The sequence below is a fragment of the Metabacillus malikii genome, assembly GCF_030813355.1.
GTDB classification, from domain to species: domain Bacteria; phylum Bacillota; class Bacilli; order Bacillales; family Bacillaceae; genus Metabacillus; species Metabacillus malikii.
On record NZ_JAUSUD010000005.1, the window covers coordinates 115,343 to 173,013 of the forward strand.

Below are 57,671 nucleotides of genomic sequence, written 5' to 3' on the forward strand. Positions count from 1 at the left end.
ATCCTTCACGATAACGAGTGGAATTTCATATTAGATATTCGTTTCCCAATTGTTGAAGGATAACGATAAAATGAATAAGAGAGTGAATTCACAATTATATAATCGTGGTTCACTCTCATAGGGTAGAAATTACTTAGCAGGAACACTAATACGGATAAGTTGATTCGTCCATAAAGGTGTTTCACTCCTTTTAAACAGGAATCTAGACCCATTCCCCCTGCCTACTGGAGCTACAACCATACTCTTCACCTCCCTTTTTCAGTTATCTCAACATACTTTTTACTTCCACTTATTTTGCTTCTCCACTTAAACGAATGATTTGTTGTGTCCATATAGGAGTTATTTTTTTAGAGAGAAAAAAGATTGAATTACCTCCACTAGGTGCTGCCATAGTATCACCTCCTTAAATAGCGTATTTAGCTTGTAGTTGCTTGAACTGATTCTTATCAAGTGTGTAAAGATTTCTTTTCACACCAAATACATCAATGGTAGGTCCTTTTTTTGCGAATTTTGAGTACATGCGATTGATGTAGGGATTATTAACTTCTGCATGAAAGGTAATGGTTTGAATAGTTGGCATTGATTTAATTGCTTTATCAATAATTTCCCTCATACATCTGATAAAAGTCATTGTCCCGCGATAGTCCGGGTGTAGTAAGGCTTGCTCAATAATCATTTCATTTTGGTCATGTTCAAAAGAGTATGTGACAGACCCGACAGTATTCATCTGCTTATCAAACAAAAGGAAGATGTGTGAACGTAAATAGATATCGCACATGAGGGTCACGATAGTTTGAACATCTTCTAATGGATATATATCCTTTCTGTATTTCAAAAAGAAAGTGGCGTACTTTTCATAATTTGCATCACTTTTACATTCAATAATTTTTAAAGTCATACGGTTACACCTGCAATGTTTTCAAGATATGTTTTTACTTCAGTTAATGAAGTTGAATACAACAGTTCTTCACCAAAGTTAGATAAAGTTGTACTCTCCACAATCGCAAATTTTGATGACAGCTTACAGAGGTAGTCGTTTTCTTTGTTCACATAAAATTGAATTTTAATTGTATCTAAATTAGCCTCTTCAATATGGGTAAGTAACTTACGAAAACAAGCTATGAAATGGCGTGTGCAACGGTAATTATTCTTTAAATAAACCATTTCAATCCGTACCGTTTCCGGGTCTTGAAACTGATTTTCAGGAGTCCCAAATAAATAGCCAACAAAGCCAATGAGTTCATTCTCGTTGTTAAGCACAAGCAATGTATCACCATATAGAAGTTGTGTGCCGAGTGAGAAAAAAACAGTACGCACATCATATGCTGGGTTAATCTCCTTGCGATGTGCTAGTATGAAATCAATCATTCTTTCCTTTTCTTCGTCATGGTCACAACGTATTACTTGCATCACGATACCCCTCTTCCTGTTCTGTTACAACAATCATAGCTTTTTCAATGTCATTTATGTTAGTTACAGTTGTCATATATATTGTCATAAGAATAGACTGTCCGTTAAGGAAATGTGTGATTGGATGGGGGAGTACTCGGGGCTGTGTGTGGCATGACTAGTTACGGCTGGACGAGAACTTATATATGGATTTCTTTTAAGGAATAAACTCTTGAAAAATAACAAATCAAAAGACGTTAACTATTTACCTGACAAGATAAGATGTTAACGCCTCTATTCACTATAAATCTATTATATTTTGTAATAGTAAAATTGCTTTGCTACGTTCATTCGTACCAAGCTTAGAATAGATGACACTTACATAATTCCGAACTGTGCCCTCACTCATAAATAAACGAGCTGATATTTCTTTATTGGTAAATCCTCTAACCATTAATCGGGCCAAATCCAATTCACGCTCTGTTAATGGATCAGGAAAGCTGTTTTTCACTTTAGATTGGTGTTGTATAGGATAAGTAGCTACATCGGATGTTTGGTAGAGTCGTTTAGCTAAAACCTCTGCAATAGGTGCTGGTAACATGAATTGTCCTGAGGCGGCATCCCGAATACTACTAATCAATGTATCTGCATGAAGGTCCTTTAGCAAATATCCGCATGCACCATGTGCTAAACCTTCGATAATATATGTATCTTCTGCAAACGTTGACAAAATTAAGATTTTCAATTCGGGATATTGCTTTTTCAAGATTTTCGTACTTTCAATACCGTTCAAAACAGGCATTTCAACATCCATTAATACAACATGTGGCTGAAGCTTATGAACGAGTTCCAGCACATCTTGCCCATTATTGGCAACGCCTACAACTTCTAGATCATCTTCTAAACTTAATATTGTTTGTAGGCCTTCGCGAAATAATGTTTGATCGTCTGCAATGACAATTCTTAGCCTTTTCAAAATACTCACATCCTCTGCGACTATGAACATATTAATAAGCAAATTGTACCATATAGATGACATAGGTTATATGGGATTTTGACTGTTTGCCATGTATTACTTAATGAATATTAGTAAATGGATGCAGGTGCAGATCCTTAATAATGAATAAAAGTAATTTAAATATAACCGGTGTATAATGGTAAAAAAACTAAAGGTGTATTAAAAGGGATGAATCAAGGAGAGATAGTCTCTAAGAAACTTGTTGTCAACATCGAAGTAGTCCTAATTAGTGAGAAGACGAAATAAGTATATTACTTTGATGATAAAGTCTGGCAGGGTTCATCTCCACCGATGAAGGTGTGACTGCGTGATATGCTAGCTTAGATGAGTTGATAAAATAATTCTACAGATAGGAAGGTAGATTAGTGGAAAATATGATAAAAAAGAGGAAGATATTACTGATTGATGATGAAGAAGAAATAAGAGAATTATTGAATATCTATTTATCAAATTACGGATATGAAACATTCGAAGCAAGGAATGGTTTAGAAGCGTTATCGATTTTGGATAGTCATGCTATTGATTTACTATTAGTAGATATTATGATGCCTAAGATGGATGGAATGGAGCTTGTTAAACAAGTAAGGAAGCAATCGGGGATCCTCATTATTTTCATGTCTGCAAAATCATCAGATATGGATAAAATATCGGGGCTGCAAATGGGAGCTGATGATTACATTGCGAAGCCGTTTAATCCTTTAGAAGTTGTAAGTCGCGTTCAAGCATTATTTCGGAGAGTGGAGAAATATTCACATGTATTAGAAAAACACACACCACCTGAAGATATTAAGATTGGAGAGTTAACATTAAGTTCAGTTAGTTGTTCTCTATATAAATCTGGTAAACCGTTAGACTGTACATCTCTCGAATACAAAATCTTGTATATGCTAATGAGTAATCCTGGAAGGGTTTTTTCAAAGGCGCAAATATATGAAGAGGTTTGGGGTGAAGACTATTTAGGTGATGAAAATATAATCATGGTGTATATAAGTCGAATAAGAGAAAAGATTGAAAATAATCCTAAAAAACCAATGTATTTAAAAACAATAAGAGGGCTGGGATATCGTTTTGAAAAACAGAAGTAGAGTGAAAGAAAAGCGACCCCTAAATACATTTCTTTTTAAAAATTACTTAGTAATATCCGGTTTGTTAGCAGGTGTATTACTGTTAGCATTACTAATCACAGATTTTATCTTAGATGCAGTTGTGTTTAACGGATTAAAACTGGAAGAAATCAATATTGAGGATATTTATGCCTACCCAATTGAGACAATAGATACTGACGTTTTAGATACATATGGTGGATGGTTTGAAGTTCTTGATGAAAATTTACAAGTTATCTTCGTAAAAGGAGATAAACAAGATGGTATATATCAATATACAAACCAAATGCTATTTCAAAAGATGAATTTGTTAGAAAACAATGAAAATATCATTTACCATGCGTATGAAGTAAGCGGTCCGAATCAATCACATTACATATTTCTCTGGAAACAACCTCTAAATCTAACAAACTACTCAGTAAAGCTTTTAGTTACTTTCATCATTGTTTTTACGATCCTTTTATTTACTGCCTTATACTTTTATAGCTTATTTTCTGTAAGACAAATTAAGCGGCCTCTGAGCAACATTATAAGAGGTATTAAGGAAATGGAAAAAGACAACTATAAAGTCAGGCTAAATTTCAATGCCGAAAAGGAAATAGCTGAAATTAGAGATGCATTTAATAAAATGGCGGCAAAAATTGAAGATAGTGATACTGAGAAGCAACGAATCGAAGAGGCAAAGAAGCGAATGCTGCTCCATTTATCCCATGATTTGAAAACGCCAATAACGTCGATATATGGCTTCTCTAAGCTTTTATACGAAGAAAATATAAAGGTAGATAATCAAAGAAAATATTTAAAATATATACACGATAAATCGGTTTACCTTAATGAGTTAATTCATGATTTATTCGAACTTGCCCATCTCGACGAAAAAGCTGTTGTTTTAAGAAAACAAGCAATAAATGTCACAGATTGGTTAAGACAAATTATGATTGAAATGTATACAGATATTGAAGATAAAGGTATGAATCTGGAGATTAACATTCCTGAGGAAATTATAGATTTACATGTCGATGCGATGAAGATGAAAAGAGTAATGACAAACATACTAAACAATTCAATTAAGCACAATGACAGTGGGATTACGATTCGTGTTGAATGTAAAAAGGACCATGATAAGGTAATAATCAAGATAAGCGACAATGGAGCCGGAATTGATGAAGCAATTAAGGATAATCTTTTTGATGATTTTATTATGGGGCATGAAAACACAAAGGATAGCTCTGGACTAGGTTTAGCAATTAGCAAAAAGATTGTGAATCTTCATAACGGAAGTATCATTCTGGAAGAGGATGAAGAGAAACATACCACATTCAAAATAACATTACCACTTTATGAGGAAAACTTAAAAATGTAACAATATGAAACTTCATATTTATTTAAGGTTACATTAAGGTTTCATTGAATCTCCATTAATAATGAGTTGATATGCTATTCTTACCAACTGAAAGGGAGGAACAGCAATGCAACGACATTGTAAAAAACTTATATGCTTACTTTTAATCTTTACTTTCATATTACCAATTAACTTAGCATTAGCAACAGAAATGAATGATAAGGAAAAGTTTGAACAAAAATTTGATGAATTCATGAAAGAGGCAATGGAAGAACATCATGTTCCTGGTGTAACGTTATCTGTTGTAAAAGACGGCAAGCTATTTTACAAAAAGGGCTATGGATATAGCGACCTAGAAAAAAAGACCCCAGTAGATGAAGATGATACATTGTTTAGAATCGGCTCAGTTACGAAACTGTTTACAGTTACATCCGCATTAGCATTATCTGACCAAGGAAAACTAAACCTAGAGAATGATGTAAATCAATATTTAGACAAATATAAAATCGATTACTATCAAGATAAACCGATATTGGTTAAGCACCTTCTAACACATACAGGTGGCTTTGATGAGCGGGCAAGTAATATTTTAGGACCGGACGTAAAAACTGAACTGTTAAGTTTAGATGAATTCTTAAAAGAGGAAATGCCGGTAACCTTTAGAGAACCCGGTCAAATTATGTAGTACTCAAACCATGGAATAGCGCTCCTAGGGAATATTGTAGAAAATGTCAGTGGGAGCAGAATTGATCAAGCTATACAAACGACAATTTTTAATGAATTAAATATGGAGCATACGTATTATCGTTATACAAATGATTTAAAAGAACAAACCTCAAAAGGCTATTTGTATTCAGGAACTAAGTATGAGGAATTGAAACCAACTGAAGTATTACCGCATCCAGCTGGTTCAATCATTTCAACTGCGGATGATATGGCAAAGTTTATTATCTGGCAGCTAAATGGTGAGGGAATATTAGAAGAAAGTACACTAAGGGATATGCAGCAAACCCAATACACCCATCAAAAGGGTATGCTAGGAAATGCTTATGGTTTTTATGAAGGACTAAGGAATAATCATAAAGTGATTGAACATGGGGGTGATACGAATGACTTTTCGAGTTTATTATCGATGCACCCTGAGGAAAAATTAGGCTTCTTTCTTTCCGCTAACTCAAATGCAGGTGGACAAATGCTTCGAGAAGAATTTGCAAATGAATTTTATCAGTACTTTTTAGGAGAAGGGCCTCAAAGAGTAATTGATAGTACGGAACTAAATCAAGTTGAAGCGATGAACTCTCGTCAGTTTGAAGGACACTATCGATACGGAAGAGTACCTCAAAGTACACCATTAAAATTTTTGAATCCGTTTATGGGTAAAATCAGTGTTCATCAAATTGATAACAACAATATTAGAGTTAAGGACGATATAGAAGAAACGATTTATCACAAAATAGCAAATAACCTGTACCAAAATAAAGCGGACAATAGTTTGTTAGTATTCGAGAAGGACGCAGAGGGTAGAGTATATATGGTGAAGGAACGCTACCCGATGATTGGCTTAGTAACTGGCATGCACGGAACATATGAAAAAATGACAGAAAGCTCGGTCGTAATTGAAAACAGTATCATAATACCTTCAATTATTGCGCTTATTTACTTAGTTGTGATGCTAATTTCTCAATTTAGAAAAACAAAACAAAAATACAAAGGTCACGAATTAGCTGCAAAGCTACTACTGATTGGAACTAGTACGATGATCCTTATTGAAACAGGACTATTTGCTTTGATGATAATGAAGGTAATGAATAACGAATTTAACTTTAACGGAATTATGACAACGATTCATATCACTAGCTGGTTATTTTTATGCTTAACATTGATTACAACAATCTATACAGGGATAGCATGGAAGAATAACTATTGGAAGTTAAAGGGTAGAATCTTCCACAGCATTGCAAATATAGCTGCCATTCTGATGGTCATCTGTATCGTTTATTTCAATGGTCTATTCTAACCCAAATGGGAAGGTTACTTTGTTGAACAAATATGAGTGTATGTCCTTCGTCAAACGGATGAAGGACTTTTTGCGTGAAAGACTTTAGTGAAGTAGAGTTGTTCTTCATAAAGGTAGTGAAGATGTTCTTAGGGCAAAAAAATATAGAAACGTGTTTTGTTTTAGGAAAGGCAATGTAGATTAATAACAATTATGTCCGAATGGAAAGGTGTCATTTATCAGGCATGTGAAAATTGCTGAAAGAAGAAATGTTCTTCATCGGGAGTATGAAGACCAAAAAAATAAAAGCAGAGCGGAGAAATGTTCTTCATCAGGCATATGAAGACCAAAATAATAAATGCAGAAAGGAAAAATGTTCTTCATCAGGCATATGAAGACCAAAATAAAAAAAGCAGAGCGGAGAAATGTTCTTCATCGAGTGTATGAAGACCAAAATAAAAAAAGCAGAGCGGAGAAATGTTCTTCATCAGGCATATGAAGACCAAAATAAAAAAAGCAGAGCGGAGAAATGTTCTTCATCAGGCATATGAAGACCAAAATAAAAAATGCAGAGAGGAGAAATGTTCTTCATCGGGCATATGAAGACTAAAATAATAAAAGCAGAGAGGAGAAATGTTCTTCATCGAGTGTATGAAGACCAAAATAATAAATGCAGAAAGGAAAAATGTTCTTCATCAAAGCATAAGAAGACCAAATTAATTAGTGTAGAAAAGGTAAATTTCATTCATCAAGCATGCGAAGACCTTTAAGAGAATCCTCTTAGAGACCACAACTTCATTTGTTTGCTAAATCAAGAAGCCACTAGCTATAAGTCATACATTTGCTCCACTGATTCATATCCAACAGGGTTCCTGCATATCAACTACCCGATAACAGCATATAATAAAGGACTCATACAAACAGTGACGAATAAATTCACATATTACTTTAATAGAAAAGGGTAACACCAACACAAATCAGAATGTCCAAATGATTGAGCAACGAAATATATGTCATTTAAATTATTGGAATATTATGAAACATCAAAATAATATTGTAATATATCATAAAAGTGCTTATAATGGTATTCATTAGATAGACAATTGTCTTTATGGAGTGGAAAGATACGAGAACTCAGAAATTAATTAAGTTAATAAATTGTATATTTATAAAATTATTTGGGGGATTTTTATGAAAAGTATACTGAAGAAGTGGAATCAGGTCAGTATTGTTAAACAAATTATTATAGGTCTTATTATCGGGATTATTTTAGCTTTAACTGTTCCAAAAGGAGCGGGCTTTATCACGATTTTTGGAACGTTATTTGTCGGTGCATTAAAAGCGGTTGCTCCAATACTCGTATTCTTTCTCGTTATTGCAGCTATTGCGCAGCATCGTAGTGGTCACCAAACAAATATGAAAACAATTATCCTCCTTTATCTGTCAGGGACGTTTTTAGCTAGTTTAGTAGCAGTTGGAGCTAGTTTTCTCTTCCCTGTTACATTAACTCTAGTAGAAGGTCCAGAAGGCTTTACAGCTCCTGGTGGTGTAATCGAAGTATTAAAGACACTTTTGTTAAATGTCGTTGATAATCCTGTAAATGCCTTGATGAATGGGAATTATATTGGCATATTGGCTTGGGCGCTTCTATTAGGGTTTGCATTAAGAAGTGCATCGGAAACGACAAAAACATTGATTACGAATCTTTCGGAGGCAGTCTCTAAGGTTGTTACATGGGTCATTAAATTAGCGCCACTAGGGATTATGGGACTAGTTTTTGAATCTATTTCGACCAATGGCTTAGGTTCTTTAAAGAGCTATCTTGATTTGTTAATTGTCTTACTTGGTTGTATGCTTTTCGTAGCGTTAGTGGTGAATCCGCTAATTGTCTATTTTTTAATAAAGCAAAATCCTTATCCACTTGTATTGAAGTGCTTGAAGGATAGTGGTTTAACGGCGTTCTTTACGCGAAGTTCAGCAGCAAATATTCCTGTTAATATGCGTTTGTGCAATGAGCTCGGATTGAATAAAGACAATTATTCAGTATCCATTCCATTAGGTGCTACAATCAATATGGCTGGTGCAGCGGTAACGATCTCTGTATTAACACTAGCTGCTGTCCATACCTTAGATATCCAAGTTGACTTTGCGACAGCCTTAATTTTAAGTATTGTAGCAGCAGTTAGTGCTTGTGGTGCTTCAGGGGTTGCAGGTGGTTCATTATTGCTAATACCGTTAGCAAGTAGTTTATTTGGCATTAATGCTGACATTGCCATGCAAATAGTCGGCGTTGGTTTTGTCATTGGTGTGTTACAAGATTCATGTGAAACAGCACTTAACTCATCAACAGATGTCCTCTTTACAGCTACAGCTGAATATAAAGAATGGCGTAAAGAAGGGAAAGACATATCAATAGATAAGGCTATACAATAAATAATACTCGTAAACTGCACCATTTGTTAGGTAGATCTAACAGGTGCAGTTTTTATTTGCGCTAAAATAAATTAGAATAAAAGAAAGGTGAAAATAAGGGGTTAAAAAAAGATGAACAAAACAATCGGTATATTAGCACATGTGGATGCAGGTAAAACAACTTTTTCAGAGCAACTGCTTTATCATACAAAAAGTATTAAACAACGTGGCAGAGTCGACCATCAAAGTGCCTTTCTAGATAATCATGCAATCGAGAAGCAACGTGGGATTACAGTTTTTGCTGAACAAGGATTGTTTGCGTATAAAAACTCTACATATTATTTAATTGATACTCCTGGACATGTTGATTTTTCCCCGGAAATGGAACGTGCTATACAAGTAATGGATTATGCAATTGTTATTATTAGTGCCGTAGAAGGTGTGGAGGGACATACCGAGACGGTTTGGAACATATTAAAAAAACATCAAATTCCAACTTTTTTCTTTATAAATAAAATAGGTCGAACTGGTGCAGATATTGCTGCAGTTATGAAAGAAATAAAGGACCAACTTACAGAGGATACGTATGACTTTACAGAAGCATTTCATGAAGGGGACATGGACGAAGGGCTAATCGAATTTATTGCCGAGCGAGATGAGGAAATTTTAGACCAATACATGGAGTCAGGCTATGAACCTGATTTATGGTTACGAAAGTTACAGCATATGATTAATGCTACACAAATTACTCCATGCTTTTATGGTTCGGCACTACAAGATATAGGTGTGAAAGATTTTCTGGAAATATTCGATTTAATAACAACAACAAATTACAAAAACACTGATCCGTTAAGGGGTAAAGTTTATAAAGTTCGATATGACGAGAACGGCACAAGAGTAACATTTTTAAAAATTCTTAGTGGTCAAATTGCTGTACGTGATGAAATTAATTATGGGGATGATTTTCGGGAAAAGGTAACTCAAATTCGAAAATATAATGGGAACCAATATGAGCAGGTAAACGTAGTATATGCTGGAGAGCTAATTGCTGTAATTGGACTATCCAATGCTACAATTGGTGATGGTGTTGGAGCACTAAAAAGTGTAGCACATTATGAGATGGTGCCAACATTAAAGTCCCGGGTTGTATTTGAAGATGAAATGAACCCGAGAGAGGCATTAGCATACTTTCGAATGTTAGAAGCAGAGGATCCATCATTACATGTTATGTGGGAAGAAAAGTTACAGCAAATCCATTTACATGTTATGGGTGCAATTCAGTTAGAAGTCCTAGTTGAAATGGTGCGGGAACGGTTTTCATTAAATATCATATTTGAACGCCCAGAAATCCTTTATAAAGAAACAATAGAATCAGATACAATCGGTTATGGTCATTTTGAGCCTCTTCGTCACTATGCAGAGGTCCATCTACAAATACAACCCGGTGAAAGAAACAGTGGGATTTTGTTTGAAAGTAAATGTCATACAGATGACTTAAATACTGGATTACAACATCTTGTTGGCCAACATGTTATGGAACGTGAACACCATGGTCTTTTAACAGGTTCTCCGTTAACAGATTTGAAGGTAACGTTGCTTACAGGTCGGGCTCATAATAAACATACACATGGCGGTGACTTCCGTGAAGCAACATATCGCGCGGTGCGACAAGGTTTGGAAAAGGCAGAGAACATCCTATTAGAACCTTATTATCACTTTAAAATTAAAGTAGATATTGAACAGATGGGTAGAGTGTTATCAGATGTACAAGCAGCATCAGGTAGATTTGATGCCCCTCTAACATTAGAGGACAAAGCAATTATCACAGGCGTTGTACCAGTTGCTACGTTTATGGAATATAGTACACAGCTTGCTTCTTTCACGCATGGAAAAGGGGCAATTAGTTTAACTTTTGGTGGATATGAACGTTGTCATAATTGGAGCGAAATCATTGAGAAAATTGGGTACGACAAGAATGCAGACCCGGAATACACCTCTTCCTCAATCTTTTGTGCAAAAGGACAAGGGTTTACCGTAAAATGGGATGAAGCAGAAGAATTGATGCACTGTTTGAAATAAATTAATGGTGGAACGAATCACGAACACCTTTATTAGGCTAACCGATTCCGGTTATAAAGGTGAGTTTTATAGATTATATTTAACTATATGTGCGTAATAAGGCAAGTTTAATTTATACTAGCCGAACAAGAAATAGAGGGAATGCGTTATGAATGAGGAATTATCAAAATACGAGGATGAGAGCTATCGGTTAGCAGAGCAAAAAGCGATTAGCTATTTTAGGTCTTTAACCGAACATGTTAATCAAAATTCATATATTCCTATTTTAACAAAGGATATAAATGCATGGAAGCAAGAACGTATTCATCATCCATTAGCCTCTTTTTTTATGAAAGGAAAGAGGAGACCAAATACGAAAGATTACCATCAGTATATTCAATGGATGGACTCTACAGGAAAGCTTGATACCTATTTGGAACGTAGTATTTCTTATATTTTTATGAGAGACCTAGGGAAGGATATGAACTCTCCAATAATTAAGAAAAGAATTAGGAGTATTGTAGAGAATTTAAAACAAGACTTAACTTCAACTAGTGGCAAATCTGAAATGTTTAGTATGGCGAAATTATTCAGAATGGCACAAAAGGAAAACGTAGAATCGACTTTTATATGGGTTATGAACAAGATGAAGTTTGTCTCCTCTCATCTTCCAGACGGCTTGGACGCTGAACAGGCACAACGGAAGCTTATAAAGATTATAGCTGGTGTCGTTATGCAAGAAATTGAAGAAATGGATAACGATGTCTCTTCAACTGAACGGAAGAAGCGGCTTGAGAAAGCGATAAGGTTAGGTTATTGCTATGGATTAACCTATCCATTTGTTGATGATTTGCTAGATTCAAAGGTATTATCAAATAGTGAAAAAAGACAGTATTCCAACTTGATTCGAACAACCCTTCTTACTGGAACTGTGCCAAGATTAAAGTGGTCTGGTGACCATATCGAATTAATTACATTCATACATGCAGAATTGAAGGATGCGTTTGAATATATTAAGGCAAATCAGCGTGATGAGACGAGTACTACGTTTTTTGAACAATCCTATGTATTCTTTCAATCCCAAGAAGTAGACCGAAATAAGTCACTTTCTAACCCGAATTATTCAAATGAAGAAATCTATATCCCAGTCATATTAAAATCCGCATCATCGAGATTAATTGTCAGATCCGTCATCAGTGCACCGAAAGATATGGGCTTTGATAACAGAACTTTCTATTATGGTATCTATAATCAGTTAGCAGATGACTTTGCTGATATGTTTGATGACCTTGAAAATGGTGCCGTCACTCCGTATACCTATTATTTACGTTACCACAACCAACGCAATGACTTGATTAATCCCTTTGAATTATACTGGACAGTTATCTATAACCTAATTCACAATGTGTATCGTTCTGACCGAAAGGTATGTGAACTCATACTTGACCGGGCGATAAATGGACTAAAACGATTTAAGGAACGGACCGGTGATGAGAAGTACAAAGAGGTCATGAATTTATTTACTTCGGAAATATCGGAATTTAATAACCTCATACAGCATGTTGTTCGAAAAGCAGAGAATGTTGATTTCTTTGATAAACTGTTACGTGATCATATTTTGACAACGTTAAGAACAGACAGGAAAGAACAAGATGACTTTTTCGATACAGTAAAAGAAGTCAGGCAGCATGTAAATGAGATTTTGCCAATGACAAAAGAAAAGAAGCTAACTTTATTGGAGGATCCTATTGTCGATGCAGCTAATTATAGTCTAGAAGGGTCTGGGAAACGACTAAGGCCAGTTATTAGTTGGTTTATGGCTGTGAAAGAATATGAATTAAATCAAACGGCAATAGAACCGCTATTAAAGTCATTAGAATATTTGCATACAGCTTCATTAATCTTTGATGATTTGCCATCACAGGATAATTCAGCATTTCGACGTGGCCGGCCAACGTTACATCAGGTACAAACTGTAGGAATTGCAGAATTAACGGGACTCTTTTTAACCCAAAGAGCGATCTGGGAGCAGGCTTCACTTGACAAGTTTGATGCAAAAGCGGTGTTAGAGTTAATTCGATATTCTGTGAAAATGACAGAGGATATGTGTAAAGGTCAGGAATTGGATTTAGCCTCAAAGGGAAAGAAGTTAACTAAAGAACAATTAAATAAGCTTTGTTTCTATAAAACTGGTATTGCCTTTGAAGCAACACTCGTTATGCCTGCTATTCTAGCACAAGTAAATGAGGAAGAAGTTCAAGCCTTGAAAACCTATGCATATCATCTGGGGATTGCCTTTCAAATTAAAGATGATTTACTAGATGTTGAAGGGGATGAACAAAAGCTTGGTAAACCACTTGGCAAAGATATGGAGAATAATCGTTCAACCTTTGTTTCAGTTTTAGGAATAGACGGTGCTCGGAATGCGATGTGGGACCATTACTGCTCTGCGATGGAAGTACTACAAGAAGTCCCACAACGAACAAGCTTTTTAAAGCATCTATTAAATTATATTATTCATCGTGACCATTAACTGTATAGTACGAAAAGGACGGTATCACGTAAGTGTCTGACCCCCCTCAAATATTGCATGATTTTATTTGGGGGGGTAGAACTATTTTTAATGACTAGTTGCCAGATGACTAGACTGTGTATAGATAATATGAGGATTTGTAGAAAGATATATGATTACATATCGAGTTTATGAACGTGTGTTAAAGAGACCAAAATAGTTTCTAAGTAAAATAGAAGTCCATCTACATTGAGGGTAGCTCCGTATATTCTCAATTAGACCGTGAATAATTGCTGGTTTTAATGATGGACTGATAATCTCCTCCTTAAGTAACGCTAACGATTCCTTTCCTATTGAATCTTCTATTTCATCAATACTCTGCTCAATTACACTTATAAGTTCATTCTTTGATATATCTTTACCTATCATCGAAAATTCACTCGTTATAAAAGGAAGTGACATGTGCTTGGCAAGTATTTCAGTTTTTTCTACGAGTGAACGGGTAAGTGCATCTAAGTCTAGAGGTACTTTTGAAAAAATAAGTAATCCTGAATAGGTTTGAATGAATCCTTTTATGCAATATACTAAATCGTATTTTGATTGTTTCACGGCATCTCCAAATCGTTTTTCCACGAGTAACAAAATGATTCTTTCGTGGAGTTCATTATAGTAGTGTAACTTCGATATTATTTCCTTGTTCATTGTATGTGTTTGCTCGATGATAAAAATTTTCGCGAAGTTGCTATGTTTATCGATTAAATGAAAGCTTGAGTAGAAGAAATCGTATAATAGATTCGAATACTCTCCATTTTTGACCGTGTAGTCAATCGTGGTTGTAATTTCTGTCACAAAATGGTCAATTAATGCAAAAATTAGTTCGTCCTTCGATTTAAAGGACAAGTAGAAAGCGCCTTTGGAAATTCCACAATGTTCGGTGATTTGCTGGACGGAAGTGGCTTCAAAACCTTGTTCAGCAAACAATTCTAATGCCTTTTCCATAATTAATTGTTTTTTCAGCAAGTTTATCTCTCCTAGGTCAAGTTGTTGACAAATGACTAATTAGTCATTAGTATAAATAAATGGGTTTATTAAGTCAAATAGGGTAGGTGTAAATGTGAAAGGAATAGTCAATTTTGTACTGAAAAATAAATTAGCAGTATGGTTACTTACGATTATTATTACAGTATCTGGTATCTATTCAGGTACACAAATGAAAACAGAAACAATCCCGGATATCTCAATACCATACTTAATGGTAATGGGTGTATACCCTGGTGCAACACCTGAAAAAGTAATGGATGAAGTATCGATGCCTATCGAAAAGGCGGTTGAAGGGCTTGAGGATGTTAAGGCGGTATATTCAAATTCTTCATCTAACGTATCTAGTATTCAAGTAGAATATGAATACGGTGTAGATATGGATGAGAAAAAGCGCCAGCTAGAGTCCGCTCTTGGTAATGTTACTTTACCAGAAGATGTAGATGAACCAACGATTACTTCAATTAGTATGAATATGATGCCAGTTGTGGCACTTAGTGTGAGTAGTACGAAGGAAGATATCGTAGAGTTAACGTCTACTGTCAATGATATTCTACTTCCAAAGATTGAAAAGATTGATGGTGTCGCTTCTGCAACGATTACAGGGCAGCATATTAACGAAGTAGAATTAACGTATAACAAAGAGAAAATGGCCGAGCTTGGTTTAACAGAGGATACAGTTAAACAGATGGTTCAAGCTAGTGATATGGCCGTTTCTTTAGGTCTTTACGAGTTTGAAGAAGGTGAACAAGCTGTTGCGATTGACGGTAAGTTTATGACAGCAGATGAATTAAAGGAAATGCTCATTCCCGTTACACCGTCTGAAGCAAATCCTACACCTTTTGTTAAGTTAAGTGATATAGCAACAGTTGAAACAGTTGGGAAAGTACAGTCTGTATCGCGTACAAATGGTAAAGATGCAATCGCGGTACAAATTATCAAAGGACAGCAGGACAATACCGTTGATGTTGTTAATAAAGTGAAAGATTTAATTGAAGAAGAAACAGATAAAATTGATGGTCTTGTTATTGATGTATCACTTGACCAGGGAGAACCGATTGAAAAGTCAGTTCACACGATGATTGAAAAGGCGTTATTCGGTGGATTAATTGCCGTACTCATTATCCTCCTATTCTTACGCGACTTTAAATCAACAATCATCTCAATTATCTCGATTCCTGTATCAATTTTTATGGCGTTGCTATTGTTAAAGTGGATGGATATTACACTTAACATTATGACTTTAGGTGCCGTAACAGTCGCGATTGGACGTGTAATCGATGACTCGATTGTAGTAGTAGAAAATATATACCGACGTCTCCACTTGAAGGAAGAGAAGCTTACAGGTCGTGCACTTGTACGTGAGGCAACAATTGAAATGTTCAAGCCGATATTGTCATCAACATTAGTAACTGTTGCAGTATTTGCACCACTTATTTTTGTAGGTGGAATGGTTGGAGAACTATTTATGCCATTCGCGTTAACGATGACATTTGCGCTTGGAGCATCTTTAATCGTGGCGATTACAATTGTTCCGGCATTATCACACTTCTTATTTAAGAAAAAGCTATATGCTGAAAAAACTGAGTCGAGCCATAAGGAACATGGTAAGCTTTCGAACTTTTATAAGAGAATCCTTGAATGGACATTAAATCATAAAATTATTACAAGTGTAGTATCTATCATTTTATTGGTAGGTAGCTTGATGCTTACACCGCTTATCGGATTTAGCTTTATGGGCAGTGAAGAAGAGAAAGTGATGTATTTAACATATACTCCAGCTGCTGGTGAGCTAATGGACGATACGTTAGAAAATATTGCAAAAGTAGAAGATGAGCTTCTAAAACGCAAAGATATTGATATTGTTCAACTATCTGTTAATGATGAAGCTGATACTATGTCAGCAATGATGGGCGGAGGATCCGGTGGTGCATTGATGTACCTAATCTTTGATCCCGAAATGGAAGACTTCCCAGAAGTTCGTGAAGAAATTGAAGAGTATGTATTTAATATTGGTCAATCAGGCGAATGGAAGAGTCAAAACTTCTCATCGATGTCAATGTCAACAAATGAACTCAGCTATACATTCTACAGTGAGGATTTAGATAAGTTAAATGAATCCGTTAAAAAAGTAGAAGATGTAATGAAGAAAAATAAAAAGCTTGAAGATGTATCATCCAGTGCGGAGGATGCATATGTAGAATACGTCTTTAATGTAGAGCAGGATGAATTATTACAATACGGCTTAACAACAGGTCAAATTGTGATGATGTTAAATCCTGATAATTCAAAAGATGTACTAACCACAGTTGAAAAAGATGGTGAAACTCTTGATGTTATCATTCAACAGGCTCAAGAAGAAACACCAAAATCTATTGAAGAAATGCTAGATAAGTCTGTTCAAACAGAATTAGGTACATCTATGAAACTGAAGGACATAGTAGAAGTAGAAAAAGGAACTACATTAAATACACTTTCTCGTAGTGGTGGCGAATATTATGCATCTGTTTCAGGAACAATCACGGAAGATGATATATCTAAAGTGACAGCTGATGTAGAAAAAGAACTAGAAGAAATTGAACTGCCTAAAGGTGTAACAATGGATGTAGCTGGGGTTACAGCAGATATGAATGAAACCTTCACACAGTTAGGTTTAGCGATGTTAGCGGCAATTGCGATTGTGTACTTCATCTTAGTCGTTACATTTGGTGAAGGTGTCGCACCATTCTCGATTCTATTCTCGCTACCATTTGCAGTCATTGGTTCATTTGTCGGCTTATTGATTGCAGGCGAAACGATTTCTGTGTCAGTTATGATGGGTCTCTTAATGTTAATAGGTATCGTTGTCACAAATGCGATCGTACTTGTAGACCGAATTATTCATATGGAACGTGACGGACTATCGATGCGTGATGCAATTCTTGAAGCTGGAGCAACTCGTTTACGTCCAATCCTTATGACAGCTATCGCAACAATCGGAGCATTAATTCCATTAGCAATTGGTTCTGGTGGTGGCGGAGGTTTAATCTCTAAAGGTCTCGGTATTACCGTCATTGGAGGATTAACAAGTTCGACATTATTAACATTAATTATTGTTCCAATCGTTTATGAAATTTTATCAAAAATGTTTAAGAAAAAGCGTAATGAAGTGATGGATAACTAGAAATCAAAAGCCTAACAAGGTGATACATCTTGTTAGGCTTTATTTATATCAAATATAAGTAGCGTTCTATTAATTTGTAAGGTAATGGTGCCAAGCTTTGGTAAATGCTCAAACAGTTGGATTACAGATATACTTATTTTATTTTAAACATCGTAACCATTGATTGAAGCTCTTCTGCCATTTTTGCTAATGTTTGTGCAGAAGTCGTTATTTCCTCGATAGATGCTAGCTGTTCCTCAGTTCCTGCCGCTACTGTTTGTGATGTAGATGCAGAGGTTTCAGCATTTTTAGAAATCTCTAAAATACCATAAGCTGTTTGTTCAACACTTGCAGACATTTCCTCAGCAGCAGCTGTGACTTCTTCAGATTGCTTTGATACATCTGTTGCCGATTGAAGGATTTGATTAAAAGATTCACCAGTCTCAGTAATTAAAGTAAGTCCAGTTTTCATTTCTGTGATACATTTATCCATCGAATCTACTGCATGTAACGTATTGGTTTGGATTTCGTGAATGAGGTGTGTAATTTGCTCTGCTGAACGATTTGATTCCTCAGCTAACTTTCTAACCTCATCAGCTACAACCGCAAAACCCTTGCCATGTTCCCCAGCTCGAGCAGCTTCAATTGCTGCATTTAGTGCTAATAGATTCGTTTGATTTGAAATTCCTGAAATCATCTCTACAATATTTTCAATTTCTTTTGAACGTTGACCAAGTTCTTTAATAATGCTAGAAGATGAAAGAACGGTACTATTAATCGAGTTCATTTGTTCAATTGTTTTCTTTAAAGAGATGTTCCCCTTTTCTGACTCTTCAGTTGTTGTATTAGAATGCTCTGATACAAGTGAGATAGATTCAGTAATATGATTGATGCCCATCGCCATTTCTTGAATTGCAGTTGATGCATTATCAGTTTCTCTTACCGATGTTTCAGCAGAAGTAGCAAGAGTTGTGCTGGCTTCAGCAATTTGCTCTGATGCACGGTTTGATTCTTCGGCACTTGTCATTAATTGCTCTGATGAAGCTGCGACTTGGTCTGATGAGAATTGAATTTTTGAAATGACTTCGTTAAATTTGCTTAACATATTGTTAAAGGACAGTGTTAGAGAACCAATCTCATCTTTTGATTGATATGTGCTCTGAACAGATAAATCACCTTCCTCAGCAAGCTTCATTAATGATTCAATACCTTTAATAGGCTTCACAATCAATGTGATGATAGCCCAGCTTATTAAGCTGAAAAGAACTAATGATAGAATGGTAATGCTAATAATTAGGGCATTTGATGCTTGGACATCATCTTTATTTTGTTCATTAACAGATTTTGCATCCTCCCGATTAATTTGGATTAATTGAATGTAATTGGTGTCAATTTGCTTCATAATGGGATCTGCTGTTGTTGTATAGATTTCATATGCTTCATCATTTTGATTTTTAGCAGCTAACTCTGTTACTTCTGCTAAAGGCTTTTCAATATCTGTAGATAACTCCTCGAGTTTATCTAATACTTCTAATTCGTCCTTGTTATCTGTTTGATATGAAGCTAATATTTTGTCAGTTTCATTTAATCGCTTCTCAATTTCATTTAGCAATTCATTATTTCGTGTCTCATCCGTCGTAATCAGTAACTCGATCATTGACTTCTCGACAATTTGGTTGTTCGATTGTAATAAGCTAACAGTGTCAATTGATTGAAGTTTATTTTTATACATATCATCGAGCTTATTACCCATATCATGAAGTTGAACAAATCCGATTGTGCCAATAGCTATTAAACCAATTATTGCAATAAAGATTAACAGGGTAATTTTTGTTCTGATTTTGAAGTTTTTGAGTAAATTCATAAGATGTCTTATCTCCTTTTTAAGTTTGTAGTGCTTTTTTTCGACAAAATTCACCAATATTCATAATATCGGCGTAAGTAAAAAAAATTAATAAGTAAATGAGCTGATTAAGTGAAATTTTTTTAGGTTAGTCATGTTTGATGTTTAGTATGAGAAACTCATTAATGGGGGTTTTTGGCTTCGATTAATAATGATTCCAATATATAGAGTGTACTTGTTTATACACGAGTAGTTCGCTTGGCTGAAGAAAGTGCTAGAAAGGATAATGTGAATAAAAAAGAAGAACAAGGATGATTTCCTTGCTCTTCGCAGAAAATTTATGATTAATATATTTTATCACCATTGAAAATGGAATTTTTCACAATAACATAATCGACATTGCGAATTGCATTCAATTTCTTCCCGCCTGCATAAGAAATTGATGATTGCAGGTCTTGTTCCATTTCAGTTAATGTATCTTGCAAAGAACCTTTATACTCCACATACATTTTCTTGCCTTCAACATTTTTCTTTTCACCTTTTTGAAATTCTGATGCAGAACCAAAGTATTCTTTAAACAGTTTTCCATCTTTTTCAATCGTTTTTCCTGGTGATTCCTCATGGCCGGCAAATAGAGAACCAATCATCACCATTGAGGCTCCGAAGCGAATTGATTTAGCTATATCACCGTGAGTACGAATCCCGCCATCAGCAATAATTGGTTTGCTTGCAGCTTTAGCGCACCAACGAAGAGCTGCTAATTGCCAGCCGCCAGTACCAAAGCCTGTTTTGATTTTTGTTATGCAAACCTTACCAGGGCCAATGCCTACTTTTGTTGCATCTGCGCCAGCGTTCTCTAATTCTCTAACAGCTTCAGGAGTACCGACGTTTCCAGCGATAACAAAACTAGTTGGTAGATGCTTTTTTATATGCTGTATCATCGCTATAACAGCATTAGAATGCCCATGTGCGATATCAATTGTAATGAATTCTGGAATTAGCTGATCGTGAGCTAATTGTTCAATAAAACTATACTCTTCCTCTTTAACACCTACACTTATGGATGAAATTAAGCCTCGTGATTTCATCATCTTAATAAAGTCAATTCGTTTTTCAGGTTCGAAACGATGCATAATATAAAAGTAGCCATTTTCAGCTAAATAAACAGAAATCGTTTCATCAATAATTGTCTGCATATTTGCAGGGACTACAGGTAATTTAAAATTATGACCACCTAATGTAACGGTCGTATCACATTCTGAACGGCTATTAACAATACATTTTGCAGGAATTAACTGAATATCCTCATAGTCAAACACGTTTTCCACTAAAAACCACTCCTAAATACGAATAATAATATCAAGGTATCTTGAAACGTTCGTACATTCATAGGTTACACTATAGAGAGATATATGTCAAAGTACCATAGAAGTTACCGAATTTGAGTTTTAAATAGTCAAAAAAGAAGGTGATTTTCAGCGTCGGTTTTCCAAAGCTCACTTATATATTACAGTGAGCTTTTTGGTAGACACTTAAAAATCACCCTCAAATGTATTATTCTGAGAAAATCTTTCCAGCAATTTGCATAGCTTGTGTTGCTTTAGGAAATCCTGTATATGCAGCACATTGTATAATAATTTCTTTAATTTCGGCTTGTGTTAATCCAACATTTAACGCCGCACGGATATGAACCTCAAGCTGGTCAAATGCTCCTTGGGTAATTAATGTAGTCAGGGTAACAATTTCCCTTTGTGCTAATGATAGACCGTTTCTAGCATAAACGTCACCGAATCCGAATGAAATAATCATATTCCAGAAATCAGGGTCGACCTCTTGCATCTTTTGCATCATTTGAAATGTTTCATTAGGAACCATTTCTTTAACTGTTCTTAAACCCTTTTCATATCTTGTTTTGTTAGATTCCAAAATTACTGCCTCCCCATTGTTGGTGGTATTTCATCACCATCTACTATTACTTCTACAACAACTGGTTGTTTTTGATTTTCAGTTATTTGCAAGGCTTGATGCAATGCAGACTGTAAATCATTAGGATTAAAACATTTAAACGAAGGTAACCCCATTGATTTAGCAAAAGCAGAGACATCAAGTGGAGGATCGTAGACGGCACCAATTGACTTACCGATCATTTTCCTCATCCCTTTTTCAACCATATCTAATCGGCCGTTATTTAATACGATAAATAATACAGGTGCATCGTAGTGGAGAGCAGTTGATAATTCCGTACCATGCATAAACAAGCAACCGTCACCTGCTAAAGAAATAATGGTTTTTTCAGGTGCAGCGATTTTCGCACCAATCGAATAACAAATACCATGCCCCATAGCCCCAAATACATCATCAAAAAAGAATGTTCCGGGTTCGTATATATCAAAGTATTTAATACCGTAAAATGTATGACTGCCATCATCACCAAATATAATTGCATCATCAGGAAGAGAATTTCTTATTACTTTTAGTGTCGTCTCTGCTGTCATACTTTCATTTGGTGCATTGTTTACGATTTCATTAATTTGTTTAGGTTTGTTAAAATCTGATGAGTTTGTCTGATGAACATCTGTTAATAATGCTTGTAAATTAGTACGGATATCGCCCAGAACAGGAATTGTCGGTACATCTATCGTTTTTCCAATAAAAGTTTGGTCATAGTCAAAGTGTATAATTGTTTGTGGGTACATGTCCCTTGTAAAGCCAGCAACAGACATGTCACTTAGCTTTGTTCCGATAACAAGCATCAAGTCGATACCTTCTTTTAGGTAATCAGATGCTTCCTGTGTACCGCCCAAGCCAAAGGCACCTAAAGAAAGGGTATGATTTGAACGGAATGTTCCTTTCCCACCAGGGGTAGTCATAACCGGTATGTTCCAATGTTCAGCAAGTTGTTGAACTTCTTGATAAGCCTTACTAGAGTGGATACCTTTACCTAAGAAAAGCAGTGGTCGCTTTGCAGTCTTCAATTTTTCCTTCACTTCATCAAGTAATGGTGAAATCATTTCGTACGATTGTGGTAAATCAATTTCAAATGGCTCAATTTCTTGAATTAAGATGTCAAAAGCGATAGATAAATGAACAGGACCTTTCACGCCAGATAAAGCCTTTTGTAAGGCATGCTGCAAATGGATTTGAAGCATATCAGCTCGTTCAACTCGGGCACTATATTTGGTGACTGATTTAAACATTTCAACTAAATCTGTGCCGAAGCTAGAAGAGTCTTGACCCATTGCTTTACCAGTATCCTTTGATGCAGGATGGCCAGTAATAATAAGTAAAGGAACATTCGAAGCTTTAGCTTGTCCAGCTGCAGTTAGTAAGTTTGTTCCACCGGGTCCAGAAGTACCTAAAGCAACGCCAATTTTTTGATTCATCATCGCATATCCAGTTGCCTCATATCCTGCACCTGATTCATGTTTACTCAAGATAAATTCAATTTCCTGCTTATCTGTAGCAAAAATTAGCGGTGAAACTGCCTTTCCAGGAATACCAAATAGATGATTAACTCCCCATCTTTTAAAGTTTTTCACTAAAATTGTTGCACAGCTTTCCAACATTGTAACTCCTCCTAGTTGTATGACTCTTATTTATATAAAGTAGAATGTTTCTATCATATATACAATCAGCTCTTTTCAAATATTGGACTAAGTAAGCAATATTTTACAAAAGAGCTTTTGATTAATTTATGGATTGTTATTTAATTTTATTTATTCCTTAATCTGTTTTCAAATTGTTCAACTGTAATCGGTTTACTATACAAATAACCTTGGGTTTGGTCACATTCATGTTTTCTTAAAAAATCCAACTGTTCTTGGGTTTCAACACCTTCGGCAATGACAGCTAGATTTAAATTATGTGCAAGTGTAATAATAGCTTTTACAATATTTGCGTCATTTATATCCTCCATAATATCTCTTACAAAGGATTTATCTATTTTTAAATAGTCTAGTGGGAATTTTTTTAAATAACTAAGTGAACTATACCCAGTTCCGAAATCATCTATACTTATGCCTACTCCAATAGCTTTTAGCTGTTGAAGAACGTGTAATGAGTGATCGAAATCCATAGCCATGGATTCAGTAATTTCTAACACTAAATATTGTGGGTCTAACCCGGTATTGTTAATAACTGACTTTACAAAATCAACTAAATTTCTATGCAAAAACTGCTGAGTCGAAAGGTTAACAGACATTTTTATCGGTTCAAAGTGATAATCTTGCCACTTCTTATTTTGAATGCAGGCTTGTTTAATTACCCATTCCCCGATGTGAGTGATGAGACCTGTTTCTTCAGCAATTTGAATAAACTTGTCTGGGTAGATAAGTCCTTGTCTAGGATGATTCCAGCGAATTAATGCTTCTACACCAATTAATTTTCCAGATTTATTACAAATTTGTGGTTGATAGTGCAGAATAAATTCCCCGTTTTCAAGAGCATTTTTTAAATCGGCCTCTAACGTTATTTTTTCTGATAAATCATGCATTAACTCATCTGTATAAATGACATAGCCATTTTTCCCTTGCTCCTTAGCTTGATACATTGCATTGTCTGCAAATACCATAAATTCTTCAAGGGTTAAAAAATAGTTAGGATAAATAGCGATTCCGATACTTGCAGATGTTTCAATTTCTGATGATTGAACGACAAATGGTCTATCGAAGATTTTTAAGATTTTTTCTGCCTTTTTCTCGATATCTTGTTTAGTTTCGAAGCCTTTATAAATAAAGATAAATTCATCTCCACCCATTCGGGCAAGTTGTATCTTGTCATCCGTACATTCAGAAAGGCGTTTTGCAACTTCAATCAATAATAAATCACCTTTAGAATGTCCGTATGTATCGTTAATAACTTTGAAACGGTCCAAATCTAAATAAAATACTGCTAAGGATTGGTGGTGATTATCATTATTTTTAATAAATGCTTGAACTTCTTTTTGGAAGTAGCGACGGTTAGGTAAGCCTGTTAAGTCATCGTGATATGCTAAGTAATTATATTTCTCTTCAATCATATATCGATCTGTTATATCTCTAAATTGCCCAAATGCTCCAACGAGTTCGTCTTCTTCATATATTGGCTGTGCATCGAAAAGACAAACGACTAAATCACCGTTATGATTGTGAAACTTTAATTCAATATTTTCATATTTCTTCCCGTTTTCCAGGACATCTCGAAAATAAGTACCTGTTAGGTCTGATTCATAGACACATCTTCCAAGAACATCTTTTTTCTTAATCCCTGATACATCAGATGCAAAACTGTTAAATTCTGTTGTTATTCCGTTTTTATCTGTTATTACAATTCCGTTTCGAGTACGGCTAAGCATAATTTGGTTCATTATATTAAGTATTCGGTTTTGCTTTCTTAATAGAAGCTCTCTTTCGATTGAATCAACTACATGTGAAAGCATTGTTAAGAATAGAGGGTTTTGGTTTGTTATAGGCATCATTAAACATACACTGCCGAGAAGACTGTTTTCATCTGTATAATGAAAAACTGCTCCATAGCAAGCAATTTCTTGAAGAAAGGTGTGATAATGCTGCTTGCCTATTAGTGAAATAGGATGTTTTTGTTGTAAAGTTAAGCTAATAACATTCGTTCCAGTGTCTTCTTGTGTAAATAGACTCCCGATTTCAATTCCGAACTCTTTAACAGTCGATTTGATTGTTTCATCCCCGACCATCTCTAAAAGGTGTCCTTCAGCATCCGAAATGACAACTAGAATTGGTGTGCCTTTTAATGACGCTAAAAGCTTATTAGAAAAGAAACTAACGACTGAAAGTATTTCGTAATATTCCTTTCGTTTCGTGGTTAATTCCTCTTTTGTCATATACTTCTTTGGTTTCGGGATAATATCTGGATCCATACCACGTAACTGACAAAGCTGCTTTGATTCTCTTATATAGTTTGGTTCTTTTTCGCTCATAGTGTGCACCTCAATTACGAATGATTTCTGGATCAAAAAAATAAATATTATCCACAAAGAAGTAATGATAAAATAAGATTTAAGTCACGAATTAGGCTTAAAATCCTACTAGATACATTCTCTTATACCATAATTATTCTCAAACTTTTATAGAATATTCGATATAGCTAAGGAATAACGATGTGAGAGTTATTTTAGTTGTTTTCATACTAGAATAATTTTAGGTGTAATTTCAACATATTTCAACAAGATTTTACATGATGAGTATTTGTACCAAGGACTATTGTACTATATAATAAGTGTGACAAACTAATTAATTTTCAAAGTAGGTGATGTTTGCTCACTTATTCGTAAGGCTGTTTTTGTAAATATTATATCTATATACTCAGTCGTCATTGTTTACTGCACCCTGACATATACGCTTGCATGAGTTTCCCATCCCCACACATAACGCATGAATTTCAACTATTACATGAATTCCCTTTGGAATAAATGAACAAAAATATTATTAGAACAGCCTTGCCTTGCTCAGAACTTTTATTAAAGGTTATACATAAATATCGCCAATAAACTGTATTGTGTATGTTTATTGAAATTGGAATAAGAGATAAATAAATATTAGGCGGTGGTAGAGATGTTTCCAAGAATTGAATCGTTAAATGATTTGAAAAGAGTTATCTACTTGTGTGTTATACCACTATTTCAAATCGCATTAGGTTCTAACATTTTACATTTTTTGAGAGGAAACCATCAGGTTGTTTTAATAATCGATGTAAGTGTTTTTTTGTGGTTTTTGTTATGCTGGGTATTTTTATATAAAAAACGGTTTGTTAACTATATTGAAATGATTAATTTAGTTATCGTTTTTATTATGTTTACGGCGTTATTTATTAATACTGTAAATAACGGTTTAAACGAAAATGGGTTTGGAACTTATATTATATGGAGTCCATTTTTTATCGGATATATTTTTATTACATTAAAAGAGAAACAGGCTATCTTTGTCATGAGTTTATTTCTAGTCATAACAATTGTATCTGGGGTGCTAGTATATGAAGGTCTAAATGAACTTGCAAGGCAATCCATTATACAATTTTACTTTGCACATTTTGTATATGGAATTACGATGGTGTTCAGCAGGCATATTATTAGAGCATATAATTTGATTGAGAGTATGAAAAAAGAAGCTTATTATGACTTTTTAACGGGCATCGCGAATCGGGTAAAAGTGAATAAATTATTAGAGATTAACATTAAAGAATCTGAAATCAATAATAATATTTTTAGTGTTTTATTTTTTGATATAGACAGATTTAAACATATAAACGATCAATACGGACATGATATCGGTGATGCTATACTAAAGGAACTAGCAAAATTAATACAAGATAATTTAGAAACCAATGAATTGTTTGGAAGATGGGGTGGTGAGGAGTTTATTATTATATCTCGTAAAGGTCTTAAAGATGCTGTAAGAAGGGCTGAATTGATTAGAGAAATAGTTGAAGGACATGCATTCTCCGTTGTTAAAAGTGTGACCATTAGTTTTGGGGTAACAAGTTATACAAAAGGTGACACAATCCAGTCAATTCTTAAGAGGGCAGACATAGGGTTATATGAGTCTAAAAATAATGGGCGAAATCTTGTGACGAGTAAGTAATAATATGTGGCAATATACTATGAGCTAGAAAAAGACGCTGGGACATAACAAAAAATCCATAGTTAAATACGAACATTGTTTTTAGGGGTTCAATGTTCAAATTCTGTAAAGGTTGATTGGAGCTGATTGCGAGACTCCTGTGGGATGCGTGGGAGAGGTGAGACCCCACAGGAGTTTACTCCGAGGAGAACGAAAAGCGTAGGGAGATGACCTGAAGTTTGCTAGTCGATAGCCGCCAGAGCTAGACAGGCTCACCACCCACCCCGCGGAAAGCGAGTACTCGTGCTGCAATCAACCAGAACGTCAACCCTGTAAAAACAACACGAAGGTTGCAATGAAATCTCATCTAATAGTTCGTATTTTTCTTGTCTTTAAAACCTTTTGTCTCAGCCTCAATATATTTAAAAGATTTTTTTGTGCAATTATATTTTTTTTCCTTCTTCATAGCTAAGTTGCCAAGTAACACCAAATTTATCAGTAACTTGACCATAGCACTTGCTCCAAAATGTTTCTTGAAGCTCCATCCCTATTTTACCGTCCTCTTTTAACTTTTCATAAGCCGTTTTAATTTCGTGAATGTCTTTACTTACAAGCGCTAATGAAATATTGCTTCCAACTTCAACAGTAGAATTAGGGAATGTATCAGAAAACATAACTGTATTTCCGCTAATTGTTAGTTTTGCATGCATAATTAAATCCTTTGCTTCATCAGGCAGAGGGTAATCAGGATTTTGCGGTGATTCACCAAATGTCATAATTTGTGGTGGCTCCGTGTTAAAAGCTTCTTTGTAAAATTCAATTGCTTCTCGACAATTCCCATTAAAAATTAAGTAAACCTCAATTGCCATAATTATCACTCCTATAATATTTTGTTAACAAGAACAAGTTAAACAATTTCCATATCAAGTATACCCTTGTATCAAATATACAATAAAATAAAATGAAATAGGATTAAGGAGAATGAATATTGACAGATTATTATTACGATAAATTGTTACATATAAAAACTACTGGAATTCAAAAAGGTAGAACGAAGTCGTTTCATTATCATCCCTACGAAGCGACGCCTTATCAAGCGCTAGAAGAATTATGTAAACATTATGAGATTAAAAAAAGAGAGCGTATTGTTGACTTTGGCTGTGGCAAAGGCAGATTAAACTTTTACATGCACTATTACTATCAAGCAACTGTTACCGGAATTGAGATGAATGAGCAGTTTTATCTAGAAGCACTAGCAAATATGGAAAGGTATGTGAAGGAAAGTCAGAATGGAGAGTTAACCTTTCTTTGTTGTTTAGCGGAAGAGTACGAAATCCATCCTAAAGATAACTGTTTTTACTTTTTTAATCCTTTTTCAAGCCAAATTTTTATGAAAGTGATTAAACGTATATTGCAATCTGTTGAACAATATGAAAGAGAGGTGGACGTTATCTTATATTATCCATCTAAAGAATATATTTATTTTTTAGAACATTATACCGCGTTTAACCTGATAAGAGAGATACCAATCCCGGAAGTTTTTGAACGTAATCCAAATGAACGATTTTTAATCTATCAATTAAAATTCGGATGAAATTTTTATAGTATTAATAGAAAATATATAGTGAAATTTTAATTATTTACTAGACATTTTTAACAACTCTTTGTATAGTTATATGTACCTAGGTTAATTTACTTATCTAAGAACAGACAACGGGAGAGAGAAGAAACGTGGCAGAAAAATATAGCATTACAATTAACTCAATAAAAAAAGTAATAAATATGAAAGTAAGTGGAAGCTTTACACCAGCTGACGTTCAAAATTTTGTTAAAGATTACCAAGCTAAAGTAGCTTCAATAGATGCAGCAACATACAACTTAGATGTTGATTGTACGACGATGGATATCCTAAAGCCAGAGATGGTTCCATCTCTAGAAAACTCTTATAAAATGTATAAGGAATCAGGCTTTAATAAAGTAATTTTTACAATAAATAAGAGTGCAATATTGAAAATGCAATTGAATCGTATTGCTAGAAATACTGGTTTAACAAATGCAGAGGTTGTCGAACTTTAATCATTAAATATATAACATCAAGAAGAGTACTTCAAATTTCGTGGCTTCGGCATCTAACTAGTAAAGTAACATATCTGCATGCTTTTCCAAGCAGACTCTTAATTGTTTAACATAGTTAAAGTGTAATAAAAAAACAAGCCTTATACAAAGGTCTTGTTTTTTTATTAATATTTTTTAGGGGATAATCTAAACTAGTTCATTAATCATTAACGCAAAAAGGGTTAAATAGAGACCTTATTGTGTATCTCAGATAAAAACTTATCGTAGAGACCTTTACTAAGCGGTAAGTACCAGGTTCACAACCATCCCTATTTTCCACGGTATCACAAAAGGATATTAACCCCAATCACCGACTAAGTTAAACCAATGTATATGAAAACATTTTATATGAATAGAAGCGAATGAATTAATATATTTTTTAGCTGTCCTATCTATAGGAGTGTAGGCGCTGTAAAGGAGTTAGAGTGAAAAATGAAGCATATTAAAATTAAAGAAATCGGAATCTATCATCCGAAAAAGGTTGTAGACAACGCTTATTATGAAGACTATTTTAAAGAAAAAGGTAAGGATGTATCCAACTTTTTAAAACATATGGGTCGGAAGAAACGTTATATTATTGATAATGAAGATGAAAATGGCTTAACAATGGGGATTCAAGCAAGCAAAGACGTTCTTCAACGTGCCAATATGTCGGGAAAAGATATTGATATGATTGTGTTCTCAACTCAAGTACCCGAGACGACCTTTCCGTCAAATGCGATGTTTTTACATCATGAAATAGGTGCTGGTTACGAAACGATTGTAATGGACCAGAATGCAAACTGTGCAGGAATGATGGTAGCTGTTGAACAAGCCACACGCTATATGATGGCCAATCCTCATGTAAACACCGCGCTCATTGTAGGTTCTGATTATAATACATTGATTAGTAATCCTGATGAAGAAGTTACCTATGCAAATTATGGTGATGCAGCTTGTGCTATTATATTAGAAACGACAGATGAGGAAACTGGCTTTATTGATGCAATTTATCATACAGATTCTGTTACACGTGATAAAATTATGTATCCGGAACAGGGCCTAACGAAGGCAATTAGAGATAATGCAGATATGAAAAATATAAAGTGGCTTCCATTTAAAGGAAAGATTGCCTTGCCACCTACTTATAAAATGATTGAAACACTTCTAGATAGAAATCAATTAAAGACATCAGATATTAAAGCCTATTGTCTATCGCAGTTTACGTTAAGTAATATCTTAAAAATTCAAGAAGAATTTCAATTAGATGACCAACAAATCATATATGTTGGTGACCGCTTTGGCTATACAGGAACGAGCAGTCCATTTTTAGCATTGTATGAAGGGATTAATAGTGGACGGATTAATCGCGGGGATTATGTCTTATTTTGGACTATCGGTGCAGGATTCCAACTAGTATCGATGCTATTTAAATATTAAATTGAAACATCGATAGCCATTTACAGGCTAAAAGTGATAAAAAAGTAAGAGCAGACTACTTATGATTTAAAATCAGAGGTAGTCTTTTTAATTCTGTTCAAAAATATAGGCTCTTTTCTAAAAGATTGTGGCTTTTTGCACTAACCTTTTTAAGGGTTTGTTGGAGCTAGACAGGCTCACCACCCACCCCGCGGAAACCGAGTACTGTAGCGAAGACAAACCCTAAACGACAACTCAGTTAAAAGCAACAATGTTTACGAAAACAGCCAAAATATAAAAAAGAGAACGGAATTTCTTGCAAAGTATTATGTTAAAAATGGTTATCATGACGGTAGGTAAAATATATAATTATTTTCGAATAGTAATAGAATATATTGTCTATTGTGATTACTCCGACGGTATCATATAGTTAATATAGACTATTTTTGAAATCGCTAAGCAAATGTGGTCTATGTGACCTGCTTATATCGAATAAGCACTACATGCTAATATACAATCATTATCTGTAGCTTTGCATGAACAATCAAGATTTTAGAAAATCGACCTGAAAAAAATGGACTGTGGGGTAACTGTTTATGGATGTGAAAAGAGAGCAATGGTCTTCAAAACTTGGATTTATTCTTTCCTCAGCGGGGGCTGCAATAGGACTTGGTGCGATATGGAAGTTTCCCTATGTTGCTGGAATGAATGGTGGTGCAGCCTTTTTTATCATTTTTATTATGTTTACTGTATTAATTGGATTACCAATGCTTATTTCGGAATTTATTATCGGAAGAGGAGCAAAACGTGAGGCGGTATCCGCATATAAATGGCTTGCACCTGACAGTAATTGGGGTAAATTAGGGATATTAGGGGTCATAGGTTGCTTTTTATTATTAACTTTTTATTGTGTTGTCGGTGGCTGGGTATTAATTTATTCACTACTATCTATCATTGGAAATGTCATTCATGCCGAGGCTAACTATGGTCAGTTATTTAGCCAAATAACTAGTTCTCCAACGATTACTCTTTTAGGTTTAGCTGTTTACTTAATAATAAATGTAATAGTACTAACATTTGGTATCAAAAATGGTATTGAAAAAGCTAGTACATATTTAATGCCTTTATTGTTTATATTTTTTATTGTATTGGTAATTCGTTCTTTAACGTTAGAGGGTTCAATGGAAGGAGTAAAGTTCTTCTTAAAGCCTGATTTCTCTAGTATTACGGGTGATGCAGTTTTATATGCATTAGGACAGTCATTTTTCGCACTAGCTGTAGGCTTTTCCTGTATGGTGACATATAGCTCATATTTGGATAAAACTGTAAGTATTCGGTCCTCGGCAACATCAGTTGTTGTTATGAATATCTTTGTATCATTGTTAGCTGGACTAGCTATTTTCCCGGCTGTCTTTGCACTTGGTCTTGAACCAACTGAAGGACCTGGTTTATTATTCGTCGTATTACCGACTGTCTTTTCGCAAATACCGTTTGGTGAATTATTTTTAAGCCTCTTCCTACTGTTATTCTTGTTCGCGACTTTAACATCATCTTTTAGTCTTTTGGAGATTATCGTCTCGGCTTTCACAGATGGAAAGAAACGTTCTCGTAAAAAAGTATCCTGGCTTGCAGGAATTGCGATATTTATTGCTGGCATACCAGCTGGCTTATCAATGGGGCCTTTAAAAAACGTGCTGATTTTTGAAAAAAACATATTTGATGCTACGGATTTCTTAGTTAGTAATATTCTCTTGCCTTTAGGTAACTTGTTTATTGCTATTTTCATCGTTTATAAAATGAACCAAAAAATAGTAGAGAACCAGTTTTTTATGGCGAGTTCGCAATCGGCTCTTATGTTTAATACTTGGAAATTGTTAATGAAATGGGTAGTACCAATCGTGATCATTATTGTTTACTTGCATTCATTAGGTATTATTTAATAAATATTCACTAAAAAGAGGGTGCCACAAAACGGTTATACTCCAACAAGTGCCAATTTATAGCAGAAAGCTCTGACTATCTCTATAAATTGTGTTTATTGGGTTAGAACCTTACATTTGTGCCACCCTTTTTTGTGTATAGTTCTTTACAAGCATTTAATCAATCTAGTTTAGTAATAAGGAGAAATCATAATGTAGACGAGAACTCCAGTCAAGCTTACATAAAGCCATAAAGGCATTGTCCATCTAGCGATTTTGCGGTGTTTTTCCACTTGCATATTGAGGCCTTTTCCTAGAGTAATAAGTGCAAGCGGGACAATTGCAGCAGCAAGAACGATATGTGTAAGCAAAATAAAGTAATAAATTGATTTTAAAACACCTTCACCACCGTAGCTAGTTGATTCAGCCATGGCATGGTACGTTAAATAAGAAATACAGAATAAAAAAGTTGTGATAAAAGCGCTAATGATTAACCGTTTATGTAAAGGAATGTTTTTCTTTTTAATTGCGATTAAAGCTGCAAGTAAAAAGAGGAATGTAAATGTGTTGAAAATTGCATTTAGTAACGGAAGGACAGTTAAATCAACTCCGAAAATAGTCCCGTCATTGCTTTTAGGGATGAAATAAGTAGCAAAGATAACACCCACTATAACAATTGATAAGACCCAGATGAGTGGATTGTAGTTCCTTTGTTGTTGATTAGGATTTTCCATTTTATGCGCTCCTTTAAAAACTATTCTTACTATCATCATAAAAAAAGGCCATCAAAAGAGCAATTGTAAAGCAATCACTTTTTAGACGTTTTCCTAGATTGTCAAACTCTAGACAAAACTTAAATATAAAAATTTTTGTCTATTATACATAGTTTTTCACATTTTACCCAAAATAAGAGGAAATATAATGAAAGGTTGGTTAAATGGTCAATAAAAAAACTATCCTCACATTTTTACTTTTATTATTATTTCTGCCGTTCCAAGTACAAGCTGAGGGAAAGGACCCAGTTACAATCGGAACAAGAAATAATGCATTGACAGCGGCTGTTAGCTATTTAGGTGCAATGAAAGAGTGTGACGAAAAGGCAATGGACAAGTATTCTGTATCGATTACTGAACAGGACAGACAAAAACAAGGTGAAAATTGTAAAAAGCTACTACTTGAACATGCTGAGGTTACAGATTATATAATCGTTTCAAATGATTTAGCGTTGGTATCGACGAAACTAGATTATGCAAACAAGGTTGTTGTACAAACGTCACCGATTGTGAAGATAGAAGGTAAGTGGAAAATTGTAGTGGGAATTGAACAACAACATCCATTTACATCGGTAAAAGAAACAAATCCAAATATTATAGAGGCCATTAATACTTATCTGGAAAGTATAAAGTCAGCTAATCAAAAAGGAATCGATACATACGGCAAGCAGTTAAGTAAAGATAATCAGCAAACTGAAGGTTTACTAGAAGGCAGTGAATCAAATTCTTTTCAATATCAAGTTGATGGTGTAAAAATGGTTGCAAATTCAGTGGCAATCGCCTCTATAAAAACAAAAGTAAATGAACAAATAAAGGAACAAAAATATGTTGTCTATCTAGAGGATAGCACATGGAAGGTTATCTCTGACAGATATTTAGTTACAGCCTCGATACCGAAAAGTGCAAATCCTGTAAAGGTTGAATAGACGTAAACGATTAAGCCGAATTAGAATGAATACCATGTCAGGTTCTTTCTAGTTCGGTGTTGGACTATACAATAAATCGATTATGATTGATTGCTATCTTACTTAAAGATTGTTGATGTACATGACCTTGAGCGATAACGTCTGTTTGTCTAATCTATTAATTGTTCCAAGTAAGAAAGAGTGAACGAAATATTGCATGAATAACGAAGGAAGTGTAACGTCCAGTCTATGTAAAACAGCATTTCCCGATAATTGTTTGATGTCTTATAATTCATGATGTCCCAAGTGAAAGATGTCTTTAGTTGTTTCGGTTTAACTGTTTTTTCAATAAGTTCGCTTAAACTTACAATCTTGCCCACATATAACACTCCAAATAAAAAGTATCCCTCCAATATAAAAAGTGTAACTAGTCATTAAAACTGGCCTTCCAAGATAACTTATTTCAATTCTATTTAAACCCTTTAATCATTTTTACCAAGTGAATCATATAAAACTTTCATGCGTAAAAAGGGAGTTCATACATCATCTTGTTTTATTACCTTATCTAGCATGTGTTAACAACGTTTCATCATAGGTGTCTGTTAATCATTGTTAAGAATTAAACTATGTAAGATTTTAAGAGATGTGTTAAAGTATACAAGATGTAACAAAAGTCACAAACAAACACTCTAAAATACTGTAAATTTATAGTGGTTGAATAGAATTATACTAGAGGTGGGTTCAATGAAAACAATCCTAGTTATAGGTGGCGGTATAACAGGTCTATCAACGATGTACGAACTACAAAAATGGAAGCAAAAACATAATGCAAATATAAAACTAATCTTAGTGGAGGCTACTGAACAGCTCGGTGGAAAGATTCAAACAGAAAAAAAGGAAGATTTTATTATTGAAGCAGGTGCAGACTCAATTGTTACCCGTAAGCTGAAATCAGGTCTATTAGATGAGCTTGGTTTACATGATGAAGTTATATACAACGATACAGGTCGTTCTTATATTTATATAGATGGTGATGTTAAACCGATCCCTGCCGATTCAGTCTTCGGTATTCCTACTAGTATTGAATCTTTAACAGAAAGTACACTCGTTTCTACAGAGGGAAAAGATGCTGCGTTAAAGGACTTATATACAAAAAATGAGCACTTTCAAGAAAGTGATTCAATTGGGGAATTTCTTGAATACTTCCTTGGGAAAGAGCTTGTCGAGAAACAAATTGGACCTGTTATGTCAGGGGTCTACTCTGGTTCTTTATATGATTTGACAATATCCGCAACGCTTCCTTATTTAATTGAATATAAAAATAAATATGGTAGCATCATAAAAGGATTTGAAGCAAATCAGGAAAAATTTCAGAGCAGTGGAGAAAAGAAGTTTATCTCGTTTAAAAATGGACTTGATTCGTTAATTTATGCGATAGAAAAAAGACTAGAGGATGTAGAGATAAAAAAGAATTGGCCGGTAGAAAGAATTCACAAGGAAGATAATTATTATCGAGTGATTTCAGCAACTGGTAATGAACTAATATCAGATTATGTAGTGTTAAGCTTACCTCACGAGCAAACAAACCATATTTTAAATGACAAAGCACTTAACGAAGACTTTGCGAAGTTTAAAACAAGTTCATTAATAAGTGTTTATCTAGCATATGACATTCCGGATCACATTCTCCCTAAGGAGGGTACGGGCTTTATTACAGCTAATAATGAAGAGTTATATTGTAATGCATGTACATGGACAAGTAGAAAATGGTCTCACACATCAAAGAAACATAATCTTTTAGTAAGATTTTTTTATAAGAGCAGTCATCCATTCTTTTCAACTTTACAGAGTATGAACGAAAAGCAGTTATTAGAGATTGCACTCAGAGATATGGAATTAGCACTAAATATTACTACTCATCCTGTGGAACATCTTATTACAAAATGGACAAATCAAATGCCTGCTTATCAAATAACACATCCCAAAACGATACGTAACATTGAGAATAAGCTTAATTTGAACTATCCAGGTATCTATATAGCTGGGTGCTCTTATTATGGTGTTGGGATAGCGGATTGTATCAATAATGGTATTGATACTGCTCAAAGAATAATTTCAAGACTATAACGATTATGTAGTTAGTTTGAGAAAGAACGGAATCGAAGAGGATAAATACCTTTGGACGTTCTTTTTTTATTTTTAATACATATAATCAACATAATAAGGAATTTTTTTCTTTATCTATGTTTATTCTAGTAGGATTTGGGGAAAAGAATAAAGGTTACAATGAAGCGATTAATATGCTAATATAATAAAATCTGCAAATATAGATATTTATAAATTTAGTCAAAGTGAGGTGTTGTGGATGAAAGTAGTTGAAACGTTCATTAATGGTACGAATACAATCTTATGGTCTTATGTTTTAATTGTTATGTTGATAGGAATCGGCCTTTATTTTACATTTCGGACAAAATTCGTACAGTTTCGAATGATTGGTGAAATGTTTCGTTTAATCGGTGAAGGTGCTACGGCAGATAAAAAAGGTGTTTCCTCCTTTCAAGCATTTTGTATAAGCACTGCATCACGTGTAGGAACCGGAAATCTTGCAGGTGTTGCGATTGCGATTACAACAGGAGGTCCTGGAGCGGTGTTCTGGATGTGGCTAATCGCGTTAATTGGTTCTGCATCTGCGTTTATTGAGAGTACATTAGCACAGATTTATAAAGTGAAGGACGGCGACACTTTTCGCGGTGGTCCTGCATATTACATGGAAAAGGCATTAAATGCTCGTTGGATGGGTGTAACATTTGCAGTACTAATCTCGTTAACATTTGGTTTAGCGTTTAATTCCGTGCAAGCTAACACAATTACGAGTGCTCTTTCTGAGTCATTTGGCTTTAATAAAGTAGTTATTGCGATTGTTTTAGCCGTTATTACAGCAATTATTATTTTCGGTGGAATTAAACGAATTGCAAAAGTTTCTGAAATTATCGTGCCAATAATGGCAGGAGCATATATCATACTTGCACTTATTATTATGGTATTAAACATTACAGAACTGCCTGGCGTATTTGTCCTCATCTTCGATAATGCCTTCGGAATAAGCGAGGTAGCTGGCGGTGCATTAGGTGCAGCGATGATGAATGGGATTAAACGTGGCTTATTCTCCAATGAAGCAGGGATGGGAAGTGCACCAAATGCTGCTGCTACTGCTGATGTAAGTCATCCAGTAAAGCAAGGACTTATCCAATCTTTTGGTGTATTCGTTGATACATTATTAATTTGTAGCTCGACAGCATTCATCATTTTATTATCAGGCTTATATACATCGACAGAAAGTGATGGAATTGTCCTGACACAAAATGCACTAGACGCATCCCTTGGTTCATGGGCAGGTATATTCTTGTCAATTATTGTATTATTATTTTGTTTTAGTTCGGTTGTTGGTAACTATTACTATGGTGAAACCAATATCGATTTTATTAATACGAATAAAATTTGGTTACTAATTTACCGGGTTGCAGTAGTTGGTATGGTTGCGTTTGGTTCACTGGCATCGCTCAATTTCGTCTGGAATCTAGCAGACTTATTTATGGGTTTGATGGCCATCATAAACCTAATAGCGATTGTCTTGCTCGGTAAAATATCTATTGCTGCATTAAATGATTATACTAAGCAAAAAGCAAATGGTAGAAACCCTATTTTCCACGTAACGAACATTAAAGGATTAAAGAATGTGGAAGCATGGGGTGACCCGACAGAAAAGTAACAGAATAAATCAAATTAATGCAATTAAAAATACTTTACTACCTTAGCTCTTTATTGGGCTAAGGTTTTTTTTGTCTGGCTAATGACATACACATTTGAAATAGACATTAGGAGGTATTTCACCTAAAAGCAGCTATTTTTACGAAGGTTATCATGATGAGGATCTATCTATATGAATGTCTTTTCATTTCGATTATCCGTTTACTGCTGTCTCGTTTGAATACCAAAGTAATTGTGTTTCTAAGATTAACTTGTCTAATTCTTCACTATATTTTATAGTTTCTGGATTCGTATAACCTTTTGTTTGTGCAGTTACGACCATGAGCTTTCTGACGATATTAATTTTGTTTAATAATTCTTTGTTATTGTTAACGTTTTGGTTCATTTCACATTCTCCTGTATAAGATATAAATAATATATATATTATTATTTATTTTGTCCGATTTTGAAATGGTTTCGACAATTGTTCTAGGAAAAAGACATTTATTTTGTCTATGTAAACGCTGACAGTATATTTTTTTACAAAATTTTTACCTGTTTTACTAATTAATTTTCGTAAAATTCAGTCGTAGATAAATGTTTGGGGTGGAAATGAATAGGTTAAAAGAGTAAATTATCCTTTTTTGTATATATTAAGCGTTAGAACATAATCTACAAAAAATTACAAAATAGGATGATATGTTGATGCGTATATTCATGTTATTAATTGTTTTCACATTGGTCACTGCCTTCGTTACTCTGATTGATGTATATCTGTATGAAAGTGATTTTTTTACAGAATACATGGCTATTTTAAAAATTGATAAAGGGACAAATGAGTGGATGGTATCATACTTTTTACTAGCAGGATTTCTCTATACTGTAGTAGCCGAAGTACAAAAAAGAATAAAGCGTAAGAGGAAGCAATCGTAATATGAACCAATTAGAGAAAATATCACTTTGGCAGTTATATATATTAATTGTGTGCTTCCAAGTAGGGAGTGCAGTTCTAGTTGGTATTGGTAATGATGCGAAGGGTGACGCATGGATTGCTGTATTAATCTCAGCTATTTTAGGTATAGGAATAATTCTTTTTTATGTGTACTTATTAAAGACGGTCCCTGGAAAAAACCTTTTTGAAATATTAATATTCTGCTTCGGAAAAGTGATTGGAAAAGGGTTAACACTGTTATATGTCGTCTACTTCTTTTATAGTGCTGCTAGGGTGTTAAGGGACTTTGATGAGCTATTAATTGTCTCAATATTTGAAGCAACACCAATTGAATTTATCTCGATTACGATGATGCTGACGATTATGTATATGCTCTATCATGGTTTAGAAGTACTCGGTCGAACATCTGAAGTGTTTTTCCCATATGTTCTAACGTTTATCATTTTTACTGGAATATTTTTGTTGCTTTCGGAAGAATTAGAATTTCATAATTTGCAGCCCGTTCTTGCAAATGGTATGACACCGATTATGAAGGCAATTTTCCCACAGTTGCTTACATTTCCATTCGGTGAGGCAATTGCCTTCACATGTATAATTTCTAAGGTTATAAAAGAAAAAAAAGTTGGGTTAGTTAGTGTTATAGCGGTTCTGACAAGCGGCTTTCTATTAACGTATAGCTCTATCCTGCAAATTGGTACGTTAGGAGTAGATTTAAAGGAACGAACAAATTTTCCGTTGCTAAATGCGTCGCGAGAAATTTCTCTATTGAATTTTATTGAGCGTGTCGATATCATTATCGTTTTTTTTGTAATGTTTGGTGTGATTGTTAAGGTTAGTATCTTCTTTTTTTGCGGATTGAAAGGGTTAGAGGTAATAACGAATAAAGCTTATCGAAAATTTATCTTCCCGATGGGGACATTGGTTGCGTATTTATCAATTGTTATTGCTTTGAGCTATCGTGAGCATATTGAAGAAGGATTGAAAGTTATTCCTCATTATTTGCATCTTCCCTTTCAAATTTATATACCGGTAGCGATTCTTCCTATTGTGCTTTGGAAAGTGAAGAGGTTGGAGAGGAAGGAGTCTAGCAAATGAGTATCTTTTCTTATTTATTTAAAAGAAGAAAAAATAAACATCGTGGTAAAACAACTGACGAAGAATTGTTCTTGAATGAAGATATTCCAAATCATTATTCGTCACTGTTAGACAAAAATCTAAAAAGTTTAGAGAATGTCTTTCATCAGACATCGGATTTACAAAAAATGAAAATACATATTGGTGGGCAAAATGGGTGTATTTGTTATTTGAATACAACATTAAACAAAAATGATTTGAATGCACAAATTCTTGAACCATTAAAAGATGCTTTTAAAGACGTGGAAACGAATCTTGACATCGAAAAGATACGTAAAGCATATTTTCCTGCAGTTGCTTATGAATATGCAGATTCACTTCATCAAATCGTCTGGCAGATGTTAAACGGCTCTGCTGTAATCATGATTAATAATTCTAAAAAAGCACTTGCACTTAACATTGGCGGTACTGAAAAGCGCTCAATTGTCGAACCTAGTACACAAACAATTATTCGTGGTCCTAAAGATAGTTTTATTGAGGATATAGACGTAAATATCGGTTTAGTTAGGAAACGAATAAAAAATCCCCGGTTAGTGTTTGAAGAATATATTGTTGGCAAGGATTCACATACGCGCCTCTCAATTGGCTACATGAAAGGTGTTGTCAATGAAGATATTTTAAGTGAGGCTAGGCAGCGAATAAAAAAAATCAAAACTTCTGCCGTGTTAGATACGGGAAATATTGAAGAAATGATTACAGATACTAGTTTTACATGTTTTCCACTCATCTTTAATACAGAGCGGCCAGATAGTATTAGCGGTCATATATTGGAAGGGAAAATAGCGGTTTTTCTTGATGGGACGCCATTCGCACTAAGTATGCCATCAGTATTTACTGATTTCTTTCAGTCAACGGAAGATTATTACCAACCGTTTTTTCTTACAAGTTTTATCCGGATATTGAGATTTATGGCGTTTATGATTACGTTAATACTACCTTCTCTATATGTGGGCATTATTACCTACCATCAAGAGCTTATCCCTAATGCATTGTTAATAAATATTCAAGCACAACGGGAAAGTGTACCATTTCCAGCCGTTGTTGAGCTATTATTAATGGAATTTACATTTGAGGTTTTAAGGGAAGCTGGAACGCGGATGCCGAGGGCAGTAGGTCAGACGCTTTCAATTGTCGGCGCATTAGTTATTGGACAGGCTGCTGTCGAAGCGGGGTTAGTATCAAATGTTCTAGTAATCGTTGTAGCTTTTTCTGCGATAGCCAGCTTTGTTTCTCCAATATTTAATTTCTCAGTCGCGGCAAGGCTTATCCGATTTCTACTCATTATAGCGGCTGCAATCATGGGGTTTTATGGAATACTGCTATCATTAATCTTGATGGTTATCCATTTAGTAAGTCTTAGAACATTTGGAGTACCATACTTAACTCCAGTTGCCCCATTCAAATTAATTGACCAAAAGGATATTTTTGTCCGTTTTCCAATATGGACAAATACAACGAGACCTTCATATTTAAAATCAAAAGCACCTTTAAAGGTGAAAAATCACTCAAAGCCAGTTACTCCTGACAAAAAGGAGGAGAATAATCAAAATGAGTAAAAAAGTAGTTTTCATACTTCTATGTTTATCCGTTTTATTAACTGGTTGCTGGGATCGTCATGAATTAAATGATATATCGATTGTAACTGGTATGGCGGTAGATAAGGGGGAAGAGAAAAAATATAAACTAACCGTCGAGGTAGTTAATTCTGCAGAATTTGGAAAACAAAGTGCACAAGGGAACGCTCCTGTATTAACGCACTCACTTGAGGGAGATTCACTGCCGGAGTTGACACACAAAATGAATATCGGCCTTTCTAAAATTCTAATCTATTCACATACACGTGTGCTATTTATAGATGAAGAGGTAGCAAAAAAGGGAATGTTAGGTTTTTTAGATTACTTGGAGCGCAGTGGCCAATTTCGAAATGATTTTCGTATCGTCATTACACAAGGGAATAAAGCCTCGGACTTTACGAGGATAAATTATCCGATACAAAAAAGTCCATCATTAAAGCTTCATCAACAAACGAAATCATTCCAAGAAGAATGGGGTGGCGACCCTGGTGTGAAGCTGACTGATTTTGTTTCTGCGATCGTGTCAGAGGGTAGAAATCCTGTTACAGCAACTGTCAAAATAAAGGGAGATAAACAGGCGGGTAAAAAGGTTGAAAATAATCAAAGTATTGACCCGGAAGCTCTTGTTTATATAGATGGCTTGGCAGTATTTGAGGATGAAAAGTTAAAAGGGTTTCTACCGGTAAATGAAACGAGAGGTTATTTATGGACAAAGGGAATTGAACAAACAAGTTATTCGATATCATGCCCTGGTAAACAGAGTAATTTTTTAGATATCAGGATAATTCGTGCTAAATCTGAAATGAGTACTGTATATAAAAATCATATGCCACATCTTAAGGTAAATATATACGGTGAAGCAAATGTACAAGGCAACGAATGTCCAAATAGTGATATCTTACAATTATCATTATACAAGAAATTAGAAAAGAATATGGAATCTCAAATTAAACAGGACATTACTAATTCCATTGAGAAAGTACAAGATGAGTTTGGAATAGATATATATGGATTTGGTGACAGGTTACATCAAATGAATCCTAAGAAGTTCAAAGAGGTAAAAGATAAATGGGATAAGGAATTTGCAAAGGCTGATGTAGATATTGACGTAAATATTGATTTACTGCGGGCGGGTTTCAGAAACAAAAGTTACAAAACAAATTTACAAAAACAAGAATAAAATTGCATAAACCTGAATATAAGGTCTTACCACTAGTTGTGGAGTATCATTATATTCAGGTTGAAAACCTTATCTATTCTAGACAATTATCTTAAGGATTGGTATGATATTATTTATTGATAATCATTATCACTGAGGATTGATACAATATTATTTTAATGGTCCTTTTCTAGAAGATTTTGTCTTGGCTGTACTAACATTAAAAGGGTTCGTTCAAGCTGAGGTTGCTTGTTCGTGCCACAGATGCTAGGAGATCTATCCCAAGGAAAGAGAGTACTGTAAAGAGGAAATCATCCATAGAAAATCCAAACTTGGTAATAAGCAACAATGTTACGAAAACAGCCGATAATTAAAAGATTACAATACATATCAATTAGAAAGAAACCATTTCTAAAACTGTCATAATAGTTTTCAAGCTCATAAGAAGAAGTGTAAAACATAGATAAAGTTATAAAGGAGAGGTGAGGAAGATGATTAAAACGGAAAAGCTAAATATCGGTTATGAGCAAGAATTAATCGTGAAGGAATTAAATATAGAAATCCCTGATCGGAAAATAACGGCTCTAGTCGGAGCGAATGGCTCTGGTAAGTCAACCATATTAAAAACAATTGCAAGGCTAATGAAGCCGAAAAGTGGAACTATTACAATAGATGGTAAAGCCATTCATACACAGAAAACGAAAGATATTGCAAAGCAGCTAGCGATATTACCCCAAAATCCCATTGCTCCTGAAGGGCTAACGGTCTATGAACTTGTCACATTTGGAAGATATCCTCATCAGAAGGGAATGGCTTCTTTAACAAATACAGACCGTGATATTATTCATTCAGCTTTAGAGATGACAGGAATAATTGAATTTGCAAATCGCTCAATTGACCAGCTTTCAGGTGGCCAGCGACAAAGAGCCTGGATTGCGATGGCATTAGCACAAGATACCCCAATTCTTTTCCTAGATGAGCCAACTACGTTTTTAGATATGGCCCATCAAATAGAAGTATTAACTATCCTTGAAAAACTTAATCATGAGCAAGGACGAACAATTGTCATGGTTGTCCATGATTTAAATCATGCAAGCCGATATGCACAACATATTGTAGCGATAAAAAAAGGAACAGTTATTAAAAGCGGTAACCCTTATGATGTCATGAAAGAAGAAGTTTTAGAGGAAGTGTTTGGAGTCAAAAGTGATATTATTACAGATCCTCGTACAGGTCTTCCGCTTTGTCTACCATATGCTTTAACGAGTACTAACGATATAGATGAAAATGCAACGATCGGTGTATAATCATTATTAAGAAAAGGAACTTTTCAATGGGCTGTAACGGCTCAGATAGCTAAGCTGATGAGCAAAATAGTGTAACAAAAACTAACTCTAATAGTATGTCCGTTATAAATTGGTACGTTATCTGAGTAAAATATTTAATATATGTAAACAGTTTATGCTATATAGAAAGGTGATTTAACATGTACTTAACGATTCAAGAGGCAGCAGACTATTTATCATTGAACGAAGAGACAGTTAAAAGCTTAATTCTTCAAAAGAAGATTAAAGCTTTGTTTGATGGTGATAGCTACTTAATTAATAAGGACCAATTTACAACACACTTTGAACAACTAGAAAAGTATAAACAATTGTATGAAGAGTATATGAAGGAACCAATTCCGGAGGATCCCGATGTAAAAGATGAAGATTAATGTGAGTAGGTTTTCTACTTTATCCAAATCGCAATTGCTTTCATGATGAAAATAAACGCACCTAGTATAACTGGTCAAGATGCTAGGTATTGTGATGAGAGAATTTTGTCGAAATATGTAGTATTTTATATATTTTTATAGCTTAGTCTAATTATGTCCGCTATAATAAGATAGGTTATTAGGTCTATTTTTAGGGGGAGAAGGAAGTTGCAACAATCGATAAAGCTCCATAGATTGATAGCGATTTTTACGCTGATTGTTGTGCTATTAATAGTGGGAACGATTTATATAAAATCCAAAGGGATACTAATTGAGACAGAGAAAAGTGATCTATCAGAATTGAAAGAAGTAAAAGTAACGATTCTCACATCTGGATCACTAACAGACCAAAGCTGGGGTAGTTTAGCTTATAAAGGTAAACTGGAAATAGAAGACTTATTCCCTGTGGACGTATCTCTTTACAGTGAATTAACTTCAAATGAATTAATAACAAATAAAGTAAACGAAGCGATTAAAAATGGAGCGGAGTTAATAATCGGACAAGGAAGAGAGTTCACACAAGTATTTAGTGATTTAGCTCGGGTAAATTCAAGTGTAAATTTTGTTACGATTCATGGTTCCTTAACATATGAAAATCAGGCTGTGTATACGTTTGACCAAGGGGAAATAGAATATTTTGCAGCTTTATCTGCAGCATTAGTGACGAAAACGAATAAGGTTGCTATCATCGATACAAAAGATGACCGAAAAGCAAATTCAGAATTTGAAGATGCGTTAGAATACTATAAACCTGAATCCACGTTTTATTATGATTTCGTAGGAGATAGGGAAAATGGAGAAAAGGCCTTGAAAATCCTTCAACAGCTAATAGAGGAAGGAGTAGATGTCGTTTACAGTAAAGGAAATTCCTTTAATCGTGATGTCATTGATTATGCAAAAAGAGAAAATATTTATGTGATTGGCTACTTAGATGACCAATCTTACATGGCAAAAGAGCACGTCATTACGAGTGTCTTAAATGATGTCCCTAAAGCTTATACAGCAATAATGAATGATTATTTTAGTGAGGATGGAATACCGCTTGGACAAGTCGTCATGCTTGATGAAAATGATGGGGTATATAAGTTGGCACCGTTTGGACCGATGTTGTCTGAGACTGATAAAAAGTATATTGCCAATGAGATGGAAAAATATCGAAATGGAGTATTATTATTTCGTTAACAAAGGGGGATTGTGATGAAAACCATAGTAAGAAATATGTCCTTACGGCTAAAAATTATCACAGTCCTCCTCTTTATTACGTTAGTCTTTGGGAGTTTTTCTTTAATTCTTGTTCAAACGATTGAGGATGTTTCAAGAGTAAGTAATACGATTGAACGGAAGAACATCCCTGAATTACTTTCGATCGCACAATTTTCTGAAGAACTAACTGTTAAAGAGCACATCGTTAAAAATTCGTTGAACTATAATTTATGCTGCAGTTTAATAAAAGATTATCAAGCTTACGAAGACGAGACTAACCAAAATATTAATGAAGAGGTATTACCTGCTTCTTTGAAGAATATAAAAAACGATATCGATTTACTGGATTTTGAAATTGCGAATAATATACAAGGGTTATTAGAATACAATGATTATAGTGGGGCAATGGACTATGTTGAATCGGAATATCTTCCTAATCTCTCAAAAATTAATGAAGAGCTAGAGCAATTACGAGAAACTTCATTGCAAAAGTTGAACGGACAAACGAATTCATTTTCGAAAATTATTAAGGCCTCTCTATGGTTGTTAATCTTACTTACACTTGGTGCAATATTTTTTTCAATCCTTGTTGCATATCGGATGAGTGCTAGTTTTACAAAACCAATCGTCACGATGATTAATAAAGTAGACAACATAGCAAATGGAAAATATGGCCTGACAGTACCGTTAATTGATAATCAAATGGAGCTTAGACAGTTAACAGAGTCAATTAACCAAATGTCGAAACGGTTAGAGGAGTCATTCAAGACTATTTTACATGATAAAATTTATCGTGAGCAAATTTTGAATTCATTATCAGTTGGAGTTATTACGCTAAATGAGGATACCGATGAAGTATCATTAAATAGTTTTGCAAAAAAAATTACTGGCATGAATGAGCAACAGGTTTCAAATATTGTTAAAACACAGGGAAACGGTGTAAATGGTGAGTTCTGGGAGATGCTCTTCAGAAATATATCGTTCCAAAATAGAAAAGTAGCTTTTGTACGTAATGAGGAAAAGAAGCGCTTACTTGTGTCGAAAGTCGAATTAGTCGGTCAATATGATGAGAAAATTGGCTGCATTGTCCATTTTCTTGATATAACTGAGACTGAGGAACTTGAACAACGAATACACCAATCTGAAAAGCTTGCACTTGTTGGTGAGATGGCTGCAGATGCTGCACATGAAATACGGAATCCTTTAGCAGTAGTTCAAGGGTTTTTAGCACTCATGAACCAATCATTATCTGATGCATCTAAGCAGGAATACCATATTCCTTTAATCATGAAGGAAATCGAGCGAATTAATTTTATTATTGAAGAAATGCTCTTAACATCGAAACCAGGGGCGCCGATTCGAAAAGAAGTATACATACAGGATATATTAGAGGAATTCCTCCCTCTTATCGTTGAATCAACTGAGGATATATCTTTTGATATACAATTAATTCGCAAAAAAATTAAAGTAGATGTTAAACAAATCAAGCAAGTATTTCATAATTTATTCCGCAATAGTATAGAAGCAATGGGTGGAGTAGGAAATATAGGCGTTACTTCAGAAATTACAGGTGATTATTACAATATATATATAATGGACAGTGGACCGGGAATTACAAGACCGATGGTGAAAACATTGTTTGAACCATTCTCCACTTCGAAGGAAAATGGCACAGGTCTGGGCCTGATGATCGTAAAAAGAATCATCGAAAACCATAAAGGCACGATTGAATTAATCGAAAGTACAAAACATGGTGCTACGTTTCTAATAAAACTTCCGGTTACATAAAAGAGACTGCTACTTTCAGGAAACCTGATTGCACGCAGTCTCTCTTTTTTATTGTCTTGATAAACAACTAGGTACTGTGTTAAATATGAGATGTTCGTCTTATCTATTTTTGTGAAAGTACAAGTGGAGTTTCCCACCGGAACAAATTTATTGTTATTCTACATAAATTAAATATATTACTTTAATTTAAACGAGCTTTTTAAAGAAACAATACGGTTAAAGACGATTTTTTCATTATTTGAGTGCTTTGGATCTACATTAAAGTATCCATGACGGAAGAATTGGAACTTATCATGTGGTTGAACACCTTTCATATTCGGTTCAACAAAGCCTTGTAAAACCTCTAATGAGTTTTCATTCACATAATCAAGGAATGTTTTTTCTTCCTTATCAACAGTTTCACTATCTTCTTTGTTGTCAAGAATAAGTGGTTCGTAAAGTCTGAATTCAGCTGGTAGTGCTTCGTTAGCATCTACCCAATGGATCGTTCCTTTTACTTTTCGGCCAGTGAAACCTGAACCACTTTTTGTTTCAGGGTCATACGTGCAATGAATTTCTACAATATTCCCGTCTGCATCTTTAATCACATCTTCACATTTAATGAAATATGCATGTTTGAGGCGTACTTCGTTTCCAGGGAATAGTCGGAAATATTTCTTTGGAGGATTCTCCATAAAATCCTCTTGTTCGATATAGATTTCACGTGAGAATGGGATTTGGCGTACCCCCATTTCCGGTACTTCTGGATTAATTTCTGCATCAAGCATTTCAGATTGTCCTTCTGGATAGTTTGTAATCACAACCTTTAAAGGTTTCAATATCCCCATTGTTCGTGGTGCTTTTAACTTTAAATCTTCCCGCACGAAATGCTCTAACATAGCCTCATCAACAAGACCTGATCCTTTTGATACACCCGTTTCTTTTACAAATTCACGGATGGATTCCGGTGTATACCCTTTCCTACGTAAACCTGAAATTGTAGGCATCCTCGGATCATCCCAACCATCAACAAAGTTTTCATCAACGAGCTGTTTTAATTTTCGTTTACTCATTACTGTATTTGTAATTCCTAAACGGCCAAACTCTATTTGCTGTGGTTTATTCTCCATTTCACATTCTTCGATAACCCAGTTATAAAGTGGACGTTGGTCTTCAAATTCGGTCGTACATAATGAATGAGTAATCCCTTCAATTGCATCTTCAAGTGGGTGAGCAAATGCGTACATCGGATAAATACACCAAGCATCACCAGTATTATGATGGGTTGCATGTGATACACGATAAAGAACAGGGTCACGTAAATTGATATTTGGAGAAGACATATCAATTTTTGCACGTAATACCTTTTCACCGTTTTCAAATTCACCTTTACGCATTTTTTCAAACAAAACAAGATTTTCCTCTATCGAGCGGTTGCGATAAGGACTCTCCTTACCTGGTTCGGTTAATGTTCCACGATATTGTCTAATTTCATCTGCTGATAAATCATCGACGTACGCTTTTCCTTTTTTGATAAGAAGAATCGCGCGACTATACATTTCTTCGAAGTAATCAGAGGCAAAGAATAACCCATCCCAATTATATCCGAGCCATGCAACATCTTCTTTTATCGCTTCAACATACTCGCTATCTTCTTTTAATGGGTTTGTGTCATCAAATCTTAAGTTTGTTTTTCCATTAAAGTCATCTGCTAGCCCAAAATTAATAACAATTGACTTTGCATGACCAATATGTAAGTATCCATTTGGTTCAGGGGGAAAACGAGTATATACGTTGTTCCGTTTACCAGATTCAAGATCCTCTTTCATAATCGTTCTTATAAAGTTTGAGGAGTTGTCCAATTCATATCATACCTTTCATTTATATAGATGATTTCGTGTTCTTATCTAAATGATTATGTAAATAAGTTCTGTTTTCCATTATACCAATAGTTGTAGGAAACGTTAAATTTCTATACGGAAATTTATCTAATTGCATGATAACTCATTTTGTACATAAAGTTAAATTTTATACTATTTAGATAATAGGGATACGTTTAAACGTTTTGAAGTCAACAATTCCTTCATTAAATAAATAGTGAATGTGCCAATAAATTAACTCTACAGGTACTAGACTTACAAAAAAATTTAGAAAGTTAATAATCTTTAAAGAGGAATTTTTTGGATGTTGTATAATTATGATATAGGGTGTGTTAATTTTTATTAAAAGAATCGACGTCATTTATAGTTTTGCAAAATGTTATGTTAGCTAAACATTGAGAGGTTAATGGGGGAGAAAAATGAGTGGTGAAACTAGCTTTTTAAGAAATCGATTTGTACAGGCGATTTTAATTTCCGGACTTTTTTTACAACTTGGTATATGGATAAGGAATTTTGCAGTTTTATTATTTGTAATGGAACAAACGAATGAGGATCCGTTTGCGGTATCATTAATATCTGTAGCAGAGTATGCACCTATCTTTGTGTTCTCGATAATTGGCGGAACTTTCGCTGACCGTTGGAAACCAAAAAGAACAATGGTATGGTGTGATATTTTAAGTGCAATTTCTGTTTTTGCAGTACTTCTAACGCTTGTATTAGGATCGTGGCAAGTCGTCTTTTTTGCAATGTTAATTTCTTCAATTCTCTCACAATTTTCACAACCATCTGGTATGAAATTATTTAAAGTTCATGTCCCTGAATCACAGCTACAAATGGGGATGTCTATGTATCAGACGATGTTTGCATTATTTATGATCATTGGTCCAGTTATTGGAACTGTAGTCTATAGTAACTTCGGCATCACTGTTTCGATTATGATAACTGGTATTATGTTCCTGCTATCAGCAATGGCTCTTATGTTCCTTCCAGCAGATAAAGAAGTAAAAAAAGAACAAGAACAAACAACTGTCATTCAGGAATTAGTGCAAGGGTTTCGGTATGTATTAAACAATCGCTTTTTGACAATTCTAGGAGCTAATTTTTTTGTTGCGGGTCTCGCACTTGGGTTAATCCAACCATTAGGAATCTTTATTGTGACACAACAGCTGCAATTGGATAAAGAATTTGTTCAATGGTTTATGGTCGTTAACGGTGTAGGAATGGTCATCGGAGGTGGTCTCGCATTACTATTGTCAAAAACCGTTACCCCAATTCGTATGCTAGCTGCTGGTATGCTTATTAATGCGATGATGATTTCAATAATCGGTTTTTCAACAAATTTGGGTCTTACATTAACTGCCCAATTTTTCTCAGGGCTTTTAATTCCTGCTGTGCAGATCAGTATCAATACGATGATTCTTAAAAATGCTGAAGAAACTTACGTAGGACGCGTCAATGGTATTATGACACCACTATTTATGGGGGCAATGGTTATAATGATGGGATCGGCAGGAATTTTAAAACAATTTTTAGGCTTGATGACTTCATATCAAATTTCAGCTGTATGTATGATAATTGGTGTAGCTATTATTTTACCACTCGTTTTAAAACAACAGGCTCAAAATAACATTAAGGCAAATATGTAATATAGAAGGAACTCTCTTTCAAATGTACGAGTGAGAGTTTCTTTTTTTATAGTCTGGGAAATTAAAAAATTCTTCTACTGTGGATAAACGCTTTGACATCCAGAACCTGCGCCCAGCCCCTCTAAGGTCTAGCCACTAATAAATTGAAGACAAGGAACGTCTTTTAATCATTAGCGTCTTTATTGCCCTAGGCTGATCAGGCGCCCTGAGCTTTTGTTCTGTATCCATTACGAGAATTGTGAATGAAAATTTTAGCTTAGTTAGGACATAGATATACATATACTAAATAAAGATTGACATTCATTCTGTTCACAATTAAAGTGAATTTATTATTTCTAATGAGATAAGACTTTTTTATGGTATTTAGTGACTTATTAATAATTTTTGATAAACAAATACAATAATATATCACGCCTCCGTCCGCGTGATGTAGACAATTGTACATGTAAGAAAGAAAGATCTTGATTATTTTATAGAAAAAAGAGATAATTAAAACTAAATTTTGACTGAAAATTTAAAATAGTAGGAGTTGTAGAAATGAAGGTTGTTAAGTTTGGGGGTTCTTCATTAGCATCGGGAGAACAGCTTAAGAAGGTATTTCAAATTGTTGTTTCTGACCCAGAGAGAAAGGTTGTAGTTGTCTCAGCTCCGGGAAAACGCTTTTCAGATGATATTAAAGTAACAGATTTACTTATCGACTGTGCGGAAAAATATTTAGCAGGAGAAAATGCAGATAAACTATTTGAAACAATTATTGAACGCTATGCAAGTATCGCGAAAGAATTAAAAATCTCATTAAAGGTAGTTGAGACAATTTCAAACGACTTACAAGCTCTGTTAAATGGTGATAAAAGCAAGCCTGAAAGATATTTAGATGCGATTAAAGCAAGTGGTGAGGATAATAATGCAAAGTTAATCGCTGCTTATTTTCAGCATTGCGGCATCACAGCACAATATGTTAGCCCTAAAGAAGCAGGGTTAATTGTCTCTGATGAGCCAGGAAATGCTCAAGTGTTACCAGAATCATATGAAAATTTATATAAGCTACGTGAAAGAGATGGAATTATCGTGTTCCCTGGTTTCTTTGGATATAATAAGTCAGGCGAAGTATTGACTTTTTCAAGAAGTGGCTCAGATATAACTGGATCGATCCTTGCAAATGGTGTGAAAGCTGACCTTTATGAAAACTTTACTGACGTCGATGCAGTGTATTCAGTGAATCCGACGATTGTGCAAAACCCTAAAGAAATTAGTGAACTTACTTATCGTGAAATGCGTGAATTATCCTATGCAGGATTTTCAGTTTTCCATGATGAAGCACTTATTCCTGCATTCAGAGCAGGTATTCCTGTTAATGTGAAAAATACGAATAATCCATCTGCACCGGGAACAAGAATCGTAAACGAACGTGCTAATACGAATGGTCCTGTAATTGGCATTGCAAGTGATAAAGGATTTTGCAGCATTTATATAAGTAAATATTTAATGAATAGAGAAATTGGTTTTGGCCGTAAATTGTTACAAATATTAGAAGACTTCGGATTAACATATGAACATATTCCATCGGGAATCGATGATGTAACTGTCATTCTTAGACAAAATCAAATGGACGATGTGATAGAAGAGGCAATCACAAAGCGGATTATGGAGGAGCTTCATGCAGATGAAGTCATCATTGAACACAATCTTGTCCTCATCATGGTTGTAGGAGAAGGCATGCGCCACAATGTTGGAACGACCGCTCGTGCTGCGAAAGCTCTAGCAAATGCAGGGGTTAATATTGAAATGATAAACCAAGGGTCTTCAGAAGTAAGTATGATGTTTGGTGTAAAAGAACCTCAAGAGAAACACGCTGTTCGTGCATTATACAATGAATTTTTTGTCGCTGTACCGGTCTAATTTAATCTCATATAATAAAAACGTTAGGTGAATACCTAGCGTTTTTTTGTTAGAATGGGAAGCGCGGGGACGGTTCTTCTGCTTCCCTTTTAATGACGAAAGGAAGCAGGAGAACCGTCCCCCTGCTTCCTAAAGAGTTGGAGTGTTTGACATTGACTAAGACTATTGGAGAGATTGCAAAGCTGGCTGGTGTTGCAAAGAGTACTGTTTCAAGATACTTAAATGGGGGATCAGTAAGTGCAAAAACAAAGCTGAAAATTGAAACAGTTATAACTGAAACAGGTTATGTGCCAAATACGTTTGCGAGAAGCTTAAAAGCGAAGAAAACGAATATTATTGGGACGATTGTACCTAGGCTAAATTCGTTCGCTACAGCGCAAACGTTAATTGGTATTGATGAAGAACTGAAGGATTCAGAATATCAACTGCTTATATCAAATACAAGTCAGGATTTAAATAGAGAAATCGATAGTATTTATAGTTTAGCAAACCAAAAGGTAGCTGGCCTTATACTGTTGGCAACAAAAGTTACTGAAAGACATTTAGATGCATTAAACAAAGTAAACATCCCTGTTATACTAGTCGGTCAGCAATCAGAGGAATGCTACAGTTTGATTCATGATGATGAACATGCTGGGTTTGAAATTGGGAAATATGTGATTGGTCAAGGCCATTCAAATATTGTTTACTTAGGTGTATCAGAAGAAGACATAGCAGTAGGGGTTAAGCGGAAAAAAGGATTTAAAAGAGCCACCTATGATGCGAAATGTGCAGTGCATTTTGCTGAAACAGATTTTGATTTGAAGGAGGCAATGAAAAAATTTGACTATCTTTACGAAACGTATAAACCGACAATTATTGTATGTGCTACAGATAATATAGCATTAGGTATACTAAAAGCAGCTCAGTTGAAAGGATTAAAAGTACCAGATGACCTCTCAATAACAGGCTTTGGTGGGTATGATATAACAGAAATAACGCACCCAAGCATTACAACTGTACAATATTATTACAAGGAGGCGGGGTTGACGGCAGCAAAAAATATCATCAAACTTATTAATAACGAAGAAATACATAAGCTGACAATGTCGAAAACGGAACTTGTCATAAGGGAAAGTGTTGACAAAATTCGCTAACGTGAATATAATTTTGGTTGAAACCGATTCCAATATCGGTTAATCTTTTTCAGTTAAATGGAACCGGTACCGAAAATAATTTTATATTAATTTATGATCCTTTGCTATACGGTAATAGTCATTGTGCTAGCGATATAAAGGGCTGGTTGAAGCGGATTACAAGGCTCTTTCGGTATGTAGGGTAAGGCGAGACATAAGTCAGGTTTGCCTTTCCCAGTAATCGACAAACTTAGTTGACCAATATTTCGATTGCGAAAAAAGCATTTCTTTTTACAGGAAAATGGAACCGGTTCTAAAATAATATAAAGGGTGGAGAAGAATGGAGTATTCACAAACTGCTAAAGAAATTTATGATGCAATTGGAGGGAAAGAAAACCTTTCAGCTGCGGCACATTGTGCAACAAGATTACGCCTTGTATTAAATGATGAGACAAAGGTAGACCAGAAAAAGTTAGATGAAATGGATATTGTTAAGGGTACATTTTCAACTGGTGGTCAGTATCAGATTATTTTAGGAGCAGGAATTGTTAATCAAGTATATAACGAGCTTTCAAAATTATCAGGTATGGGTGAGATGTCGACAAAAGAAGTGAGTCAAGCTGGTACGAAAAAAATGAATCCGATTCAGCGTTTTGTCAAAATGCTATCTGACATTTTTGTTCCAATCATTCCTGCAATCGTAGCAGGTGGTTTATTAATGGGATTAAATAACTTGCTAACAGCAGAGGATTTATTTGTAGATGGTATGTCGTTAGTAGCTGCAAACCCACAATTAGCAGATTTGGCCTCGTTAATTAATACATTTGCAAATGCAGCATTTGTGTTTTTACCTATTCTAATTGGTTTTTCTGCAACGAAAAGATTTGGTGGAAATCCATTTTTGGGTGCTACACTCGGTATGTTAATGGTTCACCCAGATTTACTTAACGGTTATTCATACGGTGATGCTGTGACGAGTGGCAACATACCAGTTTGGAACTTATTTGGATATGAAATTGCGAAGATCGGATACCAAGGTACTGTTTTACCTGTTTTAGTAGCTTCATATATTCTAGCAAAACTTGAAGTTAACATTAGGAAAATTACACCTTCTGCATTGGACAATTTACTAACGCCTTTACTTTCAATTTTTATAACGGGCTTATTAACGTTTACACTTGTAGGACCAATCACGAGAACAGCAGGGAATCTATTATCTGATGGCTTAATCTGGCTTTATGATACTACAGGCTTTATAGGTTCAGCTGTATTTGGATTAGCATACGCACCAATCGTTATTACTGGTATGCACCATAGTTTTATTGCAGTAGAAACACAATTGCTTGCTGATCTTGTAAAATCAGGTGGATCATTTATTTTCCCTGTCGCTGCAATGTCTAATGTAGCCCAAGGTGCAGCAACATTAGCGGTATTAATGATTGTTCGCGATGCAAAAACAAAGGGAGTTGCATCTGCAGCAGGAATTTCGGCATTGTTAGGTATCACTGAGCCAGCTCTTTTCGGTGTGAATTTAAAACTCCGATATCCGTTTATAGGAGCAATTGTTGGTTCAGCTGTCGCATCAGGCTATATTGCAATATTTCATGTGAAATCAGTTGCTTTAGGAGCTGCTGGTTTACCGGGTATAATTTCTATTAAACCTGGAACAATTATTCATTATGTGATTGGTATGCTTATTTCCTGTGTTGTTGCATTCATTGTGACAGTAGTATTAGGGAAAAGAGCGGCAAAGAAAGATGCTAAATAATTGCATACTTAGACGTAATTGAAGGAGAATTACTAATGGAATGGACGAGGGAAAATAGATATAAAAGAATAGAAGAGGTAAGTCAGGAGACGCTGTCATCACTTAAAATGAAAGTAGAGAGTTGTCAGTGGAGACAAACCTTTCATATACAGCCACCTACTGGGCTATTAAATGATCCAAATGGTTTTTCTTATTTTAACGGTGAATACCACTTGTTTTATCAATGGTTTCCTTTAGGACCGGTGCATGGATTAAAATATTGGTATCATACAAAATCTACTGATTTAGTTCATTGGGAGAATGTTGGCGTGGCAATCAAACCAAATAAGGAATTTGACAGTCACGGAGCATATTCCGGCAGTGGAATCGTAAAGGATGACAAGCTGTACTTAATGTATACAGGTAATACAAGAGACGAAAATTGGGTAAGAAAACCTTATCAGGCAATGGCAATGTTAGATAAAGAGGGGAAGATAACAAAGTACCCAACTCCAGTTATTTCTGAAGTCCCAATAGGATACACTGACCATTTTAGAGATCCTAAAGTATGGGAATTAAATGGTACGTATTATGCTGTAATCGGTGCCCAAAGACTAGATGAATCAGGATGTGTTGTCCTATACGAATCAAAGGATTTATTAAGCTGGGACTTTTTAGGTGAAGTTGAAACAGACTTAAAACAGTTTGGATATATGTGGGAATGCCCTGATTACTTCGAGTTAGATGATAAGGGAATTCTGCTATTTTCACCTCAAGGATTAGAACCTGAGGGGGATCGTTATCATAATATCTATCAATCTGGTTATCTCGTTGGGGAAACGTTAGATATTGAACAAAGGAGATTTACCCATAAGAAATTTCATGAACTTGACCGCGGTTTTGACTTTTACGCGCCACAGACAATGAAGGCTCCTGATGGTAGAAGATTGCTTGTAGGTTGGATGGGGTTGCCCGAAATCGAATATCCAACAGATGAAAATGGATGGGCACATTGCCTAACTATTCCTAGAGAACTACAATTGAAAGATGACCGACTCATTCAGAAACCAGTTGCTGAACTTACGAAGTCTCGAAAAGAAAAGTCAGGTTTTGCGAAAACGATTCATCATGATGTTCAAAATGAATTAACGGGAACTCATTTTGAGCTAATTTGTGAATTACAGGATATGAGTGCAGCATCCTTTGGAATTGAATTTCGGGCCAGTGCTGAAGAAAAAACCGTCCTTGAGTATAATAAAGAAGAAAACAAAATTAAATTGGACCGTAGTTTATCAGGTAAGTCTTTTGGAGAGGAATTTGGGACTTCACGTTCATGTTTGATTAATGGAGATGTAAAAAAAATTCAATTATTCGTCGATACATCATCTGTGGAAATATTTATAAATGATGGCGAAGAAGTTTTTACTAGTAGAATCTTTCCGAAACCAGAGAGTGATGAAATAAGATTCTATGTAAACGGAGGCCATGCAACAGTAACGGTTGAGAAGTGGGACTTAATATAAGAGGTGATGAAATTGTCTACTTTATTTTCAATTGG

43 protein-coding genes and 1 pseudogene (2 of these 44 running past the window's edge) are annotated in these 57,671 nt (G+C 34.9%); 30 read left to right on the plus strand and 14 right to left on the minus strand.

Features of this window, described 5'->3' with window-relative positions; translation table 11 throughout:
- Positions 1-63: the 3' portion of a sensor histidine kinase gene (locus J2S19_RS07345; RefSeq protein WP_307339427.1), read on the plus strand. It extends 1,854 nt beyond the left edge of the window; the window shows 63 of its 1,917 coding nt (coding positions 1,855-1,917); its start codon lies beyond the left edge, outside the window; the stop codon is at positions 61-63.
- A 340-nt stretch (positions 64-403) separates the two neighbouring features.
- On the opposite strand, the gene J2S19_RS07350 is transcribed toward J2S19_RS07345, so the two are convergent.
- The 3 genes from J2S19_RS07350 to J2S19_RS07360 form a co-directional block, all read right to left on the minus strand.
- Positions 404-898, minus strand: coding sequence for a hypothetical protein (locus tag J2S19_RS07350; RefSeq protein WP_307339430.1), 495 nt, complete (start codon positions 896-898; stop codon positions 404-406).
- The gene (locus J2S19_RS07355; protein ID WP_307339433.1) at positions 895-1,413 is read right to left on the minus strand and encodes a hypothetical protein; all 519 of its coding nucleotides are present in this window, start codon (positions 1,411-1,413) and stop codon (positions 895-897) included. Before J2S19_RS07355 ends, J2S19_RS07350 begins: the two co-directional genes overlap by 4 nt.
- A 277-nt stretch (positions 1,414-1,690) precedes the next feature.
- The gene (locus J2S19_RS07360; RefSeq protein WP_370875092.1) at positions 1,691-2,374 is read right to left on the minus strand and encodes a response regulator; all 684 of its coding nucleotides are present in this window, start codon (positions 2,372-2,374) and stop codon (positions 1,691-1,693) included.
- A 407-nt stretch (positions 2,375-2,781) separates the two neighbouring features.
- On the opposite strand from J2S19_RS07360, the gene J2S19_RS07365 reads away from it, so the two are divergent.
- The 6 genes and pseudogenes from J2S19_RS07365 (at position 2,782) to J2S19_RS07390 (ending at position 13,851) form a co-directional block, all read left to right on the plus strand.
- A complete protein-coding gene (locus J2S19_RS07365; RefSeq protein ID WP_307339625.1) occupies positions 2,782-3,492 on the plus strand; it encodes a response regulator transcription factor in 711 nt (236 codons plus the stop codon).
- A complete protein-coding gene (locus J2S19_RS07370) occupies positions 3,476-4,873 on the plus strand; it encodes a HAMP domain-containing sensor histidine kinase (RefSeq protein WP_307339439.1) in 1,398 nt (465 codons plus the stop codon). The genes J2S19_RS07365 and J2S19_RS07370 overlap by 17 nt, the downstream gene beginning before the upstream one ends.
- A 232-nt stretch (positions 4,874-5,105) precedes the next feature.
- A pseudogene (locus J2S19_RS07375) lies at positions 5,106-6,869 on the plus strand (serine hydrolase domain-containing protein).
- Positions 6,870-8,039: 1,170 nt separating this feature from the next.
- Positions 8,040-9,281: a serine/threonine transporter SstT gene (gene sstT, locus J2S19_RS07380; RefSeq protein WP_307339442.1), complete on the plus strand. Its 1,242-nt coding sequence runs from the start codon at positions 8,040-8,042 to the stop codon at positions 9,279-9,281.
- 111 nt (positions 9,282-9,392) lie between these two features.
- Complete coding sequence (locus tag J2S19_RS07385) at positions 9,393-11,339, plus strand: GTP-binding protein (protein WP_307339443.1); 1,947 nt, start codon at positions 9,393-9,395, stop codon at positions 11,337-11,339.
- 148 nt (positions 11,340-11,487) lie between these two features.
- Positions 11,488-13,851: a polyprenyl synthetase family protein gene (locus J2S19_RS07390; RefSeq protein ID WP_307339446.1), complete on the plus strand. Its 2,364-nt coding sequence runs from the start codon at positions 11,488-11,490 to the stop codon at positions 13,849-13,851.
- Between the two features lie 168 nt (positions 13,852-14,019).
- On the opposite strand, the gene J2S19_RS07395 is transcribed toward J2S19_RS07390, so the two are convergent.
- On the minus strand, positions 14,020-14,850 hold the full coding sequence (locus tag J2S19_RS07395) for a TetR/AcrR family transcriptional regulator (RefSeq protein WP_307339449.1): 831 nt from the start codon (positions 14,848-14,850) through the stop codon (positions 14,020-14,022).
- A gap of 94 nt (positions 14,851-14,944) precedes the next feature.
- Here J2S19_RS07395 and J2S19_RS07400 point away from each other — a divergent pair, with 94 nt between their 5' ends.
- Positions 14,945-18,031: an efflux RND transporter permease subunit gene (locus J2S19_RS07400; protein ID WP_307339452.1), complete on the plus strand. Its 3,087-nt coding sequence runs from the start codon at positions 14,945-14,947 to the stop codon at positions 18,029-18,031.
- Positions 18,032-18,164: 133 nt separating this feature from the next.
- Here J2S19_RS07400 and J2S19_RS07405 read toward each other — a convergent pair whose 3' ends face one another.
- The 5 genes from J2S19_RS07405 to J2S19_RS07425 form a co-directional block, all read right to left on the minus strand.
- Positions 18,165-19,874: a methyl-accepting chemotaxis protein gene (locus J2S19_RS07405; RefSeq protein WP_307339456.1), complete on the minus strand. Its 1,710-nt coding sequence runs from the start codon at positions 19,872-19,874 to the stop codon at positions 18,165-18,167.
- 323 nt (positions 19,875-20,197) lie between these two features.
- Positions 20,198-21,181 (minus strand): GMP reductase, encoded by a 984-nt coding sequence (guaC, locus tag J2S19_RS07410; RefSeq protein ID WP_307339459.1) that lies wholly within the window; start codon positions 21,179-21,181, stop codon positions 20,198-20,200.
- 226 nt (positions 21,182-21,407) lie between these two features.
- On the minus strand, positions 21,408-21,779 hold the full coding sequence (locus tag J2S19_RS07415) for a carboxymuconolactone decarboxylase family protein (RefSeq protein WP_307339462.1): 372 nt from the start codon (positions 21,777-21,779) through the stop codon (positions 21,408-21,410).
- Positions 21,780-21,781: 2 nt separating this feature from the next.
- Positions 21,782-23,419 carry a thiamine pyrophosphate-binding protein gene (locus tag J2S19_RS07420; protein ID WP_307339465.1) on the minus strand — a complete coding sequence of 546 codons (1,638 nt, stop codon included), beginning with the start codon at positions 23,417-23,419 and terminating at the stop codon, positions 21,782-21,784.
- Positions 23,420-23,565: 146 nt separating this feature from the next.
- Positions 23,566-25,785: an EAL domain-containing protein gene (locus J2S19_RS07425; RefSeq protein ID WP_307339467.1), complete on the minus strand. Its 2,220-nt coding sequence runs from the start codon at positions 25,783-25,785 to the stop codon at positions 23,566-23,568.
- Positions 25,786-26,419: 634 nt separating this feature from the next.
- Between J2S19_RS07425 and J2S19_RS07430 the strand changes: the two genes are divergently transcribed.
- On the plus strand, positions 26,420-27,445 hold the full coding sequence (locus J2S19_RS07430; RefSeq protein ID WP_307339470.1) for a GGDEF domain-containing protein: 1,026 nt from the start codon (positions 26,420-26,422) through the stop codon (positions 27,443-27,445).
- A gap of 422 nt (positions 27,446-27,867) precedes the next feature.
- Here J2S19_RS07430 and J2S19_RS07435 read toward each other — a convergent pair whose 3' ends face one another.
- Positions 27,868-28,293 carry a VOC family protein gene (locus J2S19_RS07435; protein WP_307339472.1) on the minus strand — a complete coding sequence of 142 codons (426 nt, stop codon included), beginning with the start codon at positions 28,291-28,293 and terminating at the stop codon, positions 27,868-27,870.
- Positions 28,294-28,412: 119 nt separating this feature from the next.
- Here J2S19_RS07435 and J2S19_RS07440 point away from each other — a divergent pair, with 119 nt between their 5' ends.
- The 4 genes from J2S19_RS07440 to J2S19_RS07455 all read left to right on the plus strand — a co-directional run bounded on the left by J2S19_RS07440 (position 28,413) and on the right by J2S19_RS07455 (position 32,877).
- On the plus strand, positions 28,413-29,018 hold the full coding sequence (locus J2S19_RS07440; RefSeq protein WP_307339474.1) for a methyltransferase: 606 nt from the start codon (positions 28,413-28,415) through the stop codon (positions 29,016-29,018).
- Positions 29,019-29,155: 137 nt separating this feature from the next.
- Positions 29,156-29,500, plus strand: a complete 345-nt coding sequence (locus tag J2S19_RS07445) for a hypothetical protein (RefSeq protein ID WP_307339477.1) — start codon at positions 29,156-29,158, stop codon at positions 29,498-29,500.
- A gap of 471 nt (positions 29,501-29,971) precedes the next feature.
- Positions 29,972-30,958, plus strand: coding sequence for a ketoacyl-ACP synthase III (locus J2S19_RS07450; protein ID WP_307339480.1), 987 nt, complete (start codon positions 29,972-29,974; stop codon positions 30,956-30,958).
- A 575-nt stretch (positions 30,959-31,533) separates the two neighbouring features.
- Entirely contained in the window at positions 31,534-32,877 is a 1,344-nt protein-coding gene (locus tag J2S19_RS07455) for a sodium-dependent transporter (protein WP_307339484.1), read from the plus strand.
- A gap of 170 nt (positions 32,878-33,047) precedes the next feature.
- Here J2S19_RS07455 and J2S19_RS07460 read toward each other — a convergent pair whose 3' ends face one another.
- Positions 33,048-33,590: a DUF420 domain-containing protein gene (locus J2S19_RS07460; protein ID WP_307339485.1), complete on the minus strand. Its 543-nt coding sequence runs from the start codon at positions 33,588-33,590 to the stop codon at positions 33,048-33,050.
- A 203-nt stretch (positions 33,591-33,793) separates the two neighbouring features.
- Between J2S19_RS07460 and J2S19_RS07465 the strand changes: the two genes are divergently transcribed.
- A complete protein-coding gene (locus J2S19_RS07465) occupies positions 33,794-34,555 on the plus strand; it encodes a hypothetical protein (RefSeq protein ID WP_307339487.1) in 762 nt (253 codons plus the stop codon).
- A 149-nt stretch (positions 34,556-34,704) separates the two neighbouring features.
- Here the strand turns inward: J2S19_RS07465 and J2S19_RS07470 are convergent, their stop codons facing one another.
- Positions 34,705-34,914, minus strand: coding sequence for a hypothetical protein (locus J2S19_RS07470; RefSeq protein WP_307339488.1), 210 nt, complete (start codon positions 34,912-34,914; stop codon positions 34,705-34,707).
- A 364-nt stretch (positions 34,915-35,278) separates the two neighbouring features.
- Here J2S19_RS07470 and hemG point away from each other — a divergent pair, with 364 nt between their 5' ends.
- On the plus strand, positions 35,279-36,661 hold the full coding sequence (gene hemG / locus J2S19_RS07475; RefSeq protein ID WP_307339491.1) for a protoporphyrinogen oxidase: 1,383 nt from the start codon (positions 35,279-35,281) through the stop codon (positions 36,659-36,661).
- A 238-nt stretch (positions 36,662-36,899) separates the two neighbouring features.
- The gene (locus tag J2S19_RS07480) at positions 36,900-38,303 is read left to right on the plus strand and encodes an alanine/glycine:cation symporter family protein (RefSeq protein ID WP_307339493.1); all 1,404 of its coding nucleotides are present in this window, start codon (positions 36,900-36,902) and stop codon (positions 38,301-38,303) included.
- A gap of 192 nt (positions 38,304-38,495) precedes the next feature.
- Here the strand turns inward: J2S19_RS07480 and J2S19_RS07485 are convergent, their stop codons facing one another.
- Positions 38,496-38,687 carry an aspartyl-phosphate phosphatase Spo0E family protein gene (locus tag J2S19_RS07485; RefSeq protein WP_307339496.1) on the minus strand — a complete coding sequence of 64 codons (192 nt, stop codon included), beginning with the start codon at positions 38,685-38,687 and terminating at the stop codon, positions 38,496-38,498.
- Positions 38,688-38,986: 299 nt separating this feature from the next.
- Here J2S19_RS07485 and J2S19_RS07490 point away from each other — a divergent pair, with 299 nt between their 5' ends.
- From J2S19_RS07490 to J2S19_RS07525, 8 genes are all read left to right on the plus strand, one after another.
- On the plus strand, positions 38,987-39,214 hold the full coding sequence (locus J2S19_RS07490; protein WP_307339499.1) for a hypothetical protein: 228 nt from the start codon (positions 38,987-38,989) through the stop codon (positions 39,212-39,214).
- Position 39,215: 1 nt separating this feature from the next.
- The gene (locus tag J2S19_RS07495; RefSeq protein ID WP_307339501.1) at positions 39,216-40,328 is read left to right on the plus strand and encodes a GerAB/ArcD/ProY family transporter; all 1,113 of its coding nucleotides are present in this window, start codon (positions 39,216-39,218) and stop codon (positions 40,326-40,328) included.
- Entirely contained in the window at positions 40,325-41,923 is a 1,599-nt protein-coding gene (locus J2S19_RS07500; RefSeq protein WP_307339504.1) for a spore germination protein, read from the plus strand. The genes J2S19_RS07495 and J2S19_RS07500 overlap by 4 nt, the downstream gene beginning before the upstream one ends.
- Positions 41,916-43,121 (plus strand): Ger(x)C family spore germination protein, encoded by a 1,206-nt coding sequence (locus tag J2S19_RS07505; RefSeq protein ID WP_307339508.1) that lies wholly within the window; start codon positions 41,916-41,918, stop codon positions 43,119-43,121. The genes J2S19_RS07500 and J2S19_RS07505 overlap by 8 nt, the downstream gene beginning before the upstream one ends.
- Before the next feature lie 470 nt (positions 43,122-43,591).
- Positions 43,592-44,407: an ABC transporter ATP-binding protein gene (locus J2S19_RS07510; protein ID WP_307339510.1), complete on the plus strand. Its 816-nt coding sequence runs from the start codon at positions 43,592-43,594 to the stop codon at positions 44,405-44,407.
- Positions 44,408-44,586: 179 nt separating this feature from the next.
- Positions 44,587-44,817, plus strand: coding sequence for an excisionase family DNA-binding protein (locus J2S19_RS07515; protein ID WP_307339512.1), 231 nt, complete (start codon positions 44,587-44,589; stop codon positions 44,815-44,817).
- A 207-nt stretch (positions 44,818-45,024) separates the two neighbouring features.
- A complete protein-coding gene (locus J2S19_RS07520) occupies positions 45,025-46,038 on the plus strand; it encodes a BMP family ABC transporter substrate-binding protein (RefSeq protein ID WP_307339514.1) in 1,014 nt (337 codons plus the stop codon).
- Between the two features lie 15 nt (positions 46,039-46,053).
- On the plus strand, positions 46,054-47,847 hold the full coding sequence (locus tag J2S19_RS07525) for a sensor histidine kinase (RefSeq protein ID WP_307339517.1): 1,794 nt from the start codon (positions 46,054-46,056) through the stop codon (positions 47,845-47,847).
- Positions 47,848-48,023: 176 nt separating this feature from the next.
- On the opposite strand, the gene J2S19_RS07530 is transcribed toward J2S19_RS07525, so the two are convergent.
- Positions 48,024-49,688, minus strand: a complete 1,665-nt coding sequence (locus tag J2S19_RS07530) for a glutamine--tRNA ligase/YqeY domain fusion protein (RefSeq protein ID WP_307339520.1) — start codon at positions 49,686-49,688, stop codon at positions 48,024-48,026.
- A 437-nt stretch (positions 49,689-50,125) separates the two neighbouring features.
- On the opposite strand from J2S19_RS07530, the gene J2S19_RS07535 reads away from it, so the two are divergent.
- The 6 genes from J2S19_RS07535 to J2S19_RS07560 form a co-directional block, all read left to right on the plus strand.
- Positions 50,126-51,352, plus strand: a complete 1,227-nt coding sequence (locus tag J2S19_RS07535) for an MFS transporter (RefSeq protein ID WP_307339523.1) — start codon at positions 50,126-50,128, stop codon at positions 51,350-51,352.
- Positions 51,353-51,889: 537 nt separating this feature from the next.
- Positions 51,890-53,251: an aspartate kinase gene (locus J2S19_RS07540; RefSeq protein ID WP_307339526.1), complete on the plus strand. Its 1,362-nt coding sequence runs from the start codon at positions 51,890-51,892 to the stop codon at positions 53,249-53,251.
- Positions 53,252-53,403: 152 nt separating this feature from the next.
- Positions 53,404-54,387: a LacI family DNA-binding transcriptional regulator gene (locus tag J2S19_RS07545; RefSeq protein ID WP_307339528.1), complete on the plus strand. Its 984-nt coding sequence runs from the start codon at positions 53,404-53,406 to the stop codon at positions 54,385-54,387.
- A 319-nt stretch (positions 54,388-54,706) separates the two neighbouring features.
- The gene (locus J2S19_RS07550) at positions 54,707-56,134 is read left to right on the plus strand and encodes a sucrose-specific PTS transporter subunit IIBC (RefSeq protein ID WP_307339531.1); all 1,428 of its coding nucleotides are present in this window, start codon (positions 54,707-54,709) and stop codon (positions 56,132-56,134) included.
- 35 nt (positions 56,135-56,169) lie between these two features.
- On the plus strand, positions 56,170-57,636 hold the full coding sequence (locus tag J2S19_RS07555; RefSeq protein WP_307339534.1) for a glycoside hydrolase family 32 protein: 1,467 nt from the start codon (positions 56,170-56,172) through the stop codon (positions 57,634-57,636).
- A gap of 12 nt (positions 57,637-57,648) precedes the next feature.
- A protein-coding gene (locus J2S19_RS07560) for a carbohydrate kinase family protein (protein ID WP_307339536.1) crosses the window boundary here: on the plus strand, positions 57,649-57,671 show its beginning. Its footprint extends 955 nt past the window's final position; 23 of the gene's 978 nt are visible here — the first part of the coding sequence; it begins with the start codon at positions 57,649-57,651; its stop codon lies beyond the right edge, outside the window.

Coding starts and splice junctions, on each gene's coding strand:
- J2S19_RS07350 (WP_307339430.1), bottom strand. CDS start 898: ATGACTTTAAAAATTATTGAATGTAAAAGTGATGCAAATTATGAAAAG.
- J2S19_RS07365 (WP_307339625.1), top strand. CDS start 2,782: ATGATAAAAAAGAGGAAGATATTACTGATTGATGATGAAGAAGAAATA.
- sstT (WP_307339442.1), top strand. CDS start 8,040: ATGAAAAGTATACTGAAGAAGTGGAATCAGGTCAGTATTGTTAAACAA.
- J2S19_RS07385 (WP_307339443.1), top strand. CDS start 9,393: ATGAACAAAACAATCGGTATATTAGCACATGTGGATGCAGGTAAAACA.
- J2S19_RS07390 (WP_307339446.1), top strand. CDS start 11,488: ATGAATGAGGAATTATCAAAATACGAGGATGAGAGCTATCGGTTAGCA.
- J2S19_RS07405 (WP_307339456.1), bottom strand. CDS start 19,874: ATGAATTTACTCAAAAACTTCAAAATCAGAACAAAAATTACCCTGTTA.
- J2S19_RS07420 (WP_307339465.1), bottom strand. CDS start 23,419: ATGTTGGAAAGCTGTGCAACAATTTTAGTGAAAAACTTTAAAAGATGG.
- J2S19_RS07425 (WP_307339467.1), bottom strand. CDS start 25,785: ATGAGCGAAAAAGAACCAAACTATATAAGAGAATCAAAGCAGCTTTGT.
- J2S19_RS07430 (WP_307339470.1), top strand. CDS start 26,420: ATGTTTCCAAGAATTGAATCGTTAAATGATTTGAAAAGAGTTATCTAC.
- J2S19_RS07435 (WP_307339472.1), bottom strand. CDS start 28,293: ATGGCAATTGAGGTTTACTTAATTTTTAATGGGAATTGTCGAGAAGCA.
- J2S19_RS07450 (WP_307339480.1), top strand. CDS start 29,972: ATGAAGCATATTAAAATTAAAGAAATCGGAATCTATCATCCGAAAAAG.
- J2S19_RS07455 (WP_307339484.1), top strand. CDS start 31,534: ATGGATGTGAAAAGAGAGCAATGGTCTTCAAAACTTGGATTTATTCTT.
- J2S19_RS07460 (WP_307339485.1), bottom strand. CDS start 33,590: ATGGAAAATCCTAATCAACAACAAAGGAACTACAATCCACTCATCTGG.
- J2S19_RS07465 (WP_307339487.1), top strand. CDS start 33,794: ATGGTCAATAAAAAAACTATCCTCACATTTTTACTTTTATTATTATTT.
- hemG (WP_307339491.1), top strand. CDS start 35,279: ATGAAAACAATCCTAGTTATAGGTGGCGGTATAACAGGTCTATCAACG.
- J2S19_RS07480 (WP_307339493.1), top strand. CDS start 36,900: ATGAAAGTAGTTGAAACGTTCATTAATGGTACGAATACAATCTTATGG.
- J2S19_RS07485 (WP_307339496.1), bottom strand. CDS start 38,687: ATGAACCAAAACGTTAACAATAACAAAGAATTATTAAACAAAATTAAT.
- J2S19_RS07490 (WP_307339499.1), top strand. CDS start 38,987: ATGCGTATATTCATGTTATTAATTGTTTTCACATTGGTCACTGCCTTC.
- J2S19_RS07495 (WP_307339501.1), top strand. CDS start 39,216: ATGAACCAATTAGAGAAAATATCACTTTGGCAGTTATATATATTAATT.
- J2S19_RS07500 (WP_307339504.1), top strand. CDS start 40,325: ATGAGTATCTTTTCTTATTTATTTAAAAGAAGAAAAAATAAACATCGT.
- J2S19_RS07505 (WP_307339508.1), top strand. CDS start 41,916: ATGAGTAAAAAAGTAGTTTTCATACTTCTATGTTTATCCGTTTTATTA.
- J2S19_RS07510 (WP_307339510.1), top strand. CDS start 43,592: ATGATTAAAACGGAAAAGCTAAATATCGGTTATGAGCAAGAATTAATC.
- J2S19_RS07515 (WP_307339512.1), top strand. CDS start 44,587: ATGTACTTAACGATTCAAGAGGCAGCAGACTATTTATCATTGAACGAA.
- J2S19_RS07525 (WP_307339517.1), top strand. CDS start 46,054: ATGAAAACCATAGTAAGAAATATGTCCTTACGGCTAAAAATTATCACA.
- J2S19_RS07535 (WP_307339523.1), top strand. CDS start 50,126: ATGAGTGGTGAAACTAGCTTTTTAAGAAATCGATTTGTACAGGCGATT.
- J2S19_RS07540 (WP_307339526.1), top strand. CDS start 51,890: ATGAAGGTTGTTAAGTTTGGGGGTTCTTCATTAGCATCGGGAGAACAG.
- J2S19_RS07550 (WP_307339531.1), top strand. CDS start 54,707: ATGGAGTATTCACAAACTGCTAAAGAAATTTATGATGCAATTGGAGGG.
- J2S19_RS07555 (WP_307339534.1), top strand. CDS start 56,170: ATGGAATGGACGAGGGAAAATAGATATAAAAGAATAGAAGAGGTAAGT.